The organism is Candidatus Paceibacterota bacterium (assembly GCA_036517255.1).
Classification (GTDB): domain Bacteria; phylum Patescibacteriota; class Minisyncoccia; order Phycocordibacterales; family WO2-35-19; genus DATDXE01.
On the sequence record DATDXE010000015.1, the window covers coordinates 1 to 57,164 of the forward strand.

General features: G+C 39.5%; 59 protein-coding genes, 1 tRNA gene and 1 rRNA gene (1 of these 61 running past the window's edge). 12 read left to right on the forward strand and 49 right to left on the reverse strand.

Annotated elements, in window-relative coordinates; all coding sequences use genetic code 11:
• Positions 1-248: 248 nt before the first annotated feature.
• From VJH67_02700 to gatC, 3 genes are read right to left on the reverse strand one after another with little or no spacing between them, the layout of a single operon-like run.
• On the reverse strand, positions 249-932 hold the full coding sequence (locus tag VJH67_02700; protein HEY4516071.1) for a hypothetical protein: 684 nt from the start codon (positions 930-932) through the stop codon (positions 249-251).
• Between the two features lie 26 nt (positions 933-958).
• Entirely contained in the window at positions 959-2,380 is a 1,422-nt protein-coding gene (gene gatA, locus VJH67_02705; protein HEY4516072.1) for an Asp-tRNA(Asn)/Glu-tRNA(Gln) amidotransferase subunit GatA, read from the reverse strand.
• A 1-nt stretch (position 2,381) separates the two neighbouring features.
• Positions 2,382-2,666, reverse strand: a complete 285-nt coding sequence (gene gatC / locus VJH67_02710) for an Asp-tRNA(Asn)/Glu-tRNA(Gln) amidotransferase subunit GatC (protein ID HEY4516073.1) — start codon at positions 2,664-2,666, stop codon at positions 2,382-2,384.
• 85 nt (positions 2,667-2,751) lie between these two features.
• Here gatC and VJH67_02715 point away from each other — a divergent pair, with 85 nt between their 5' ends.
• Entirely contained in the window at positions 2,752-3,105 is a 354-nt protein-coding gene (locus VJH67_02715; protein HEY4516074.1) for a hypothetical protein, read from the forward strand.
• Positions 3,106-3,165: 60 nt separating this feature from the next.
• Here VJH67_02715 and ligA read toward each other — a convergent pair whose 3' ends face one another.
• Together ligA and VJH67_02725 are read right to left on the reverse strand one after the other, a co-directional pair.
• Positions 3,166-5,250: an NAD-dependent DNA ligase LigA gene (gene ligA, locus VJH67_02720; protein ID HEY4516075.1), complete on the reverse strand. Its 2,085-nt coding sequence runs from the start codon at positions 5,248-5,250 to the stop codon at positions 3,166-3,168.
• A gap of 150 nt (positions 5,251-5,400) precedes the next feature.
• Positions 5,401-7,593 carry an O-antigen ligase family protein gene (locus tag VJH67_02725; protein HEY4516076.1) on the reverse strand — a complete coding sequence of 731 codons (2,193 nt, stop codon included), beginning with the start codon at positions 7,591-7,593 and terminating at the stop codon, positions 5,401-5,403.
• A gap of 28 nt (positions 7,594-7,621) precedes the next feature.
• Here VJH67_02725 and VJH67_02730 point away from each other — a divergent pair, with 28 nt between their 5' ends.
• Positions 7,622-8,869 carry an oligosaccharide flippase family protein gene (locus VJH67_02730; protein HEY4516077.1) on the forward strand — a complete coding sequence of 416 codons (1,248 nt, stop codon included), beginning with the start codon at positions 7,622-7,624 and terminating at the stop codon, positions 8,867-8,869.
• A gap of 11 nt (positions 8,870-8,880) precedes the next feature.
• Here the strand turns inward: VJH67_02730 and VJH67_02735 are convergent, their stop codons facing one another.
• The 14 genes from VJH67_02735 to VJH67_02800 form a co-directional block, all read right to left on the reverse strand.
• Positions 8,881-9,858: a hypothetical protein gene (locus VJH67_02735; protein HEY4516078.1), complete on the reverse strand. Its 978-nt coding sequence runs from the start codon at positions 9,856-9,858 to the stop codon at positions 8,881-8,883.
• A gap of 86 nt (positions 9,859-9,944) precedes the next feature.
• Positions 9,945-11,489, reverse strand: a complete 1,545-nt coding sequence (locus VJH67_02740; protein HEY4516079.1) for a hypothetical protein — start codon at positions 11,487-11,489, stop codon at positions 9,945-9,947.
• A gap of 20 nt (positions 11,490-11,509) precedes the next feature.
• Positions 11,510-12,214 (reverse strand): class I SAM-dependent methyltransferase, encoded by a 705-nt coding sequence (locus VJH67_02745; GenBank protein HEY4516080.1) that lies wholly within the window; start codon positions 12,212-12,214, stop codon positions 11,510-11,512.
• A gap of 3 nt (positions 12,215-12,217) precedes the next feature.
• Positions 12,218-12,931: a glycosyltransferase gene (locus VJH67_02750; GenBank protein HEY4516081.1), complete on the reverse strand. Its 714-nt coding sequence runs from the start codon at positions 12,929-12,931 to the stop codon at positions 12,218-12,220.
• 4 nt (positions 12,932-12,935) lie between these two features.
• Positions 12,936-14,657 carry a hypothetical protein gene (locus tag VJH67_02755; GenBank protein HEY4516082.1) on the reverse strand — a complete coding sequence of 574 codons (1,722 nt, stop codon included), beginning with the start codon at positions 14,655-14,657 and terminating at the stop codon, positions 12,936-12,938.
• Between the two features lie 12 nt (positions 14,658-14,669).
• Positions 14,670-15,392 carry a glycosyltransferase family 2 protein gene (locus VJH67_02760; protein ID HEY4516083.1) on the reverse strand — a complete coding sequence of 241 codons (723 nt, stop codon included), beginning with the start codon at positions 15,390-15,392 and terminating at the stop codon, positions 14,670-14,672.
• Between the two features lie 18 nt (positions 15,393-15,410).
• Complete coding sequence (locus VJH67_02765; GenBank protein HEY4516084.1) at positions 15,411-16,091, reverse strand: methyltransferase domain-containing protein; 681 nt, start codon at positions 16,089-16,091, stop codon at positions 15,411-15,413.
• A 9-nt stretch (positions 16,092-16,100) separates the two neighbouring features.
• Entirely contained in the window at positions 16,101-16,715 is a 615-nt protein-coding gene (locus VJH67_02770; GenBank protein ID HEY4516085.1) for a class I SAM-dependent methyltransferase, read from the reverse strand.
• Entirely contained in the window at positions 16,712-17,875 is a 1,164-nt protein-coding gene (locus tag VJH67_02775) for a glycosyltransferase family 4 protein (GenBank protein HEY4516086.1), read from the reverse strand. Before VJH67_02775 ends, VJH67_02770 begins: the two co-directional genes overlap by 4 nt.
• Positions 17,850-18,695 (reverse strand): hypothetical protein, encoded by an 846-nt coding sequence (locus VJH67_02780; GenBank protein HEY4516087.1) that lies wholly within the window; start codon positions 18,693-18,695, stop codon positions 17,850-17,852. Before VJH67_02780 ends, VJH67_02775 begins: the two co-directional genes overlap by 26 nt.
• On the reverse strand, positions 18,692-19,255 hold the full coding sequence (locus tag VJH67_02785) for a class I SAM-dependent methyltransferase (GenBank protein HEY4516088.1): 564 nt from the start codon (positions 19,253-19,255) through the stop codon (positions 18,692-18,694). Before VJH67_02785 ends, VJH67_02780 begins: the two co-directional genes overlap by 4 nt.
• Positions 19,256-19,264: 9 nt before the next feature.
• The gene (locus VJH67_02790; GenBank protein HEY4516089.1) at positions 19,265-20,320 is read right to left on the reverse strand and encodes a DegT/DnrJ/EryC1/StrS family aminotransferase; all 1,056 of its coding nucleotides are present in this window, start codon (positions 20,318-20,320) and stop codon (positions 19,265-19,267) included.
• Complete coding sequence (locus VJH67_02795) at positions 20,321-21,586, reverse strand: class I SAM-dependent methyltransferase (GenBank protein ID HEY4516090.1); 1,266 nt, start codon at positions 21,584-21,586, stop codon at positions 20,321-20,323.
• Positions 21,587-21,655: 69 nt separating this feature from the next.
• A complete protein-coding gene (locus VJH67_02800; protein HEY4516091.1) occupies positions 21,656-22,696 on the reverse strand; it encodes an NAD(P)-dependent oxidoreductase in 1,041 nt (346 codons plus the stop codon).
• 118 nt (positions 22,697-22,814) lie between these two features.
• Here VJH67_02800 and VJH67_02805 point away from each other — a divergent pair, with 118 nt between their 5' ends.
• From VJH67_02805 to VJH67_02830, 6 genes are all read left to right on the forward strand, one after another.
• Positions 22,815-23,087: a type II toxin-antitoxin system RelB/DinJ family antitoxin gene (locus VJH67_02805; protein HEY4516092.1), complete on the forward strand. Its 273-nt coding sequence runs from the start codon at positions 22,815-22,817 to the stop codon at positions 23,085-23,087.
• The gene (locus VJH67_02810; protein ID HEY4516093.1) at positions 23,088-23,366 is read left to right on the forward strand and encodes a type II toxin-antitoxin system YafQ family toxin; all 279 of its coding nucleotides are present in this window, start codon (positions 23,088-23,090) and stop codon (positions 23,364-23,366) included.
• Positions 23,367-23,447: 81 nt separating this feature from the next.
• On the forward strand, positions 23,448-23,768 hold the full coding sequence (locus VJH67_02815) for a hypothetical protein (GenBank protein ID HEY4516094.1): 321 nt from the start codon (positions 23,448-23,450) through the stop codon (positions 23,766-23,768).
• Positions 23,769-23,837: 69 nt separating this feature from the next.
• Complete coding sequence (asnB, locus tag VJH67_02820; protein HEY4516095.1) at positions 23,838-25,751, forward strand: asparagine synthase (glutamine-hydrolyzing); 1,914 nt, start codon at positions 23,838-23,840, stop codon at positions 25,749-25,751.
• An 11-nt stretch (positions 25,752-25,762) separates the two neighbouring features.
• Entirely contained in the window at positions 25,763-27,097 is a 1,335-nt protein-coding gene (locus VJH67_02825; GenBank protein ID HEY4516096.1) for a glycosyltransferase family 39 protein, read from the forward strand.
• Positions 27,063-27,932, forward strand: a complete 870-nt coding sequence (locus tag VJH67_02830; protein ID HEY4516097.1) for a glycosyltransferase family 2 protein — start codon at positions 27,063-27,065, stop codon at positions 27,930-27,932. Before VJH67_02825 ends, VJH67_02830 begins: the two co-directional genes overlap by 35 nt.
• A gap of 5 nt (positions 27,933-27,937) precedes the next feature.
• Here the strand turns inward: VJH67_02830 and VJH67_02835 are convergent, their stop codons facing one another.
• From VJH67_02835 to VJH67_02870, 8 genes are all read right to left on the reverse strand, one after another.
• A complete protein-coding gene (locus tag VJH67_02835; protein ID HEY4516098.1) occupies positions 27,938-28,912 on the reverse strand; it encodes a serine hydrolase in 975 nt (324 codons plus the stop codon).
• Positions 28,890-30,614, reverse strand: coding sequence for a glycosyltransferase family 39 protein (locus VJH67_02840; GenBank protein ID HEY4516099.1), 1,725 nt, complete (start codon positions 30,612-30,614; stop codon positions 28,890-28,892). Before VJH67_02840 ends, VJH67_02835 begins: the two co-directional genes overlap by 23 nt.
• 620 nt (positions 30,615-31,234) lie before the next feature.
• Positions 31,235-31,879: a class I SAM-dependent methyltransferase gene (locus VJH67_02845; GenBank protein ID HEY4516100.1), complete on the reverse strand. Its 645-nt coding sequence runs from the start codon at positions 31,877-31,879 to the stop codon at positions 31,235-31,237.
• A gap of 2 nt (positions 31,880-31,881) precedes the next feature.
• On the reverse strand, positions 31,882-32,595 hold the full coding sequence (locus VJH67_02850; GenBank protein HEY4516101.1) for a glycosyltransferase family 2 protein: 714 nt from the start codon (positions 32,593-32,595) through the stop codon (positions 31,882-31,884).
• Positions 32,574-33,614, reverse strand: a complete 1,041-nt coding sequence (locus VJH67_02855; protein ID HEY4516102.1) for a glycosyltransferase family 4 protein — start codon at positions 33,612-33,614, stop codon at positions 32,574-32,576. Before VJH67_02855 ends, VJH67_02850 begins: the two co-directional genes overlap by 22 nt.
• On the reverse strand, positions 33,611-35,116 hold the full coding sequence (locus VJH67_02860) for a glycosyltransferase (GenBank protein ID HEY4516103.1): 1,506 nt from the start codon (positions 35,114-35,116) through the stop codon (positions 33,611-33,613). The genes VJH67_02855 and VJH67_02860 overlap by 4 nt, the downstream gene beginning before the upstream one ends.
• Positions 35,113-36,114 (reverse strand): glycosyltransferase family 4 protein, encoded by a 1,002-nt coding sequence (locus VJH67_02865; protein HEY4516104.1) that lies wholly within the window; start codon positions 36,112-36,114, stop codon positions 35,113-35,115. Before VJH67_02865 ends, VJH67_02860 begins: the two co-directional genes overlap by 4 nt.
• Positions 36,101-37,048, reverse strand: coding sequence for an NAD-dependent epimerase/dehydratase family protein (locus tag VJH67_02870; protein HEY4516105.1), 948 nt, complete (start codon positions 37,046-37,048; stop codon positions 36,101-36,103). Before VJH67_02870 ends, VJH67_02865 begins: the two co-directional genes overlap by 14 nt.
• 236 nt (positions 37,049-37,284) lie before the next feature.
• On the opposite strand from VJH67_02870, the gene VJH67_02875 reads away from it, so the two are divergent.
• Positions 37,285-37,734 (forward strand): hypothetical protein, encoded by a 450-nt coding sequence (locus VJH67_02875; GenBank protein HEY4516106.1) that lies wholly within the window; start codon positions 37,285-37,287, stop codon positions 37,732-37,734.
• A 37-nt stretch (positions 37,735-37,771) separates the two neighbouring features.
• Here VJH67_02875 and VJH67_02880 read toward each other — a convergent pair whose 3' ends face one another.
• From VJH67_02880 to VJH67_02895, 4 genes are read right to left on the reverse strand one after another with little or no spacing between them, the layout of a single operon-like run.
• Positions 37,772-39,376, reverse strand: a complete 1,605-nt coding sequence (locus VJH67_02880; protein ID HEY4516107.1) for a methyltransferase domain-containing protein — start codon at positions 39,374-39,376, stop codon at positions 37,772-37,774.
• A 4-nt stretch (positions 39,377-39,380) separates the two neighbouring features.
• Complete coding sequence (locus VJH67_02885) at positions 39,381-40,580, reverse strand: glycosyltransferase (GenBank protein HEY4516108.1); 1,200 nt, start codon at positions 40,578-40,580, stop codon at positions 39,381-39,383.
• A gap of 9 nt (positions 40,581-40,589) precedes the next feature.
• Entirely contained in the window at positions 40,590-42,299 is a 1,710-nt protein-coding gene (locus VJH67_02890) for a type IV secretion system DNA-binding domain-containing protein (GenBank protein HEY4516109.1), read from the reverse strand.
• 48 nt (positions 42,300-42,347) lie between these two features.
• Positions 42,348-43,490, reverse strand: coding sequence for a putative glycoside hydrolase (locus VJH67_02895; GenBank protein HEY4516110.1), 1,143 nt, complete (start codon positions 43,488-43,490; stop codon positions 42,348-42,350).
• A 188-nt stretch (positions 43,491-43,678) separates the two neighbouring features.
• Here VJH67_02895 and VJH67_02900 point away from each other — a divergent pair, with 188 nt between their 5' ends.
• Entirely contained in the window at positions 43,679-44,302 is a 624-nt protein-coding gene (locus tag VJH67_02900; GenBank protein ID HEY4516111.1) for a hypothetical protein, read from the forward strand.
• A gap of 53 nt (positions 44,303-44,355) precedes the next feature.
• On the opposite strand, the gene VJH67_02905 is transcribed toward VJH67_02900, so the two are convergent.
• From VJH67_02905 to rpsS, 18 genes are all read right to left on the reverse strand, one after another.
• The gene (locus VJH67_02905) at positions 44,356-44,619 is read right to left on the reverse strand and encodes a GIY-YIG nuclease family protein (protein ID HEY4516112.1); all 264 of its coding nucleotides are present in this window, start codon (positions 44,617-44,619) and stop codon (positions 44,356-44,358) included.
• An 85-nt stretch (positions 44,620-44,704) separates the two neighbouring features.
• Positions 44,705-44,780: transfer RNA gene (locus VJH67_02910), tRNA-Ile, on the reverse strand.
• Positions 44,781-44,980: 200 nt separating this feature from the next.
• On the reverse strand, positions 44,981-45,307 hold the full coding sequence (locus VJH67_02915; protein ID HEY4516113.1) for a hypothetical protein: 327 nt from the start codon (positions 45,305-45,307) through the stop codon (positions 44,981-44,983).
• 549 nt (positions 45,308-45,856) lie between these two features.
• Entirely contained in the window at positions 45,857-46,315 is a 459-nt protein-coding gene (locus tag VJH67_02920; GenBank protein HEY4516114.1) for an LAGLIDADG family homing endonuclease, read from the reverse strand.
• A 208-nt stretch (positions 46,316-46,523) separates the two neighbouring features.
• A 16S ribosomal RNA gene (locus tag VJH67_02925) occupies positions 46,524-48,115 on the reverse strand.
• A gap of 244 nt (positions 48,116-48,359) precedes the next feature.
• Positions 48,360-48,962 carry a YciC family protein gene (locus tag VJH67_02930; GenBank protein ID HEY4516115.1) on the reverse strand — a complete coding sequence of 201 codons (603 nt, stop codon included), beginning with the start codon at positions 48,960-48,962 and terminating at the stop codon, positions 48,360-48,362.
• A gap of 7 nt (positions 48,963-48,969) precedes the next feature.
• On the reverse strand, positions 48,970-49,875 hold the full coding sequence (gene secF, locus VJH67_02935) for a protein translocase subunit SecF (GenBank protein HEY4516116.1): 906 nt from the start codon (positions 49,873-49,875) through the stop codon (positions 48,970-48,972).
• Between the two features lies 1 nt (position 49,876).
• Complete coding sequence (gene secD / locus VJH67_02940; protein ID HEY4516117.1) at positions 49,877-51,148, reverse strand: protein translocase subunit SecD; 1,272 nt, start codon at positions 51,146-51,148, stop codon at positions 49,877-49,879.
• A 10-nt stretch (positions 51,149-51,158) separates the two neighbouring features.
• Entirely contained in the window at positions 51,159-52,517 is a 1,359-nt protein-coding gene (locus tag VJH67_02945; protein HEY4516118.1) for an exopolysaccharide biosynthesis polyprenyl glycosylphosphotransferase, read from the reverse strand.
• 48 nt (positions 52,518-52,565) lie between these two features.
• Entirely contained in the window at positions 52,566-53,126 is a 561-nt protein-coding gene (gene rplE / locus VJH67_02950; GenBank protein ID HEY4516119.1) for a 50S ribosomal protein L5, read from the reverse strand.
• Between the two features lie 2 nt (positions 53,127-53,128).
• Positions 53,129-53,344: a 50S ribosomal protein L24 gene (gene rplX / locus VJH67_02955; protein ID HEY4516120.1), complete on the reverse strand. Its 216-nt coding sequence runs from the start codon at positions 53,342-53,344 to the stop codon at positions 53,129-53,131.
• Positions 53,345-53,352: 8 nt separating this feature from the next.
• A complete protein-coding gene (gene rplN / locus VJH67_02960; protein HEY4516121.1) occupies positions 53,353-53,730 on the reverse strand; it encodes a 50S ribosomal protein L14 in 378 nt (125 codons plus the stop codon).
• Between the two features lie 41 nt (positions 53,731-53,771).
• Positions 53,772-54,032, reverse strand: a complete 261-nt coding sequence (gene rpsQ, locus VJH67_02965) for a 30S ribosomal protein S17 (protein ID HEY4516122.1) — start codon at positions 54,030-54,032, stop codon at positions 53,772-53,774.
• Positions 54,033-54,036: 4 nt separating this feature from the next.
• On the reverse strand, positions 54,037-54,234 hold the full coding sequence (rpmC, locus tag VJH67_02970; GenBank protein HEY4516123.1) for a 50S ribosomal protein L29: 198 nt from the start codon (positions 54,232-54,234) through the stop codon (positions 54,037-54,039).
• A gap of 10 nt (positions 54,235-54,244) precedes the next feature.
• Positions 54,245-54,664, reverse strand: a complete 420-nt coding sequence (gene rplP, locus VJH67_02975) for a 50S ribosomal protein L16 (GenBank protein ID HEY4516124.1) — start codon at positions 54,662-54,664, stop codon at positions 54,245-54,247.
• A 5-nt stretch (positions 54,665-54,669) separates the two neighbouring features.
• Entirely contained in the window at positions 54,670-55,335 is a 666-nt protein-coding gene (rpsC, locus tag VJH67_02980) for a 30S ribosomal protein S3 (GenBank protein ID HEY4516125.1), read from the reverse strand.
• A 1-nt stretch (position 55,336) separates the two neighbouring features.
• Positions 55,337-55,705 carry a 50S ribosomal protein L22 gene (gene rplV / locus VJH67_02985; GenBank protein HEY4516126.1) on the reverse strand — a complete coding sequence of 123 codons (369 nt, stop codon included), beginning with the start codon at positions 55,703-55,705 and terminating at the stop codon, positions 55,337-55,339.
• 13 nt (positions 55,706-55,718) lie between these two features.
• On the reverse strand, positions 55,719-56,060 hold the full coding sequence (gene rpsS / locus VJH67_02990) for a 30S ribosomal protein S19 (GenBank protein ID HEY4516127.1): 342 nt from the start codon (positions 56,058-56,060) through the stop codon (positions 55,719-55,721).
• A gap of 179 nt (positions 56,061-56,239) precedes the next feature.
• On the opposite strand from rpsS, the gene VJH67_02995 reads away from it, so the two are divergent.
• Entirely contained in the window at positions 56,240-56,821 is a 582-nt protein-coding gene (locus VJH67_02995) for a PEP-CTERM sorting domain-containing protein (GenBank protein HEY4516128.1), read from the forward strand.
• 178 nt (positions 56,822-56,999) lie between these two features.
• Positions 57,000-57,164 carry the start of a hypothetical protein gene (locus VJH67_03000; GenBank protein HEY4516129.1) on the forward strand. 480 nt of this gene lie beyond the right edge of the window, so only the first 165 of its 645 coding nucleotides appear in the window; the start codon lies at positions 57,000-57,002; its stop codon lies off the right edge, out of view.

Sequence of the window (57,164 nt, forward strand, 5' to 3'; positions counted from 1 at the left end):
TTCATACCATTTCTAAAAACACCCCCCGCCAAAAAAGAAGAATGATTGCATTTGCGGGTGAGGGCGAGGGGCAGAACGGCGAGGCTCTGCGAGCCGTGAGCGGAATTCATTTTAGAGTTAAGTGGCGATCCGAGCGTAAGAGAACATACCAAGCCACCACGCGCGCGGAGCGTGCGCTATTGGTTTTGAAAAAAGGTGCGGATTTGGTCGTAGAGGGTAACACGAATAATACTGTCAATACAGACAAATTAGGTCATATAAAATTCCTTGAAAACTTGGTCGTAGAGATCGATGACACGGCGGGCTTCGCGTTGATTGAGGAGGAATTCGGAGCCTTCGTGAGCCAATTTGTTACGTACTTTGTGAGCCTCCCAAGCAAAGTCGAGAGTATTGAAGTCGCTTTTCTCAACCGATTTGAGTTTGTCACCGATAGTTTCGCCCGGAAGATTTAATTTTTCCAAAAGTTCTGCAAGCATAATATCGGCTTCGATAATAGCCAAGCGCCAATCAGAAGGATGCTCCGACTCAATATGTTCTAAAACTTTTTTCCATTTATCCGCCATAGGATTGACTTCCTCTACCTGGCCATGAGCTAGAACTGAATCCCCTTCAGGAAAAAGCTTATTCTTCTGAGCTATCCAAATAGTACCCCTCATTTGGGAGAGGACAATAGCACCGAAAGCAAAAGCAGCTGATAGTGCATAAGAAATGACTCTGAGCGTAGGTAAAATACTTCTGAAACCTGTTTCCACCCCACCCAAAGGAAAACCAAAGAAAGAAAGGTTACCAGTAGTAAGAGCTCTATATAAACGCTCGATTATCATACCCGCGATAGCAAGAATAAAAACAAGTCCAATTAAAGTTTCTACATTACCACTTGGCTTCGGAGCAGGAGGTGCTGGTTTTTTATCAAATTTTTTAGCTTCAGCCATGTATAAAAATTTTCAATTTAGAATTTTCAATTTTCATTCAAGAATTTTTTGCCTATCTGAAAAAGCAGGCTTTCATCACCGTGGGATGCCATTAATTGTATGCCGAGAGGCAAATCTTTTCCATCTACTTTTGAGAAACCAGACGGGAGAGATATCGCTGGACAACCGACAATATTGGCGGTGACGGTAAAAATATCGGCTAAATATTCTTCTAGAGGCGAAGTCTTTTCCCCTATTTTCCAGGCTGGAGTGGGAGAAGTAGGAGTAAGGATAGCGTCGACATTTTTAAATACCTCTTCAAATTCCTGTTGTAAAATTTTACGAGCATACATCGCCTTACCGTAATATGAATCGTAATAGCCGGCTGAAAGTACATAAGTGCCCAGAATAATTCGCCTTCTGACTTCTGGGCCTAGGCCTTCTCCCCTACTCTTATTATAAACATCGAGTAAATCTTCACCTTCTTTCTGCAAACCGTAACGCATACCATCATAACGCGACATATTGGAAGAAATTTCAGCAAAATTCAAAATGTAGTAAATCGGCAATGCAAAATTGCTGTTTTTTAAATTTACATCAACAATCTCAAAACCTAAATCTTCTAATTTTTTGACACTTTCATTGAAATTATTTTTCACTTCTTCTGATACTCCTTCTTGTTCTAAAAGATGATAAGGCACTCCGACTTTAGTCCCGCGAAGCTTTAGCGAAGTGGGGTTTCCTTCTGAATCAATGCTTGTACTATCCATATCATCCTGCCCTTTCATTACATTAAACAAAATTTCAGCATCAGAAGTATTTTTTGCGATTGGACCAATGACATCAAAAGATGAAACAGCGGCCATAAGTCCATAACGAGAGACAGATCCATACGTCGGCTTCAAACCGACTACTCCGCAAAAAGAAGATGGTTGGCGAATAGAGCCTCCAGTGTCCGATCCTAAGGCTCCCAAAGCCATATCGGCCGCTATAGCCGCAGCCGAACCACCAGAAGTCCCTCCAGCTACCCTGCCATGATCGTAAGGGTTTTTAGTCACTCCAAAAGCGGAATTTTCAGTCGAACCGCCCATGGCAAATTCATCCATATTAGTACGGCCCAAAAACACTGCCCCCTGATCAATAATTTTCTGGACGGCTGTGGCAGTGTAAGTAGCTTTATAGTTTTCGAGCATCTTTGATGCGGCGCTCACCTTTCTATTTTTAATTAAAATATTATCTTTAATAGCCAGAGGAATGCCGGTGAGTTCTGTCGACTTGCCTGCATTGATAATTTCCTGAGCTTGTTCGGCCTGAAGAAACATATCATCGTAAACTTCTAAATAGGCATTCAATTCTCCGTTTTTCTCCTTGAGATTCTTTAAATAAAAATCCACGAGATCTTTCACGCTTAATTCTTTAGAATCAAGAAGTTCTCTGGCTTTTTTTATTGTCAGTTTAGAAAAATCCATTTTACAATATCTTTTTTACTTTCAAATAATTATTTTCACTCTCTGGAAATTCGGCAATCAGTTCTGAATTCTGTTTAAGAGAATTTGTAGGTAAAAGGTCATCCCTCATCACATTAAATACCGAACTAAGAATAATTTCCTGACCTATTTCTCCCGCTACCTCTTGTACTTGGCTGACATAATCGATAATAGGGTTTATTTCAGCCCTAAACTGTTCAAGCTCTGCTTCCCCCACCTCAATTCTAGCCAAATCAGCCAATTTTTTAATTTCTTCAGTTGAAATCATAGCTTAATAATATCATCGAAAGGCCCTTTGAAAAAATTTGCTTATTTTATGACTTTGTGGTAGAAAGATCATCAGGAGATGAAACATGCTCGGAGAAATCTTGAAAAAACAACGCACAGAGGAAAAGCTAGCGAGAGCTAGCATCCTCAAAGTGATCCGAATCACAAGTTCAATACCAAGTTCAGTGTTGGGACGATGGGAGGAAGAAGAAGACATCCCCACGAAAGAAATGATGCCGGCCATCGCTCAGGCCTACAAGCTAAATCTCGAGCTAGTAGTAAAAGCTCGAGAAGCGGATCTGAGGGAAAGGAATCGCTTCAAAGAAGTTCGGCGGCACAACGAGAAGATTCAGCGTCGGGCGGACAAAAATGGGGTGGACGCAGTGTCGAGCTTTGGATACAGTGGACACGGAGCACACATCGCGCGAGCACTACATTAGGTCGCGCAACCAGACACCAACGACCAGTCGGGGCCAGAATGCTGGCCCCGATTTTCTTTTTTAATTAAGAAGCTTGACGAACTCGATTTCAGTCAAGATGGGGACCCCTAGTTCTATCGCCCTATCATATTTACTTCCAGAATTTTCACCAGCGACAACAAAGTCAGTCTCTTTCGAAACCGAGCTAGAAACAGAACCGCCAAACGCCCTTACTTTCTCCTTTGCTTCATCTCTACTCATCCCATTCAATGTTCCAGTCAAAACAAAAGTTTTGTCAGAAAATTTCAAGTTTGTAGGCTGTAGTTTGGAGTTTGCAGACTGAATCGTGATCTGTTTCAGTAATTTATCCAAAATCTTCTGATTCTCTTTATCAGCAAACCACTGAACAATACTTTTAGCCACAATCGGCCCTATGCCACCTATTTCTTCTAATCTTTCCATCTTTACCTGTCCGAACGTATCATCCGGGCGGACTTCTTTTAATCTTTCAATACTTCCAAATTCTTGTGCCAGCAAATATGCTGTTTCCTCTCCCACTTGTGGAATGGAAAGGCTGATGATAAGCCGAGCAAGAGTGACATTTTTAGCTTTTTCTATGGCTTGAAGCAGGTTATCAACTGACTTTTCTGCAAATCTTTCTAAAGTCAACAGATCACCCTTTTTTAAAGTAAAAACGTCGGCATATTCAGAAATCATTTTTGCTTCAAAAAGAGCGTCTATTACTTTCGGACCCATGCCATCAATATCGAAGGCATGCTTACCCACAAAATGATAAAATCGTCGCTTAATTTGACTATAAGAATTTTTATTTTTACAACGCCAAGCAGCTTCACCTGGGATCCTCTCTATCTCTCCTCCATCTCCACATTCAGCAACTTTTTTAGGCCAAATAAATTCTCTTTCTTTACCTGTTCTCAATTCTGTAAGCACCGAAACAATATCGGGGATAACATCTCCCGCTTTTTGTAAAATAACTGTGTCCCCAATCCTCACATCCAACCTTTTTATTTCATCTTCATTGTGAAGCGTCGCTCGAGAAACAGTCGAGCCAGCGACGAGAACTGGCCGAAGATGAGCTACTGGAGTGAGGGTACCTTGCCTCCCAATTTGCAAAACAATATCTTCCACCACTGTTGTCACTTGCTCGGCAGCAAATTTGAAAGCGATACCAAAACGAGGTGCCTTGCCAGTATAGCCCAAGGCCTCCTGATATTTTTTTTGATTCACCTTTACCACTACCCCATCGATCAAATAATCTTGTTTATCTTTTTTCTTACCCCATTCTTTCCAATAACCAATCACCTCTTCTATATTTTTATAAACTTTAAAATTTTTATTGATATTAAATCCAAGTTCATCTAAAAGTTCCAATTCCTCTTCTTGAGTTTGAGGTTCTTGTTTCCTAAGGTCTCCCCTTAGGAAAATAGTGGCTATATCATAAACAAAAGCGGAAAGTTTTCTTTGCTCAACCATTTTAGGATCAAGTTGGCGCATAGTACCAGCGGCAACATTGCGAGGATTAGCATAAAGATCCTCTTCTCGTTTTTTCTGTAATTTATTTATTCTCTCAAACTGGCTTTTGGGTAAAAAAATCTCTCCTTCAGCTATTAAATCAACTGGCTCTTTTAAAGTAAGAGGTACGGATTTTATAGTACGCACATTGGAAGTGACGTCCTCCCCCACTTTACCATCACCCCTCGTAGCTCCGGTTACCAGAATACCTCTTTTGTATTCGAGTACTATTTTCAAACCATCTATTTTAAGTTCACAAGTATATTCAATATTAGCAAACCCTCCTTCGCTTTTCTTTTCAGTCAAGCTTCGACGGGCAAGGAAATTTTTCACTCTTTCATCAAAGGCTCGCATATCTTCTTCAGTGAAAGCGTCGTTGAAAGACCATTGAGAAACTTTATGAACTATCTTTTTAAACTGTTCTACTGGTTTACCCCCCACTTTCTCTGTCGGACTATCTTTAGTTCTTAGAGCAGGATACTCCTCTTCCAGCCTACGTAATTCTTCCAAAAGAGAGTCATAAGCTGAATCTTCTATTTCTGGCTTATCCAAAACATAATAGAGGTGGTTATGTTTCTCTATTATTTTACGCAAGCTTTCTCCCCTCTCTTTTATTTCTCTAGAAACTGCCATAATTTAGAATGATAATAACAGATACAAAGTCTATTTTATAGGTACGAAAACACCCCGTTTCCGGGGTATCTTCGCGACATTTGTACGGAGAAACTATTGTTAATCCGCACTCACACATACAATCTAGCATAACTTAGATTTTTATGCAAATTACGGGTTACGACCAGCTCTTATTTCAGAGATAAAATACTCGCCTTTTTCTTTAAAAGTAGGGTCGATTTCGATCACTTTTTGTATTTCTAATATAGCTTCTGGCCTCCTACCTGCTTGCAGGTACATACCAGCGAGAGTGAGGTAATTCTGGGTATTGGTAGGATTTTTTTCAATCCTTTCACTTATAACAAGGGCCGCTTCATTGTACTTACCAAGCTGATAAAGAACACTGACATACCGATCATCGTTTACCAGTTTGTCGTGTGGAAAATTTTTCAAAAGCTCATCTGCAAGAATAGTATCCCGAACAAGGATGGCCCCAAGAGCATAGGTGAACCTTGCTTCATCATAAGAAGTCTCTAGCTCATAGGCTTTCTTAAAATCGGCGACAGCTTCTTCAGTTTTACCTGATTGCAGAAGCTCACTACCTCTTTCTATGTATAAAGATTGCTTTCTTGGAGAAAATTTTATCGCCTCATCAAGTTCTGGAATAGATTTGTCGTAAAGGCCGAAACGAGAAAGGAACATGGCATAGAAGAGCCTGTGGCGAACACTAAAAGGAAAACTTTCTAGATGGTTCATAAAAGCAGCATCAACCGCGTCGAAAACTTCTTGTCGAAACTCTGGGCTGGACTGTGCATTATTTATAGCATTTAGTGCAGAATTAGGAACATGCTCGAGAGCTTCGGCTGTACCCATATGATAATCCTGGAGAGGTTTGGTAAAAATTTTAGCATCGACAACTGTTTGAGAGTTGCTTACTTTTAAAGCATCAATGATTTGTTTGTTTTGTTGCCACGGAACGTAGTTTACGAAATACAAAGCGACTATAGACAAAATGACAATTAAAGAATCGCTGATGGGCCTCATCCCAACAGAATTCAATTTGTCCCAAAAGATATTAGTGGTTAGACCTTGATTTAAAGGCAGTGATTTCACAAAAAGATAGTGCGCGTAAGAGAGGATAGTAAAGAACATGATGTAACTACCTATCTGATCAAAAATAAACAAATTGTAAAAGAGATAAGCAAATAGAAGACCATATAAAAGGCCTTTCTCTTCTTTTGAAGCATCGCTTGATCTTCTCAAAGAATAGAGTAGGGCAACAAACATGAGGAGATAGGAAATAATACCTAGAGCTCCAGCGTTCACCGTCCAATCCAGGATGATATTGTGAGTACGGTCAAACCATGGCTCTTGACCATACATCCTCGGATCATAATTTTTATTAAAAACGGAGCTGAAACCTTCCTGACCCCAACCTAAAATAGGATTCTCTTTAAAACCTTCGATGGCCATAGGCCAGACAAAGTAACGACCTTGATTCTTTATTTCATCGAAAGAAATGCTCCCAAATCTTTGTAGCACCATATTATCTTTCACGAAAGAAGTGTTCCTAACACTCCAAAAAATACCACTACCGACGACAAGAACGGAGACAAAAGCTAAAGCTGCTTTTCTTATGACTTCCCCTCTATTCGCTTTAATGGCCATGTAAACGAAAGCGATAAAAGCCCCTCCCAAAAGTCCCAACACTGCACCTCTAGTGGCAGTAAAGTAGAGAACGACTATATCGACGAGAGCGGTGAGGCCAATCAAATATTTCTGGGATTTCGATCGAGGTTGAAAGAAAAGCATAGCAGCAAGGAAAATATTGAACACCATGTAGATACCGAGGTAAGCAGAATTACCGAAAGTACCATCGACTCTAAAACCACCCTGATTGATAGTAATTTTACCCGCAAGTTGAAGGAAGGAGTAAAAGGCCATAATGGCACTGGCGCCAACATTTACAGCAAAAAATTTATTCCAGATTTCTTTAGTTTTAAAAACCGAGATCAAAACTAGGAACAAAGCAAAGTGGTGAGCTAAAGCTATAAATCCTTCCATTCTCTCGTAGTTGGACCAGAAGGCTTTGTAAGAATCGAGGGCAAATATGTCAGCTACTAAAACCACAAGCATAAATACTGCAACAGATTTGAGCACCCAAGAAGCGCGTGGCCTATATTCAGGATTACGGATCGCGAGAGACAACCAAAGAGCAAACACTATTTCTACTAAAACTCTATAGAGAAAGGCTTTACCAGTGATGAATGGAAAAAGAAGTGATTCAGCAACAACGAAAGGAATAAACGGAACCAGAAAAAGGCCTGCGTAAATAAGGTTCTTCAAGACTCTGTTCATAGACATGGCCACAATATTAGCATATATTTAGAAAATGAAAAAATGGCTTTATAGCCTGCTCCGAAAGAGCGAATCCTATACCAAGACTGATATGGTGTACCTCGCGGAGGGAGGGTTTTGGCTTACTGTAGGTCAAGCGGTAGCCTCTGGAGCCGCTCTCCTCATCTCCATCGCTTTTGCCAACTTATTACCACCAGAAACTTACGGTATCTATCGATATATCATTTCCATAGGAAGCCTCATCCTCATCACTACTTTGACCGGAGTAGACGCGGCTGTCACCCAGTCAGTCGCCAGAGGTTACGAAGGGGCCCTTCCTATCGGGGTAAAAATAAAAATGAAGTGGGGCTGTATCGGCACGCTTGTGGCTCTCGCCATAGGAGTGTACTACTTCTTGCAGGGTAACTCGACACTAGCTATTTCGTTTGGTGTGGTATCCCTTTTTATGCCGTTCTCAGAAAGCTTCGATGTTTACAATGCATTTCTAACTGGCAAGAAACTTTTCGGCATTCAAACTATTTATGGCATCATTAGGAAAATCGTCTATATCGTAGCAATAGTCGGCACCCTGTTTTTGACAGACAATGTTTATACTATTATTTCTGTCTACTTCCTTTCTCTAACTATACCCGCACTTATTTTTTTGTTCATCACTTACAAAAAATATAAGGCTAACGATAGTAGGGATACTGATATGGTATCTTTCGGCAAAAATCTAAGCATCGTCCATCTACTCAGCTTAGTGGCAATGGAGCTAGATAAGATTTTGGTATTTCAATATGTCGGAGCAGTAGACCTCGCTGTATATGCTCTGGCTATTGCCCCAGCAGATCAAATAAAGGGCTTATTTAAAAATGTAAACGCCTTAGCTATGCCCCAGTTTGCGCAAAGAAATGTGGAGGAGATAAAAGCAGCTATCCGGAAAAAATTGAAAATACTTTTTCTAGCAGTCAGTTCGATCGTTTTTGTCTACATCCTACTAGCTTCTCCATTTTTTGAGATATTTTTCCCGAAATATTTAGCTTCCGTTCCTTACTCGCAAGTTTTAGCCCTGTCTGTTATTCCAGTGGTAGTGACAGGACTCCTCTATACCATACTCGAAGCCCAGAAAGCCCAGAAAGAACTTTATCAACACAGCATATACAGCAATGTTCTAAACTTAGTTATATTATTTCCCCTAGTATATTACTTCGGCATTTGGGGAGCAGTAGGAGCTCGATTCGTTACCAGAGTATTTGCTCTTGGACTAACCACCTTTCTTGTGAGAAAGTTGCCAGAATAATAAGCTAAAAACTAGCGCATACGACTCATCCTGAACTGAATCCTGCGGATCAACTCTAATAGTGAATTAATTTGCTGTCTTATATTTTGTATCCTAAGTTCATTTGCGGCCGCAGGGGTAAGAGAGGCAAGCGCGACAGAGGGAGCCACCACCCTAGAACCACCCCCACCCCCTCCACCACCAGAAGAACCGCCACTTGAACTAGTACCATTAGTCACAGCAGTAGCTGAAGTCGAAGTATCAAAAGTGAAAGTAGTCCCAGCTACAGCCGCGGTACAAGTGATAATGATATCGTCTTCAGTACAAGTAACAGAAGCGGACGAACCAAGAGCACCTTTGAGCGCTTCCACTATGGTTTTGAGGGTCCCTGTTCTGTGCGTGTAAGTATAAGCAGTCGAATCGATAGTTATAGAGTAAATATAATCCACAGCAATACCTGAAGGAGTAAAGGTGACTACCCTAGCCACAGGGATGACACCAGTAGTGTTGACAGTAGTCAGAGTAATGGCAGAACCAGCCGAAAGAGAGGCCGTGATGACTTCGGCAGTATCTTCTGTATCAGTAGTAGTGAAGCTAGCCGTAGCAGATGAACCACCCACAGTAAGAGAACCATGACCAGTGTCAGAAACATTGGTCAAAGACCTAAGAACGGCTGCAATTTGAGCCGCACTTCTAGCTGTCCCCGCGCCGCCAGTAGCCGTAGCTCGAGAAACCCCAGCCACATTGTTATTACAGTTAATTTCATCTGTGTCGTCACCAGCATCAGAAAAAGTGACAACACAAAGACCGATAGTGAGAGTGACTCCGTTAGCCGGAAGAGAAGTTACTGTAATGGTCCTAGTGGCTTTCACTTCTTCCACATTAGCCGTTGTTTCCGCACCACTTATTACAGGCGCAGCTAGAGCTGTCCTGTTTCCAATAATTACGAACAAGAAACAAAAAGTAAACAGACTAACAAGAGTAACTGATTTAAAATTTATCTTCATCATGAATTCTTAATTATAAAGTAACGAATTTTTCTACATTCTTATTATAAGGCATCTAAATTGAGCTCATAGTCAAGATGTGTATAACTTTAGAGGCTATACACATGCAAATTTTCAAAACTGGCTTCTTTTTTAATATTTTTAATGATATTAATTTTCCAATCCGGATCAGTTTCAGTATCCCAGACGATGTAATCTAGGCGAAAAGCCGCTTTTTTGCCTAGATGAAGGTCTCGAAGTGCCACTTCTGTATTATAGCCCCTGCGTTCTGTAGATAGAATATAGGTGCCGCCAAAGTATGACTCTAATACACGATTAGACGTATATATTGTCATCAACTCAGACATCGGAAGGTTCGACATAACAACTGAGCCCTTGGGTGTATTCTTATTGAGCCAATCAAAAACCTGTGCAAAATCTTGTTCATTGACTGCCTCTGCTTTGTTGTTCAGATAGGAAGAATACTGAATAAATGAAGCGGAAGTTATAGAAAGTAAAATTAAAAAAGTACCGAATACCCGCGATATATTTTTTGAAAGAAAACCATCGGACCATTTAGCACACACGTACATCAAAATAATGAAAAACATTGGAGTATTAAAATACCAATGATAGTGACCGCTTTGAACTGAGAGGCCCGTAATAACCTGCTGATTTACATCTACCAATGTGGCGATGAATAAACCGATTAACAGATAATCTTCACTTACTAATATTTTTTTTCGTTTTAAATACCAAATATATACGACCAATACAAAAACCCAAGCAATACTTATTATTGGGCGGTGAGAAGCAACATCATAAATTCCAGCTAGATCCTTCAAAAACGGGCTGGCTTTGACTGCTAAAATTTCTAATATTGCCCTTGAGCCGAGAACGAGGCTGCTAAATGTCACAAAAAGTATCTTCCAGGATATCTGACGAAGATGTTTAATGAAAAAAAATGTCATAGCCGTACAAACATTTGCAGCTAGAATAAATGTCCAACTATAGAAATAAAAATAGAAAGATGCACTGAATAATAAAGCCATGAAAATATACCACTTATTTTTCTGAGACTGGACAGCCGACACTAATAGATGAACATAGGGAAAAAAGACAATCGAAGAAAACTCTGGATTTACAGCGCGAGCAAAAAGAGAAAATTGTGAATAAGCGGTCTTATCCAATCTAAATAGGTGGGAAATGTCTGGTATGGATAATAGTGTATTACCCAAAAGTACGAGTGATGCACCCGTCAGAGACCAAATTTTATTTTTCGTTAGTCTATATAATAAAAAGTAGACAAGTAAAAATACAATACCAGGAAATAAAAATTTATAAATTAGATTAAGGGTATCGACCGGTATACCTAATACAACACCAGGAATCGCGATTAGGCTTTCTGAAAATGTATAATAAATATTTGGTAAGTTTTTATCTTCAAAATAATATGGGTTACTGACTCCAGTACCATTGTAAAGTTGCTGCATTCGTGTCACATAATAGGTTTCGCCATCAGACTTCATCATTGGTATCCCCTTATACTCTGTCCCGAGTGAGTTCACGAAGAATAACTGTGGGAAAATCATGATAAAGCCAGTCACTATAGCCAAAACAAAAGCTAAATGATGTTTTTTAAGCACATTTTTCATGTGAGAATAGAAACCATATATTATTTTTTACGAGCAATAATGACGATTCCCGTACCAAACGGAAGTGAAATAATAGGAATAAGAAGTGACTCGATAAAAACAGCGCCATAAAAAAGTCTGTTAAGCCAAGGGGACATATTGAAAGAACTAGATCCGCTAAAACCAAATATGCGGGTTATGGCTGCTGGAATAAATAATAAAGTATTCCAATAGCTCGAATATTCTATTTCAAATCCAGCGTTACTAAGAAGCTTTTGCATTCTTTTTCGTGTATACCTACGAAAATGATGGTATTCGATGTCATGGACACCCCAAAGCCACTGGTATGCCGGAACTGTGATGATGACTCGACCGTCTTTTACTAAATTAGTATATAGAGAAGCAACCAAGTTTTTATCGTCTTCCACATGCTCTACGACATCAAAAAGAGAGATCAAGGAAAATTTACTGGAAGATAAAGCTTCCTCACCTGTATTAAAAACTTTCTTATATCCACGACTTAAGCAAAAATTTCTAGCTTCACCGTCTAGTTCATATGCATTTACAATACCGTATCGACTCAACATATTGAACATACCGCCAAAACCAGATCCCCAATCAAGTATTAGTTCGTCTTTTTTATCATTTAGAAACTTTTCTAAAACATTTCTCACGACAGTTTCCCTGCCTCTATACCACCAAGAATCTTCCATGTCATGGAGTACTTTGTATGCCTCTTTTTTCATCGTTTATTCTTTATTAAGACGTATCCTGATTCTAATCATTGTAATAATAGCAGAAAATCCATCACGAACAAGATGCAACTTTGTTTTTCTATCTTTATACCGGAACTCTTCCCATAATACAGGTACCTCCAATATTCTGAGGCCATTCTTGCTAGATAAAGCCAGAAATTCCATATCAAAAAACCAAGAATTTTCTTTGCATTTTTTAAATATATCGATTCCTCTTCTATTCATTATTTTCAAACCACATTGAGTATCTTGGATATCCAAACCTAAAATTATCCTCTGAATAAAATTAAACACCTCAGAAGAAAGAGTGCGCAGAAAACTGCGATGGGTTTGGGTTTTATCCATCAAGCGCGAACCGATAACAATATCGCATTCCCCTTTTTTCAGAGCATCAAGCATCGTAAATATAGCCTCTGGATCAGCCGACAAATCAGCATCGATAAACCCAAAAAAATTAGCCTCCGACTCCATAGCCACGCTTCGTATAGCCACCCCTTTGCCTTTCTCTTTTATAGAGAAAACTTTTACTTTTGAGAAACCTGCATTTTTTACTTTTTCTGCAGTCTTATCAGTAGAAGCATTGTCGGCAACTACTATCTCCCAATCCAATTCATTTCCTATTTTAGAAAGAGCTTCCGAAAGGATTGTTAAAGTTTCCTCAATAATAGCCTCCTCATTATAAACTGGTACAACAATCGTTATTTTCATAGTATTATTCTACTTTGAATATTATAAACTCACTATTTTCAAATGCTCTGACCAAAAAAGCATACTTATCCAAATCCTTCCCAAAACTTTTACCCAAAATAACATAGTCTACCTGGTATGTCTTGAGTGTTTTCTCGAATCCTATGTTTTTGAATTTTAAAAATTTATCCATAATTCTTTTTATATCTGCTTCCGGCATGAGAGTATTTGCGGGGTATTTGCGGCCAGTTATAAGTTCCAAAATTTTCCTGCGGCTTTCTTTACTGCCATATGGGTCCAGGAATTTATTGCCGAGAACTATATTGTTATATTTTTTCACATACTCAGCATCGATATCACTCCAATAATTTTGAATGATCCATCTATTCTCCATCTCCTCATCGGAAAGGAGGTACATACTGGCATAGCCATTTGAATAATTATTGCCCCGTGTGTAAATGGGCACCAGCTCGGCTATATTCTCTCCCAAAGCATAAATTACTGCTTCTGTCTGAGTATTTTCATTAATCCAAGCAAAAACAGGGGCAAGCTTTTGCTCTTTGGCAATGTCAACGGGATTTATGATATGTCTGAAAGCGAGAAGAAAATCGTCTCTCTGTTTGTATATGATAGCCAAGAGGAAAGCTGAAATTAGTAAGGAAGCTGCTAGTTTTTTATAATTATATTTCAAAATTATAGCCAAAATTAAAAATGTGAGAAAAATGATTATGGGGTAATAATGGGAGGAAAATTGTAACACCCTACCAGTTATAACATTCTGCCAATTTGTAATTACTCCAGTAGAAATTAATGCATAACAAAAAAGAAGTTCTCTTTTTTCCTTAATATCCGAGCGGAAAATAAATAAGATGAAAAGGGTAAATAAAATAAGAGTCACATTTAAAAAAGTTCCTGGGTAATGCGTGAGTACTAAGCCTGTGCGCAAAGTTGCAGCATTAAAATGGGGGTTATTAGCTACTTTTAAGATATTTAATAGGTAAGGAAACAGTGAGATAACTGAAATTAGAGCAAAAATTCCACAGTTTTTAATCCAATAGACCCATTCCTTCTCTTTCAAAGCCATCATGAACAAACTTACTAAATATAAAACGAGGATGGTCGTCCAATAAAATGGATAGGTGTAAACGAGGAGACTAAATACTAAGCCCAGTAAAAGATTCAACCAAACTAACACTTTCAATTCATGTCTCTGGGAAATTATCTTCCAAACCAGGAAAACTGCCAGAGCAAAAAATACAAAACTAAATTGCGGGTTGATCGGTCGGTTGAAAGAAGAGAGAAAAATAAAGTAAAAAAGAAAAGAAGAAGAATTGGAAAGGATTTTATTTTTTGTGAGAGAGAAAAAGAGAGCATAAAGCATAATGACGCCAAAAAATGGCAGCAGGAAATCGTTCAGAACAGCCGCTGCGGGAACGGAGAGACCTAGTATCTTGGCTTCCCAGGCAGGTAAATTCTCGAAAAGTAGAGACTGTATGGGGAGATCGCCTTTATGTTCTTTGATAAAAGCATTACCGGAACTCCCATTCCCTTCGTAAACTTCTTTTGTAATACCAAGATAAAATGATTCATCACCACTAAACATAGGGTAGATACCACTGAAATCATCCCCCAATCTCATTATAGAAACTACACTTGGAAGAACTATCAAAAGCCCCACAATCAGGGCAGGTATGATGACAAACCAATGATTTTTTATTACCCCTTTTGCCCAATTTAAAATTGACATAAAAACAAAATGCTAGAGTAAATTTAACCTCAACATTATCATGTCCTTTATAGTGTTCAGAACTACTTTTGGTTTTGTACCACCTGCAATCCCGCTTCTCCTCTCATAATGGACCACCGGAAACTGTGCAATTTTATACCCCAATTTTTTGGCTTTTAGAATTAGCTCAGCATCTATAAAACCTCCTTTAGAACTACTGCATATATCTATCGAATCTAAAACACTTTTTTTAAAAATTTTCATGGAGCAATTAATGTCTTTAAAATTAACAAAAAATAAAATGTTTATTAAAAAGTTATGAAGATTAGATTGAAATACACGAAACTTTGATACTGCTTTTTTAATAGCGTATCCGGCTATAACATCGTTTGTCTTGAGTAAATTTAAATAAGGCTCAAAATCCCAAATATTATATTGATTATCACCATCTGTATACATAACATATTCATATCTTGCAGTATTAAATCCTTCTTTCATGGTAGCTGTGATTCCTTGATTTTTATTGTGATGAACAACTCTGATATGAGGAAATTTTGTCGCCAAGTCGTCTGCGACTTGTCCCGTACTGTCTGGACTACAATCTTCTATTATCACAATCTCAAATTTTTCCGTATTTTTTTCTAAAAAATTAAAAACTTGTGGAATCAATTCTGGTAGATTAAGTTCATCATGATAAGCTGGACAAAAAAATGATACTGACTTTAGCTTTTCATTTTTTTTAGAAGCTTGTTCCATATAATTCAAAAGAGTGTGCTAACTGTTATTTATTTTCAAAAGATCCTTGTAATAAGCTTCCCCTTCCCATTCTTTGACCTTTTTCTCCGGATATTTGTATTCAGCATTATTTTCGCAAACAAAATAAAGATGCGGCGCAAGCCTAGCAATGATTCTATCTAGCAAAGGAGATTTGAAGATGTAAGGCCGAGCAAATTTTACCTTCCAGCCAGCTCTTTCGATAGTTAATTTCAAACTGTGGTAATTAAAAAAATTTATGTGGTTGGAAGCAAGCATTCCCCTCCAAAATTTAAGATGGGTAAGAAAATAAAACATCGGGATCACCGGCACTCCAAGTATTAGACTAGTGTTTGAGCTCGACAGAGTTTTTAATTTAACTAAAAAAGCATGGGGCGAAAGTAGATGTTCAAACAAATTATTGGCCCAAACGACATCAAATTTAGTTTCTATATTTAGTTTAACTATTTCTTCAGCGTTACCTTTTATTATATTAAGCTGATTCCTAGAGCCAAAAGAAACTTCCTCAGAAGTAGAAGTGACACCCATACTACCCGGGCCAAAATGTCGCAGATACTGCCCGAAACCGCAACCTATATCTAAAACCTGCTTTTGCCTTAAATTATGCTGATTTAAAATATTACCAAAAGTTATCGAGCCTTTAACTGTATCGAACATTGCTTTGATTGAGTCGCTTTCCATAATTTAAAGTTATTTGATCAAAAAAATATTGTAACCGCTGACCTGATTACTCTTGGACTTACCTGTTAGCTTATCGACCAAGCGTGCCAACTTCAGAAAAATATCATATTTACAGAGTGGCGACAATTTGATCCACGTTTCCACTGCCCCCCGAAGAGGCTCGATTTCTATTGTTTGAAAACCTTTAAACATGAACCTAATGGCATCTTTGGTAAATCGCCAATAATCACCGTAGTTACCCTCTTCAATATGATAGTAGTAAAGAAAAGGCACGTAGACGAAGGCATAGCCGCCAGGCTTCAAAACTCTTTTTATTTCAATAGCAGCTTGTATCGGATTTTCCACGTGCTCAAGCACTGCGGCACAAATAATAGCGTCAAAGGAAACATCAGCAAAAGGCATTTTATGAATATCGCCGACAATATCAGGATTATATTTGGCGACATAATCCATTATTTTATAATCGACATTTTTTAAGTAAGGAATGATCCACGCTCTATCCGGATCAAACCGATTGTTCCTTTTTAGATCAATCCGCAAACCACCTCCAATATCAAGAATAGTCTTTTTTTCGGTAAAAATTTTGGTGATTTTTTCTTTAAAAAAGAGGTCCCACTTGGTCATTCGGCTAGTATATCATGTCTTGTAGACTGGGATATATTAGATATCTCTTGCAAAATATTCTGAGCTCTTTTAGTCCAAGAGTATTTTTGGACGTCTTGAAAAGCTTTTTCAACCGCTTTTACGCTTAATTCCGAATTCTCTATTACTTTTTTTATAACTTCAGCAAAAGACTCTGGATTGTCAGCTTCCGCAAAAAAACAATTTTTTTCATTCAACACTTCTCGCATCGATGGTAAGTCAGAAACAATAATCGGCTTCTTACTTGCCATGTATTCAAACAATTTGAGCGGAGAAGTGTAAGAAGAAGAAATGTTTGAATATTGAGAATTTGGTATTACTACTACATCAGCGGCTGCATTGTACAGAGGCATCATATTCCTTTCTTGGAAAGGGTGAATCACTATATTGGAATAACTACCAAAATTTTTTTTGAATTCGTCAATCTGTGGAGAAACTCCACCGACAAAAACAAAAGTGTATTCTGGTAATTTTTTAGCCGCCTCTGCTAAAGTGCCAACTCCCTTCCACTTATATAAGTGCCCGGTATAAACAATGGTCTTCTTGTCTAGTTGTAAACCGAGTTTGGTCCTCGCTTCCTCTTGAGTTAAAGCAATTTTAAATTCATTCAGATCGACCCCACTTGGAGCAATATGAATTTTCTCTGTCGGGACCCCGAAACCAATAAGAATATTTTTTATATTTTGGTTTAATACGAAAAAGAGCTTTGGTTTTTTGATGAGAAATTTGAATAAGAATTTGGAAGTGGGTATTTCGTGTAACTCCAAACAAACAAAATTTTTCCTAGAAAAAATAGTGGGAATCAAAAAATCACGTGTATATACTATATATCCCTCGACAACGATTTTGCGAAAAAAAAGAGAACATAAGAAAGAAATTATATCTACCCAGTAAAATAACTTGCCAAAAACAAAGAACGGACCTAAAAGATCAATGCTTTTTACTCTATTTATCCTAAATTTTTCCTCTATTTTATAATACTTGAAAGGGTCTTCTCTTATCTCACTATGTTTTCGCTCTGGAATGATAAGTTCCACATCCGCGCTCGCTCGCCCGAACTCCTCGCACATTTTCATGATGGCATAAGCTTGAGCTCTGGGAGAAGGAATCCTTACATTAGTTATGTATTTTATTTTTAGCATTTACATTTTTATAATACTCCTCGATCACATCTAGACCTTTCTCTTCTTCTTTGGTATTTGATTTTTCTGTTTTGTGGATATATCCGCGCTCTCCTTCCAAGCAGTACTTACTCATACGATAATATGGAGACATTCCTTTGATTCTTGGCTGGAGCCCTTTTTCATCAATAAGACGCTGTAAAGGAAAAATAACAGAATTCCATTCACTTAAGTCTGCTAAAGAATCAAAACTACTAGTCTCTCCCACTCTCGTCATTTTAGTTTCAGACAAATCAAATTTTCCACCCATATAATCTAGCATTTCTCGAGTATAAAATTCGAATGACCCACGCAGTGAGAGTTTTTTAGGTAAATGAAGCCATTGTCGGAGTCGCCTTTGAGCATTGCCAGTCGTATTTGTAATAATTAACCAATCATTTTGTGGCAAAATATCCATATATACCTCATTTGTCAAAATAAAATTGTCGTCGTGAGTAAAGAGAAATTTATCGTATTTTTTATAATCATACTTTTCAAGCCATTGATTTGAACACCCTAAATCACCTATCGTATTCGGATGAAGTTCATATTTCCAACCCAAAGCCTCGATTTCAGGCACAGTAGCGACCTTTCGATACATCAGGCGGTCATACAATTCTCGCCGACTAAATCCTAAATTTTTGAGGAGTTCTATTTTTTCTTTCTCTGAATAAGAGGGGTCTCTGTGAGAAATGACAAAGAGATCTACCTCCCAACCTTCAGGAATTTTCTGCTCTGCTATTTGTTCATAAAATGTTACAGGAAAATGCCAACCACTAGCAACTACCGCTAATCTTTTCATACTTTTTTAATCATTGACAATGAGGGGAACTTTTCATCTATTACTTCGTAGGGCACTTTTGTATCAGTTATTTTCGGAAAACCATATTTTACCATCCATGGGATTTCATTCCGTTCTCCTCCCGCCCCTCCTTCAAAAAGGACAATCGCGCCAAGATCAACACGATCTTTCACTGCCTCGTACAAACTTTCTATAGTGTCGCCATGGTTTGATACATCCACATGAAGAAGGTCAAAATCTTCCGGCTGTTTCAACCACTCCTTAAAATCCTTTTTTGATAAAGTAATATAACTTGAAAGACCGTAGCGATCTATATTTGCTTGTGTTTCAGGGATCGTCGAGTGATTGTAGGGGTAATCTTCAAAAAGATCGTTAGCATAAATATGTCCTTCACCGATCTCGTCGAGTGCCATGGCCATGGCTATAGAAGAATAACCATAAAGGACACCGAACTCGACGATTTTTTTGGGTTTGTATTTCAAAACCAAATCATAAAAAGTGTGCCCAATATCGTTTTCTCTGTACGAGGATTTTACGTCAACTGGATTTTTGTATTGCATTTGATTTTATTAAAACATAGAACTTACAAATCCACAAATCTTTCTCACATCTTCCACTGTCACACCATGATGTAACGGTAGAAAAAGATACTCATTCTCAAGCCTATCCATATTAGGTAAATCAGCTTTGCCTCCAAAGACAGTATATTTATCATTCCTATAATGATGCGTACCAGAGCTTACACCATTTTCTTTTAGAAACTTTATAAGCTCATCTCTTTTCTTTGAATACACTGTGGCAAGCCAAATGTGAGCCTGGATGCCATTTTTTCTATACTCTTCTACAAGTTTTTTGCGATGATGAATTATTCTATCTATTGATTGTAAATTACCTCTACCTATGGAGGCCGTTATATCACTCATATGGTATTTATAACCAGCTTCTACAATATCAGTATCGCCAATTTTTTGTTTCAGCTCTCTATTATAACCAAACCAACGTAATCGCTTGGCTTTATCACACAAATTTTTATCCTTACAAACTAAAAAACCTCCGTCGCCTGAAGTAAGTGTTTTTATAGCTTGCAAAGAAACACAGGTAAAATCGGCCTTACCCCAAAAATCGGAACCTACAGCCTGCGCCGCATCTTCTATTAAAATTAAATTCTTCTCTTTGGCAAGTTCTACTAGTTCTTTGAGTCCCCTATTGTTACCACCAAAATGTACGAAAACTATGGCTTTGGTTTTAGAAGTTATTTTACTCCTGACATCATCAACACTCATATTCAAATCATCTCCAACATCAGCAAAAACAATTTTCGCCTTACGATGGAGGAGAGGTAAATTGGTAGCAACAGCTGTCATGACTGGAGTAACGACTTCATCCCCCTCTCCTATATCCGCAAGCTCGTAAGCGAGCTCTAAAGCTGAAGTGCCAGAATTGAGAGCAACAATATTTTCACAATTTAATTGATCTGCAAACTTTTCTCCAAACTCTTTTTCAAAAGCTTTCACTTGTGGCCCCTCACCGATATATGCTCCATGATTAGATTTGAAGAGTAAAATACAAACATTCCAAATGGAACGGAGTGAGATATATGATTTAAACAGACCTATTTTTCTCATCTACTTAATAATTTTGAATTCTGGGAGAGGCACTATGAACTTTGATTTCAGACCCTTTGCCTTCCAATTCTTTATAATATAGTCCGCGAAATGCCAAGCGAGGATAAGCACATAATCGGGCTGCTCTTTGAGTAAGATTTCATTGCTCACAATTGGATTATGCGTCCCAGGCATGTATTTCCCCACTTTTTCAGTTCCTGGTAATTGAGCGATGTAAGGCAAAAGCGTTTTATCAAGACCAAAATAATTTACAACTACCACCCCTCTCGTCGGGCAGGAGTCGGCCACAATTTTCTTACCTTCTTTTTTGGACTTGATAGCCAGTTCAAGAAACTGATGTTTGCTTTTATTTACTTTTTCTCTAAATTTTGCCCAAGCTTTCGGGTTAAATAACCCTGCTTTTTCTTCAGCTTGAAGTAGTTTTTTCACATTCGGGCTAATTTTGTGTTTGCCTTTAAATCCAGCATAAACCTTGATGCTGCCTTCGCGAGTCTTCACTCTCCTAGCATCGAAAACTTCCATTCCATAATATGGGAAGAGCTTTACTAAAGATTTAAGGCTATAAATGCGAACATGTTCATGATATATCTGATCAAATTGATTACCCTCAAACACATCGAGAAGATACTGGCTCTCAGTAACGACCGCGCCATCCTTATGAAGAAGAGCTTTCAGTCCCCGCATTACTCCACCTAGGCTCGCAACATGAGCAAAGACATTGGTAAATGTAATAATTTCCGCTCGCCCATATTTTTTCACCACATCTTTAGCAACTGCTTCATTAAAAAAAGCTTGAATTGTATTAATTTTATTTTCCTTTCGAGCTGTCTTCGCCATATTAGTAGGCTCAATTCCTAATGTTTTCATCCCTTGCTCGCGAAAATTAGTAAGGAGTGTCCCATCGTTCGACCCTACATCGACACAGAAAGAGCCTTTCTTTAATTTAAGGTCTTTTGTAATGTCTTCAGTGAGAAGCTTTAAATGCTCACAGAGCGGCTTAGATATGCCAGTTCGATATACATAGTTAGTAGTAGAGAAAAGAAGTTTAGGATGAACAACATGGTCGAGCTGTCCCAGGCCTGATTCTGGACATATCATGAGACGCAGAGAATACATAGTTTCCGGTTGATTAAGACCTTCGTCAGTTAACAAAGCTCCGGCACTAGGCTGAAAACCAAGATCGATTGCCTCAAAAAGATTTTTTGACCCGCTGATCTGACAACGGTCCAGTTTACCCACGATAACATCGTGATTTGGCTTTTTCATGCCCAATATTTATAGCAGGAATTTAGGCTTAGGGCAAGATATAAAAGAAAAGAGAATTTTTTCAGTATTCTATTTCATCAAGGATTTTAATGGAGTCAACACCAGTCGAAACAGGCGATTTAATACTCTGCCTTCGGGGTAGAAGTGAGCATCATTTTCTTTCTTTCTTTCTTGGAGGCCAGTGAGAGTGCCCTTGATTACCTCTTCCAAACTTACTTTGGGGGAAAAGCCTATAGATTTGATTTTATCACTATTGATAGTATAGACTTGTTGATTAATTGTGTTTTCTTTATTTATTTTAACCCGAGCTTTCAGCCCATTCTTTTCAATCTCTTCAACTACATCTTCAAGATTGGTATTAAAAGAAGTTAAGTTGTAAGCCTGTCCTTTCATTTTACTAATATTTTCCATGGCAAAAATAATCGCGGCCGCTTCATCATTGAGAGCTAAATATGTTTTTGGATTTTTTAAAGCACTTTCAAAAAGAGTAGTGGTAATGCCATAAATAGATCGGATGCAGAGCATATTAATGATTGTTTCGTAGCGAAAGGCAGGGTTATATCCTACGAGAGTCGCAGAGCGCAAAGCGCAAGTATTAAAATTCTCGTCATCAAGCTGGAGGATAGCCTTCTCCGCTTCGTATTTCGATATGCCGTAAGTCGAGAGAGGTTCTTTTGGAGCATCTTCTTTTAAATCTTCTCCTCTGCTATACATACTGACTGTTGATTGATAAATAAAAGTTTTGACCCCATGCTTTTTACAAACTTCCGCAATCTTAATTGCTGCAGTTTGATTTACTATAGTACACTCTATATCTTTCCCTTCTCTGTTAGTGGAAAAGGCATCTACTATCGCGGCTAAGTGAATTACCACATCAGGTTTATATTCAACGAGTACTTTTTCAAATTTTTCATAATCCCTTATATCAGCACTCTCCCAGGCAGTCATCTCCACATTGGGGAATAAATTTAGGAGAGGAGTGACATTCTCCAATTTACTTTTGGAGAGGTTGTCGTGTATTATTATTTTCGATTGGGGATATTTCCTAGCGAGCATCTTGACCGCGCTATATCCTACATACCCCGCCCCACCAGTTACTAATATATTCATACAAGATAATAGTAACATAAATATACCATTAAAACTATAAAATACGCTGGTGTTTGTTGTATTGACAATGTAATTACATCATATATACTTGAGTTCATTAGCATTTTACACAAAACAAATGAACTCCACTTTAAGCATTAGGATTAATAAAAAAATAAAAAAAGAGGCTATGAATGTTTTCAGTAAACTTGGCCTTGATATTTCTTCTGGAGTAAAAATATTTCTTAATCAGGTAATTAACACTCGTTCTATCCCCTTCGAACCCAAAATGCATTATACGATGACTCCAAAACAAGAAAGATGGGTGATCAGACAAGTGAAAGAAGCAAAGAAGAATAGTAAAAGATACACAAGTATAGAAGAGTTACATAGAGATATTTTGGGTGAATAAATGCTTAGTGTATTTAGAACAAAAGCATATAGAAAAGCTATCAAAAAATATTCTGGATCTGGGAATTTTAATATTGAAAAAGTCGAATCTGTAATTAAAACTATTCAAAAAGGAGAAAAATTAGACAAAAAATACAGGAACCATGATTTAACAGGAAAGTACAGAGGAATAATGGAATGTCATATCAAACCAGATCTATTACTTCTTTATAAAATTGAGAAAGAAAATCTAATATTAATTTTGTTGAACTTAGGCAGTCACTCTGATTTGTTTGGGTAGTAGAGCCATATTTCATTAAGTAAATGCCTGGGCTTGACTTTTATACATAAAGTATGCTATAATAACCAAGGAGGTAGCCCAATGATATTGCGTGTTGGAAGTGTAGTGAAGTTCGTCTACAATCCAAGGAACGGCGAGCGGATCACCGACGTCCACTTGGACGGGGAAAATGTGGAGCTGTCATACGGCACCCAGCTTCATTTTCACAATGGTTTGGATGTGAGACAGCCTGGGGTAGGTAGCAGTAAGATGTGGGTGCCAATCCCCGAAAACCTGAGGAAGGTGACCTATACGAAAAAAGATGACCAAGTCGGCTTCATACCGATCGAGGAACCGGGGACATTCTTTCCGGTTCTGAAAATCGCCGGCGGACTAGCCACGATCATCTCCCTTCCTGAATAACACTCAACACGGGCCGGTCCTTCGGGACCGGTCTATTCTTTTATACATATGTTATGATAATAAAAAATTATGTGTGGCATTGCTGGATATATTGGAAATGGAGGCAATAAAGACAAACTAAAGGCAATGGCCAAAGCGTTAGAGAGGCGTGGGCCAGATGATGAGGGGTTTTATGAGACAAGTAGTGAAGGAAAAAAGGTAGGCTTCGCTTTCAGACGACTTTCTATAATAGATGTAGCAGGAGGTCACCAGCCTATTTCAAACGAAAATGGTGATGTGTGGGTGATGTTAAATGGTGAAATTTATGACTTCAAGCCTCTGCGAGAAAAACTATTAAATTTGGGGCACCAATTTAAAACTCAATCAGACACAGAAGTTATCGTTCACGCTTACGAAGAGTGGAGTGAAGAATGTTTTAAAAAATTGGACGGGATGTTCGCCATCGCTATTTGGGACTCGAAAAAGCAAAAGTTGACTCTAGCTCGCGATAGGCTTGGTAAAAAACCTCTTTATTACACTATTCAAAAAAATACCGGGGAAAGTACAATGTGGTTTGCTTCTGAACTAAAAGCCCTGATTGCGGTGGGTGCTTTCAAAAAAGAAATTGATCCTGAGTCTTTGAATTTATATTTCAGGACTGAAGCCGTGCCGACCCCTAAAACCATCTTTAAAGAAGTTTATAAATTAGAGCCAGCCACCTCTCTTTCTTTTGTTGATGGGAAAATAACGAAAAATAAATTCTGGAACTACCCGACAGAAACCATAGAAAACTTAGGCGCAGAAAATGTAGTAGAAGAATTAGGAAAAAGGATAGATGAAAGTGTAAGAAAAAGATTGGTTTCTGACGTACCTCTAGGGCTTTTCCTTTCAGGAGGGCTTGATTCAGCGATAGTGGCAGAAAGCGCAAGTAGACAACACCCAGGGCTAGAAGCTTTCACCCTAGGATTTGAAGACAAAACTTATGACGAAACAGAGAATGCCAAAATAATAGCAAAAACTTTGGGTCTCAAACATCATATTGAGATTCTTTCAGAAGAAAAAGCTCTGGCCGTTTTAGAAGACGCAATAAATTTACTTGATGAGCCACTCGCTGACCCATCTATTTTACCCCAACTTCTACTTTCAAAATTTACTAGAGAAAATGTGACTGTCGCTCTCTCTGGAGATGGAGGCGACGAACTACTCCTCGGTTACCAACACATCCCCGCTCATATATGGAGAGAGAGATTGGATTTTCTGCCAGGAGCTTTTTGGAATATGAGTAAGAAAATTTTAAACACAGTGCCATCGGGAAGTGGCTATTTTAGTTTGGGGTTCAAAACTCAAAGACTTGCTCGCGGGCTTGATTTGGAAAACCGTCTTGAAAGAGATGCGACATGGCGAGGCGCATTTGATCAAGAAACTTTACAAAAGTTACTAAAGATGACCTTTGGGCTACCGCACCAAGGGTCATCTTTAGTAACTAACGAAGCTGAAAATATTTTAAAAGCTTACGCATCTGAAACTTCAAATCCTGAGAGTTGGTCAGCATGGAGCTGGGCATATTTAAGAACATTCCTCATGGACGACGTATTGGTGAAAGTAGATAGAGCAACCATGTGGCACTCTCTCGAAGCCCGCGCCCCACTCTTGGATACGAATGTTGTATCTTTTCTTTTGAGTTTACCCGATGAATACAAATTAGGAAAATACAGAGACAAAAGATTATTTAAAGAAATACTAAAGAAAAGATTGCCTGAATCTATTTTGAACGCCTCCAAACATGGCTTCGGTGTCCCTATTTCTAAATGGCTAAATGGGGTTCTAAAAAATAAATTGCTAGAAGTTTCTGACCCAGAATTTCTAAAAAAACAAAATTTATTTGATTCTTCAGCAATAGCAAAATTAATAAAAGAGCATGCCGCAGGTGGTAAAGATCGCCGCAAAGAACTTTGGGCCTTTTTATGTTTCCAAATGTGGTACATTAGATGGCACATAAAATAAAAAGATAAAAAATGAGGTACAAAACATTCCTAATACCAGCTTTCATTGCCTTCCTCCTCGCCAGCTTTTATATAGTAAAAAGTCCTGGAGTAATAGAAAGTGACGCCAAAGAGTACGATGATTTGGCCATTTCCATTTTAGATGGCAAATTTGAACTAGCTGGCGAGGTCAGTATGGAAAGAGAACCGGCCTACCCCCTTTTCCGCGCTATCCTAAAAATTATAAAAGATAGTCCAGGTTTTATACTCTGGGTCCAAGCTATCATATATTTCTTCAGCATCTTTTTAATCGGCCTGACTATGAGCAAAATTGATCCTGAAAAGGGACACTTCGCTGCCTGGGGAGCAGCTCTCGCTTACGGACTAGCCTTCTACCCTTCGGTTCACATTTCTGAAACATTAGTCGCTTTCCTCCTCGCGCTCATAGGTTATAACCTTATGGAGGGGATAGAAAAACATTCTTGGGTCTATTTCGTAAATATAGCTATATTTTCTTCTTTCTTACTCCTCACTCGTTACACATATATCCTAGTGCCTATCGCAGCATTTTTTATTTTATTGAAATACACCAAAGAGAAACTAAAAGTTTATATGGGTTTTCTGATAATTTTATGCCTTGTTACTCCTTGGGTGGTGAGAAATTATAAACAGTTTGGTGAATTTAATATGGCCGGTCGCTCTGGCGGCATACTTTATGCAAGAGCTTTGAGAGCTGACGCTTCCTGGCGAAGCTTAGGCGATAGTTACCTCTCTGCTTTAGTAGGTCGGGGTATATTATTTACAATCTATCCGAATAATCAATCCATCTGGCTTGAACAGTGGGGAGATTGGTGGAGAGACAAAGAAACCATAAGAGAAATGTGGGGTGAAGGCCGTATTGAAATAGATAGGAATAGAAAAGAGGCCGCTTTCGATATTATTTTTAAAGATTTTAATACTTTTGCAAAGTTTGTAGCTTGGACTGGAGTCGACGAATTACGCTTGCTCCAATTACCAAACCCCATCTTTCAAGCAGGAGGTTCACCTATCGAAGGTACTTATGGGGTCGAGGCTCAAAATACCAACCTCTCTGGTTTAAAATTGGGAGCTCTCGGTATCACTCATCTAATCCAATTAATTTGGTTTATAGTCGTTATATTTAGTACATGGATTGGATTTAAAAAATACGGACTGAAATTCCTACCAGGAATTTTCCTGATTTGTGTACTCCTACCTCACAGTATCGCCGACAATATCGCTAGGTACGGAGCTCCATTGCAACCATGGCTCCTTTCTGGTATTTTTATGACGCTTTTATACCCACTAAAAACACATGTCTTTAAGCGTCATAATACCAGCCTTCAATGAAGAGAACGCTATCGCCGATACTATTAAGCGTATCCAAAATCTAGGAAGGAAAGAAAATAGAGAAATAGAAATCATAGTGGTTAACGATGGTAGTAGCGACACAACAGCGGAAATCGCTAGAAGCTCTGGGGCTAAAGTGATAGATCACCCAGAAAATGGGGGCTATGGCCTCTCAATTCAACATGGCATAGAAGTTGCTTCTCACTCCCTCATAGGCATTACCGATGCAGATGGCACCTACCCAATAGAAGAATTCCCCAAGTTAATTCAAATGGTCGAGGTGCAAGGCTTCGATATGGCAGTAGGAGCAAGGACAGGGAGTGAACACAAAAAAGGGTTATTTAAATATCCGGCCAGGATAATGTTTCGCCTCCTTGCCGAATATGTTTCCGGTCGACGAATTCCAGATATAAATTCCGGGCTTCGAGTGATGAAGAAGGATAAACTTTTGATGCATTACGAAAGAACTTGTCTTGGTTTTTCCTTCACTACCTCTATCACCCTCATTTTTATGCTCAAGGGATATTTCGTGGGCTATACTCCGATTCCATATGCTAAAAGAGTAGGTAACTCGAAAATCCGTCACTTCAGGGACACATTACGCACTGCTCAAATCATGATCTCTGTCATTGCACACCACAATCCCCTGAAACTTTTTTTGCTTCTCTCCATGATGAGCACTCTATTTTCCTTGGTATGTTTTGCCATTGGCACCACAACCACATTTTATTTGTTTTCAGTGATCGGCTCTGTCCTCATCGGCGGCGTGCCCATCATCCTCGCCCTCGGCTGCCTTGCCGAACTCTTTCGCCTTAGTAGCGACAAAGGTATCTAAAAATTCTATTCTTTTTGATATTCAAAAGTAATTTTGGAAATATCACCAATAATTTTCTCCAGATTTTTAAAATCGGAACCTTTGGTCATGATACAAATAAAATAAGGTTTTTTGGGTAAATAAACTATGCCGCAATCGTGCAATTCATGGTAATTCCATGCGCCATCTTTATAAAGACCACTCTCACCAAATTTGTGAGCTATCACTACATCTTCCGGCACCCCCTGCCTTAAACCTTTATCGAAATTGGTGTAAGTGAGTAATTGAAGAGCTTGCTCCGAAATCGATCTAGGCAAATAGGTGCCATTGTATAAGACTCTAAATATACGGGAATAGAGTTTGGCAGACAAAAAATCTTCACCCAGTTTAGCCGTTTCAGGCAAACGCAAATGTTTATAGAAATCTAATATTTCATTCGAATGTCCTTTAACTAAAAGTGGAGCTATGACATTATCGGAATTTACTATCATTTGCTTGATAAGATCAGAAGCACTGTAAAGACCATCAGGAAAAGTTTTGGATTTATAAAACTGCCCAGGATAATCTTCCTGTTTATAATAGAATTTCTGATTTAAGATACTTGGATCGTCTTTGGCTAGTTTGAGATACACCACCATTATGGCCACTTTCAACATACTGGCGGGAGCATATAGTTCATCTTCGTTCACACCGGTCCACTTACTAGTATTCATGTCTCTAAAATAAAAAGATGTTTTCTCTGCCTCTCCCTTCTCCATAGCCTCATCTATGTATTTAGAGACTTGGTTTTTCAGAGGATCAAGTTCTGGAAAATCTTCTTCAGCATTGTCTAGAAATAGAAAAGGATTTATATATTTATATTCTGTTGAATCCTCTCTTACCGGTATAGACGATGCTTCTCCGATAACCCCCCTCTGCTCTAAATAAATATTCCCGAACCAACCAAAAAGAACGAGTAAGCTACCGAGGAACATATTTTTATAATTTAATATCTGGTGCATTTTGGCAATCATAAATAAAAGCATTCATATAACGATCGCGAGCTTCATATATTTTTTTACACGAATCAAAATACTTTCGATAAATACTATTCGGATCGACAGGAGGAGCATCGATTTCGAGGTAGTGGCCGGAGAAATTATTGATAGTTTCTATTTTTTGATTCTGATCAAAAATTGGCGAAGTATAAAGGCGTTTTTGATATTTACCAGTTTGCATTATTTCCCTGCCACCATTGTCATTGTAAACGACCACTTTTTTTATATCAGAATTATTTTTAATAAATTCCGCTGCATCACGCACAAGAGCTGGAGCATATCCGTTTATTTTACCGAATGTATATTCTTCAATAAATACAGCGTTATAAAATAGCCCTAGAATCAAGAAGGCAACCCAAATTTCTTTTTGCAAATTCTTCTTCCATAAATACAACCCCGTGAACACTGCCCCCAAAATCCAAGATAGGGCAATAAAAATAAAAGAAACATAGAAAGTAAGAGGCCCAGAGCCACCGCTAAATGGATACAGGAAATTCCAGTTGAAAGAAAGTATCCTGTCTATCCACTCTGCCTTAGGGTGCAATGCTGGGACATATTGGTCTAGAAATTGAGTAAGGAAAACGAAGAAAACACAAAGCAGAAAAATTATTTTGCTAGCGTGCCTTCGTAGGAGCGACGGCGACGAAGAGAGAAAATTTTCAGCAGAAAATACTCCAGCAATAATACAAAGTGGCACAATCATGAATTGGAAGTAACGATCCAGAGCTCCAGCTGAAAAATCGAAAAGAATGAGATAGAAAATTAATCCAAGTGCTAAGAAGAGATGAAATAATTTTAAGTCTTTACTATACGGCGATCCCACTTCGCTAAAGCTTCGCGGGACAAGCAAGGAAATAAGAAAAGATAAAACTAAAAATGGAGACAGATAAAATAGAGCTTTCACAAACTGGATACCGCTTTGGAAGAAATTCCTGCTGCCGAAGCCTTTCATAAAAGTTTCAGAGTAAGCTATTATTTTTTGCAAATCGAAACCTGGGAAAAGTTTTTGGGCTACAAACATAAGTAAGGCAACTAAAACAGCAAAAGAGATTAACCCACTTAAAGCATATAAAATGTTTTTACGATTAAGTTTTTCTTTATGATTCCAAACAAAATCGAGAATTAAGGCTCCAATAACAAGAGCAAAACTAAACTTAACCAACATTCCTAAGATGAGAGCGGCCACGAGCAAGCCACCAAATAAAAACTTTTTATTGCCAGTAGAAGAACTAAAATAATCATAAAACAAAATAGAAAGAAGAAAGAAGAAAGGTAGCACTGCCCCATCAGTATCTATCATAAGCGAAGCTAGAACTGAGAAAAATGAAAGAGCAAAAAATAGAGAAGACCAAAGAGCCGCCCCTACCCCGTACCGACGACGCACAATAATATAAATTAAAGTCAGGTTAATAAGAGAGAATATAAGTGGCGTAACTCTAAAATTCTCATCTCCAAAAAAGTTCCGAGTAGCCCTATAGATGGCTTCACTAAGTGGAGGGTGTGGAATAACCCCCGGTTCAGTCAGTTCCGGATTTACAATTATCGGCCACTTGTATTCATCTTGGTGATATGGAGCGTGGATAGCAGGTAACCTTAAAGCAAAAAACAAAATAATGATACCGAAGAACAACAGATATTCCTTTTTATTAGAAACAAAAGCCTGCATTTACAATCACATAATACCAAATCTGCCCTCCAAATGAAGTCTCTCCTCTCCCTTGCAAAATAAGCTGTATTATGCTATAATAATGACTAGATTCTTAAAAATTCGTCCCAATACTGGGACAATACACAAGGAGAAGTATCCATGGAAAATAAAGACCCGTATATGAACCGGCTAAAGTTGATAGGACCCCGAAAGGTAAAGAGGGGGGACAGGCTCATCGTCCAGACGAGGGGGGGAGGTAGTTTCAGTGGTGAACGGATCATCACGCTCCTCAAGAACCAAGAGCGGCGAGTCTACCCTCGCATCGGAACAGTGATCAGCTTTGCTGGTCCTGTAGAAGTGATCGGCTCGCGCGGCAGTGCTGCCGGCGGGGCAAGATCGCCTGGCGGCGTCATCGATGAAAGAATCGCGCGTATCACTAGCCGACAGGTACCTGACAACCCTAAGGAGTCAGCCCCTTGCCTGGAATTTCTGGGAAGTGGGCTGACACTGTTTCTCCACTTCATCCATCCGGGACAAGTAGCCCGCGTGTTGAAGGCTTCCTAGAGCCTCGCAGTTCCCTCCCCGGCCGTGCACACTTCGTGGTGCACGGCCATTTGTTTTGGTATTTTAGATGAGGTTTATTTCTGACTTACAAACAGCATCTGCCCTGCAAAAGGTTTCCAAGGAGAATTTATATAGAATCGGACAATAAATTTAAGTAAGGAATTTGGAATGATGGAAGAATTGGAACGCATAGAGAAAGGCAAAAAACACGGCATCTTAAGAATTATTTTCATATCATGAGAGAGTAAGAAGCTTTCCAAAGCGGCATCACTAAAAACTTTTTTATGAGTCGGATCGTCAAAATAATTAGCGGGCTGCAAACGGTAATTTGGTTGCATCAAAATTAACTTGCCTCCATTTTTCAAAACCCTCTTCACTTCCCCCATCACTTTCCCTAACTCCTCATCTGTAAAATGCTCAAATAAGTTACTGGCATGCACTACATCAACCGAAGCCTCCGGAATCAAAGCTAGATCCCAAGCCGGTGCCTTGATCAAGGTAATACCTGGGGCAGCGTAATTTGAAAGCTCAGGCGAAGTATCAATCGCGTATTTTTTGCTGGCTTTTATATTATTTATAAAATCACAATAACCTGCGCCCAAATCAACCACCGTCGCCTCTTCTGGAATGTATTCTGATTCAAACTTAGTAATTTCCTTCCAAACAATGGAACGCCTGGCATCGAAAGTGTACCTGGATTCATAATATTTATCTGTCATGTTTATATTTTTTTAAAGAAGTATCTGATAATAACAGGAATCATCTTTATTCCCAATTTAGCCGCTTTCCATACACTCCCAGTATAAGTAGAACGGCCTATTCTTTCTTTATATATAATGGGTACTTCAATTACTTTGAGGTTGCGGCGCAAAATCCATATCATAAGCTCGGGAGAAAAAGTGCCGTCCCCTTTTGATAAAGGGAACAGGTCTTTTATTTTTTCCAAAGCTCCCCTATTTAGCAATTTATAAGTACAGCCAACATCGGTTAGTACTGGGCCATTGAAAAGAACTTCAATAAATTTAGCCCAGAGCCAGTTGGCGAAGCGTACCGGGAAAGGCATGAAGGCTCCCGACCAAATGGCAGCGCGCGAAGTACGAGTGCCGAAAACAACATCGAATTCATCGCTATAGGCTAGCAATTTTTCTATATCCTTCGGCTGGAAAGTGCCATCAACCTCAGTCAAAACGATAAGATCCCCTGTTGCCTCTTGCATTGCTCGCATATAAGCATGGCCATAACCCTGCTTAGACTCACGTATTTGGACGGCTTTGGTTTTAGCAATTTCTTCCTCAGTATTACCAAGGGCATTGTTATTCACAGCAATAACTTCATCCACTATGCTAGTAGCAAAATATTGATCAATAATGGCGCGAATACTCTCCGCTTCATTATAAGTACCAAAAGCCACACTTACTTTTTTGCCTTTATACATGTTTCTAGTTTCCCTATTAAAGCATTTAAACTGTGATTTTGGAATACATAATCTCTCAATTTTTGAGAAACTTCTCTCTTCATATTTTCATCAGCTTTGAGCCAGAATTCTATTTTTTCTGCTATTTTATTTGGTTCTAACTCTATTATTAAATCTTTGAATGCCTCAGCGCCAGATAAAGAAGTGTTAACAATAATGGGTAATGAGCCACAAGCTGCGGCTTCTAAAATGGTTTTGTCGAACGAGCCAGAAGGGGTAAGATTTAAGAAAATCTCATATTTAGAATAAATTTCGGGAGTCTCATAATTTGGAACACTTGGATAAAAATTGACCAGTCCGTCTCCTGTTAAATCCTTGTTCTCCTCTACTAATTTTTTCTTATAATCCACATCTCCCAGATTAGCTGGGTCACCCACGATATCCAAGACAAAATTTACCCCCCTCTCTCTCAAAATCCTAGCAGCTGCAATAATTATATGTAAATTTTTAACCAGCGAAATCCTTCCGAGAGATAAGATCGAATTTTTTCTTCTTTCCATCTTTCCATCTTTAAATAAATCAGTATCAATCCCCACCGGCATCAGAACAGTCTTCTTAAATTTAGCAGTATAAGAATCTCTAGAAGTACAGAATACTTTTTCTGAAAGTAAAACTGCAATACGAGTGAGCAAATTACCTTTTTTATGGTTTCTCCAAAGATATATTTTTTTACTCAAAATTTTCCAAAACAATCCACCAAGCAAAATATATTCCTGATTCATATGGACGAAAACAGAAGAATAATTTAAAGAAAAGAAGCAAAGATGGAAAAATTTAAAAATGTATTTAAGTTTGTTTCCACCATGTTCTTTGCCAAGAGAGTAAACTTGGACGTTAGAAGGTAAGTCATAAACACCCTTCTGTAAACAGATTACGGATACAGATTCAAATTTCTCTGCGAACTTGGCGAGCCAACCATGAAAAAAACCAAGCACAGGATCGTCCCTATCGACTTTTTGAGTAATTATAAGTAGCTTCATTTTTTGTGGAAAATAAATTTACGATAGACAAAGAAATTGAAAATAGCGACGATCACACCACAAACTATTTGAGCCAAAATATACCAAAGCAACAAAAGGCTGACAAAAATATACATGACGAGGGTGTTGAGCCCGATACCGATGAGACCAACCAGAATATACTTCATAAACTGCACATGAGTACCCTTAATCTCTGTGTTCTGAAATACCCAAAGTTTCTGCATAAGGAAACTGACAACAAAAGCGATGCAGAAAGAAACTATAGATGAAAGAAGATACCAAATACCTAACAGATCGGTAAAAATATAAAGAAAAAATATCTGAGTAAAAGCTGCTGTGCCCCCCCCAACAAGAAAACGCAGAATTTTATTACCTTCAAAAATAGCTCTGATAAAATTTTTCTTGTCTCCTTCAAGAGCTTTTATTACCGCTTCTTTATAACGAGCTAGGTACTGATCCTGGGATATAATATGGCCGAGGGACCAATTCCTCGCCTCCCCCCCTACTTCTGATCTTAATTGTTCATCTCCAATTAATCTCTCTAAGTTTTTAGCAAAACACTCCACATTTTTAGGATTACAAACGAAAGCTCCTGCAATCTCTCTAGCTACCCCCGCATCAGATAAGACTAAAGCCAAGCCAGTAGAAGCAGCTTCTACAATAGACATCCCGTAACCCTCAAAAAGCGAGGTAGAAATATAAATATCAGCGCTAGCGTACAAACTAGGTAAATCTTTCACCCAACCAATAAATTTTACTTTATCTTTTATATTCAAATCGACACATATTTTTTCCAAATTTTCGCGCTCACTACCTTCGCCAGCAATAGTAAAAACGGCTTCTGGATATTTTGCTGAAACTATTTTAAAAGCTTTCAGAGCTGTCTCCAAATCTTTCTCCTTCTCCAATCTACAAACAGTCAAAATATTTCTCCCCGTCTTTTCTAAATCTTTCCATCTTTCCTTATTTACTTCTTTCCTTTCTATCCTGATCGGCAACACCTCTACATTCTCATTAAAATCCTTCACACTCTCCCTCACCCTCTCGGAAACTACCCGCACACTATCCGCATAAGGCAACACGATATGCGCCAAGAAAAATCTGATAAAATTCAAAGGCGAGGAAAGTAGAAAATATTTATTATTAAAATCGGTATGTAGCTGAACTTGAAGTGGAATTTTGTATTTGAATTTTAACAAAACACCCACGATACCGATTTCAAATGGATCTTGGGTAGTGAGTACACAATTTGTAGTTTGTAATTTGTAATTTGTAATTAATTTTCGAATTATTCTGAATGTATCAAACAAAGACGATGCTGAATAAGCATAAACATTTTCCGAAATATTTCTCTCAAAAGATTTTTCTCTGCGATTTATAATTACTAGATCTAACTTATCAAAAAGACGCCCGTATTCAACTTGCCTGTTTCTAACAGCTGAGCCTTCTTCAAATATTTTACTATCCGTACCTATAGATATGACTTTTATATTTTTTGTCATATTTTTTGGTAAGTAGCCAAGAACTCTACTGCTATCTCATCCCAAGTATGTACGAAATTAAAATTCCTGACTTTTTCTTTGGCTCTCTTATATCCTTCTTCTGTTAGCATTTCACGGATAGCTCCCTCTATCTCCTCCTCATTGTCCGGATCGATAAAAACACCTGCTTCTTTGATCCTCTCATAAATCCCAACCTCCCTAGTACAAATGAAGGGCCTATTATGCCTTATGCTGTCCAAAATCATATTGGGGCTGATATCACCAAGAGAAACTAGAATTACGGCATAAGCACTTTTCATTTTTTGCATTAAATCTTTGAAGGGCAAACTATCCATAAAAAGTTGTGCCTCTGGTATTTTATTAAATATTTTCTTCAATATATCTAAGTTTTTCCAAATCAACTTCCTAGTTGAAGCGACAAACTCTCTCGAACTTGGCTCCAAATCCCCTTCTTTGGGCCCATAAAAATTCTCCACAATAGAAGTTTTGCTCCTATCCATACCGTAAGCTTTTACAAAAATATCTCTCTGCCAATCAGTAGAAAATATAGTATGAGTGACATTTTGCAGTGTCCACCTAGTCAAACTAAAAACTATTTTTTCTTTAGCAGAGAAAAACGATTTTTCAGTGTCGTAGAATTTTCTAAGCAATACTTTTTTAGATGTTCTTTCCACATAACCCTCCCAAAGGAAATCTCCACCGGTCCTTATCATTGATTTTTTACCAAAAATTTTACAGGCGAGAACGGCAGGTAATCCGACACTGAAAGTGTCTAGTACAAAAATCATATCAGACGATAAGACTGCTGGAATAATTTTAAATAAAAAAAATAAATGTCTCACCCCAGACGGTAAATAATCTTCTACCCCATAAGTTTTTACGATAACCTCATGCCCCAATTTCTCAAAAGAATCCTTCAAATTCTTGGCATACTGGGCAGGACCACCGACTTTCGGTGGATAAATGCCTGTAGCGATGAGAATTTTAGAGCTTGCCATGAATTTTCTCTTTATACCATTCTACTTCTTTCTTCAGCCCCTCTGCTAAAGAAATCTTCGGATTATAACCAAGCAAATCCTTTGCCTTCGTGATATTGGCTGCTGTCTCAAGTTGGTCACCAGGCCTTTTTGGTAACATATTAAACTTAGCCTTTTTACCAAAAATCTCTTCTATAATAAGAATCCCCTCTCCAGTAGTGTTAGTTGTATCATTGCCAAGATTTATAATCTCACCTTTAACTTTTTCAAAATTTTGAAGAACTAGAATACAACCGTCCACGATATCTCCAACATAAGTGTAACTCCTCACATGGTCTTTTGCTCCCTCATATAAAGTGAATTCTTTATCCTCACACATTGCCTTCGTGAGCTTGTGGAATAATTTCTCCGGTCTTTCTCTTTCTCCATAAACAGAAAAAAAACGTAAAGAAACTGCCGGAAAACCTTTTTCTCTAGCAAGAGCTAAAACTATTTGTTCAGATGCGAGTTTAGTCACTCCATAATGGGAAGTTGGCTTAGGCTCTGACTTCTCGTCACCTTGAGCATGCTTACCATAAACAGAAGAAGTGGAAGCATAGATGAAACCTTTCAGGGTGGGAATGTTTCTAGCGTGTTCAAGAAGTTTGTGAGTAGCAATAATATTATTATTCAAATAATCTTCAAATGGAGTGGTAGCCGAAATACCAGGTTGGGCGGCCAAGTGGAAAATAAAATCTGTACCTGTGAGTAGATGGCTTATATCATCCACGGCTAGATCCAAGAAATGCACCCTGCCTCCAGCAAGCTCCACATCTGCCACATTGATCCTTTTGATAGCGGGGTCGTAATAGGAGGTTAATGCATCCACCCCCACCACCTCATGCTCCAAAGCCAAAATCCTCTCGCATAAATGCGACCCAATCGCCCCCGCCGCCCCTGTGACTATGATCTTCATCCTCCTCATAATGCCACACTTTCCTCTTATTTTTTACTTGACAAAGGATATATTACATGATAATCTGATCACGGAGGTGCAAATTGGACAGACCAATCATCGTTTTTGCATGTGACCTCACTGAAGGGGGTTGCGAGTTAGGTCCAGAAACCAAAGCTCGTTGCGACGTCGCGACCCAACGAGTTCAAGAGTACAAAAATCGAAGGGAAAAGGGATTTTTAATCGTCAGTGCTGGCATGAGTGACAAAAGAAAGTACCCTCAACAAGAAAAACTTATGTCAGTCATGATGAGAGACTACCTTGTCTCAATCGGCGTTCCGTCTGAACAAGTTATCCTCGGTAAACCCGTGTGGGGAAGCCGGGGAGAACTCCAGGAAGCCCTGCGAATAATCCTGGGACGACAAATGTACATTTTCCATCCAGCTATCATTTGGAAAGATGGGCGAGGTATAGTGAGAGATGGAGAAGATTTTTGTTTAGGAAGTTGGAGCGAATACCATATAGACATGGTATCTGGCTGGTACCACAAATGGAGACTCATCTATCTATCAAGAAAAGTCAGAAAGATGATACCTCTATCTCGTCGTAAAGATAAATGGCATATCCAATTCCTAGCAACCAAAGGAAGTTTCAAGAGTTTTCTATGGGAACTAATCAAGCTTCCTACGGCTTTAGTTAGAAGATGATCTCTCCCGTTTTACCAGACGCGCTCGTAAGAGCGCGTCATTTTTTTACCACCAAAACCAAATAGCCGGAGAATTTTTGGTGCCAGGGTTTGATGGAGAGAATATTGTCCAGGTTTTCGATTTTGTGGGCGAACCATTGGCCAAATTTGGGAGAGATTTTGTAAGCTAGTCTGGTAGAAGCAAATAAGACGCCTCCGGTATGAATATTATTGTTATTTATATTTAATTTTGATGTGAAAAATTTCCTAATAGAATCAGGGGTCCTGAAATCGCAATAGTTGGGCAATTCTTTGATACCAAGTTTCTCTAGCAAAGCAAAAAACTTGTATTTAATATAAAAACCATCGAGAGCATATTTATTGACGAGAGTGACTACCAACTTCCCTCCCGGCTTCAAAACTCGCAAACACTCCCGATAGCCTTGTATTTGCTCCTCTAAATTCAGGTATCTGAAAACTTCGATAGCAAAAACTGTATCGAAAGAATTGTCGGCAAAGGGCAAGCTACTCAAACTGGCATTTTGAAAATTAATACCCGGATAATTATTTTGGGAATACTCTCGCATACCTTCTGCTGGCTCTACAGCTGAAACAGCAAAACTTTTTTGCTCAAGTAAATTAGAAAAATAACCGGTACCCGAACCGACATCCAACACCTTATCCCCCACCTTCAAATTCTTATCTATAAAAGAAAGAAGAAATTCAAAAAGCTTCTTCCTGTCGTAAGTGAAAGCGCTAGCATAAGGATTCTTTTCATATACCTTATAACGATCAGCAAAAACAGAGGCATTGTCATGATGCGAGGAGACCGCTTTATTTTCCCCCTTTTCGCTTTCTTTAAATTCAGTAGCTATTTCATTCATCGTCATAATTTTAATATTTAGTGATTTGGCTGTCTTTAGTATTTCTTCTAAAATCCTAAACTGGTTATCAGTATCATAGGCAAAATTGGAAGGATGGAACCAGAGGTGAAATATTTTTTTATTTTTTTCTGCTGATTTTAATGAGTTCTTAGCTTTCTTGATAATAAAATTCGAAGGAATCAGTTTCCTTAAGCCATTACGCCCAATAAGTAACATGCCCCCAGGGATAGACATTAAACCAGATGAGTGTACCTCCGGCAACCCAGAAACTGCCCCAAGCCAAAAGTAAGAAAGGAAGTGTGTAAGCCTAGAAGGGTGCTCGTTGTGCCTAAAAGATGTGATGCCTGCTTCCCGGAGCTCTCTGTAATACCCTTCCGAATTACGCGGGAATACAAAAGATTTGAAAGTTAGGTTATTTCTTTGATGTATTTCTTGAGCTTTAGTTATATCCTCCCTCACAACCTCCTCACTATTTTCACCATAAATTATGTGTGAATATGAGTGGCTACCTATTTCATGACCTGCTTTGGAATTTTTAATAAGAGGTATTAAATTTTCCGTATCGTGCCACAATAAGTCATCACCAGGTTCCAAAAGTTTACCCACGATAGCCCAAGTCACCGGGACATCATACTTCTCAAACAAATTAATTAACTTCCTCGTAATTTCTACTTCTTTTTTAATATCTTCTTTTTGGCTTGCAGAAATATCCTTATCGACATAGCCCCAAGCAAATTCAAAGTCAATGCTGATAGTAAATATGCCCTCTTTCATAATCATTTTATTATATCTTTGCAAAAATCTTCTGCCCCATATCTACCGCGATATTATTCCAATCATATTTTTCTACCACCATTTTGTAAGCATTCTCTATAACTTGGTTTTTATTCGGATCGGAAACACAGCGATTGACTGCTACAACTATACTCTCTGGATCTTCTGGTTTACAAAAGTATCCAGTCTCCCCATCTCTCAAAAAATCCACGATCCCCCCTACTGGCGTAGCAATAACTGGCAACCTTGCCGCCATAGCCTCTAGAAATGAGTTGCCCATACCCTCTGAAAGAGAAGGACGAATGAAAATATCGGAGGCTTTCAAATACCCAGGCAAATCATCATGGCTGACAAAACCCATAAATTTAACTCTGGATTCCAAATTTAATTTCTGCACTAATTTTTTCAATTCATTCTCCAATTCTCCAATACCAAAAATAATAAACTTAATATTATCGGAAAGGTTGGCCAAAGCTTTTATTACATCCACCACTCCATTCTTCACATTCAACCTCGAGCTTGTAATTAAAACCACATCATCTTCTTTGAATCCCCAATCTTTTCTTATTTTAATCTTTCCATCTTTCCATATTTCCATATCAAATTTTCCCAAATCTACCCCATTTGGAATTAAATATGCTTCTCCTCTAAAGCCAAAAGTCTTAGCTCTATCTAATAAGTAATTACTGATAGCTACTAAAAAATCAGCTTTTTTTAGAGTCAATCTCCATGATAAATCAATAAGCCCTGCCCATTTATATTTCAAATGCTCTTCTGAATCGCCTTCTTGCAAAGAAAGAATAAAGGACACTCTAGGATTAAAAATTTTAAAGAAATAAGCAGAGTAGCCAGCATAATTGGCCATAAGAGACCAAGTAGCATGAAAAGAATATTTTTTATGTAGGGAGTTAGCCTTAAAGAAGGCCGAGACAGGATAAAGTAGTTTATTTATAAACAAAACAAATCTATGGTAACTTACCACGTCTTGTTTAAAGATAGGAAAACCGATCCTATGCAATACGACATTGCCAAATTTTTCCTCTTTTTTATCGAGAGATGAACGAGAAAGAGTAATCATATGGAACTCGGTAACTTCAGGATTTATACGGTCAGCAATTTCTTTCACGGCAGCCTCAGCCCCACCTACATAATGAGGATAATAGACGAGTGAAAATATGAGTATTTTTCGAGTGTTTGGCACAAGAAACATCCTAACAAATTATGAGCCCCTGAGCACCCCCCTCAAAACATCTTCTGGGACTTCATTTACTTTTGGTTTTGGTGGAGAAGGAAGTGGTATCTCTTTTTTCTGTTCTAGCGGCTTAACAAAATTTGCTGTGTTTATCGCTGTATTTTTTGGAACAACCTGAAGTTTAGAGAGGGCCTCTTTCAGAGCGTTCATATTTTTCTCCGTAGGCCCCTTATCTTTTCTTCTATTGTCTTGATTTAATGTATTAAGAGAAATTGTTTCTTTTTTGGGCTCTACTTTTGCTTCGACCTTTATTTGTGGTCGTGGGATTTCAATTCTTGGTTCTATTTTTACATTTCTATATTCCTGCCTTCTTCCTTCATTTTCCTTCCTGACTCCCGCCTTACCGTCGGATAAATCGGGTTTCGGGTTTCTAGCTTCCTCCTTTACTGGGGCATACCATTCATTAATCACTCTTTCCACTTCTTCCTTCGGATGAGCATACGTCGCTCGTGATTCTGCCACCACTTCTTTCCTGTACGAAATCTCCGGCTTTGGAATAGGAGCCATACCTAAAGCAGAAAAAGGTTGGGAAGGCACTCCGTCGATCATAAGCTTCAGGTACATTTGGTACTTTCCAAGATTGACCATGTCCTCAGCGATAAACACAGGAGCAAATTCCTTTTCCAAAACATCGGCATCAAAAGAGCCGACTCTGAAAGCAATCATAGTGCCTACGTTACCGAACACAGCAGCCCTCACTTCCTCGGCCATTTGTTCGATATATTGGTGAGCTATATTAAGAGCGAGTTTATATTTACGCGCCTCGGAAAGAATGTCGGCAAAACTTTTGTTAGCAAAGGATTGAAATTCATCCACATACAAATAAAAATTCGGAAGCTTCCCAAGCTCGGCTTCCGTAACATCGGAACGCGACATAGCAGAGAGATAAATTTTAGTCACCAACATCGAACCGAGCAAGTTAGCGTTACTTTCTCCGACCAAGCCCTTCGATAAGTTGACGATCAGGATTTTCTTTTCGTCCATGATTTTACGCATATCAAACGAAGATTTCGGTTGACCAATGATATTCCTGATCAAGGGATTGGAGGTAAATTGACCAATTTTGTTTTGGATCGCAGGAGTAGCTTCCGCGGCAAAACGTTCGGTATACGAAGCAAATTCCTTGGTCCAATATGTTTTTACTGAAGAATCGGTAACATTATCGACCACTTTCTGTCGATAGACTTTTTCGGTAAGCATCCTGTTGATACCAAGCATGGTAGCACCTGGATACTCAAGCAGAGCGAGGATGGTATTTTGCAAAATATATTGCATTCGGTCCGAAAAACTTTCTTCACCGAAAAGTTTTTCAAAGGCACTCATAAGGCCAGAAAGTACTAAGTGCCTTCGCATTGGCCCCACGTCCTCCATTACGTTAAAAGATATGGGGTATTCGGTATCAAACGGCGCAAAATAAATTACATCTTTTATTCGGTGTTCGGGAATGTAGTCGAGTAAAAGATCAGCCGTCTTGCCGTGAGGATCGATAAAAGCCACCCCTTCCCCATTCTGAATGTCTTGAATAACCAAATTCTCGAGAAGGGTCGATTTACCCATGCCTGTTTTACCAATGGTATATAAGTGGCGCAGTCTATCTTTCGATTTTATACCGAAAGCCAGGCGTTTGTTGCGCGAATCCGTCTCAGCAAAATAAGTAACTTTGTCATCAGGAGGCATAATACAATTATACAATCTGACGACCAATTATTCTAATTTCTAATTACCCTAATTTTTCAATAACGCAGCTTCTGTATATTTGTTCGCCGGATCCCACAGCATCCAAGAGGTAAGACCGGCATCGTAAGTGCCTTGAATTTGAGCCCGCACCATTTCGGCAGTGTAAGGAATCGGATAATCATTGTCCTGGAGCCATGGACGAAGCTGTTCTTTTTTTATATTAAAATTTTGAGTAGTGGAGGCTAGGAGTTCAGTTTTTGTAACAGCACTCTGCATGACATACTTTATAAGTTCATAAGGTACTTTGTTTGGGTCAGGCCAGCCATTAAAGTGAGCTGGGTAATGTGAAGGATAGACCATGGGAGAAATGTAATCGAAATAAGGCAGAGCATTTTCAAGTACCTGACCTATGCCCAAATCATCACTGTTTGTAGTCACCATCCCAAATAAATCTACTGAAGTTTTTATCTCAACACCTTCCAGACTTTTATCTAAATGTTGGAAAAATTGTTTAAGCATCAAAGGCTTGGTAGTACTACCAGTATGAGTGAACGCAATATCGTTCATGTTACCGTCGGAAGGAAAACGAATGTAGTCAAAATTTATTTCATCAAAACCAATTTTTTCCGATTCTTTGGAAATTTCAACAATATAATTCCAATACTCTTTCGCTCCAACATCGATAAAAGAGAGTCCTTTCCTATCCTTCCACACCCCACCATCACTTTTCCTTTTGACTGCAAGTTCGGGATGCAACTTAGCATAAAGAGGATCCTGGAAAACTGCCACCCTACCGATGACATATATTCCTCTATCGTGTAAATCTTGAATAAATTCAAGCATGTCAGAAACCCTACAGCCCTCCCCTTTAGGCCCCAGATCACCAAAAGAAACAGTGCCCGTGTAATCCTTGATGTCGACTACCACAGAATTGAGTTCCGTCACATCTATCAAATCAGCTATTTTGTTTCGCCAATCACGAAGGCTGGCTACACAAGATGTCATGTAGATTGCCTTGAGTGGCTCCGGTGTGGAAATGTGAATTATCTTAGGAACAGTTTGGCCTGTAGAAAGAGTCGTAGAACTATCGCTACTTGAATATTTCACCGGGAGAGATAAACCAAAAACAGCAACAAAAAAAGCTAAAATTATGGCTCCTAGAAAAATGTAGGAGAAAAATTTCCTCTTCATTTAACTTTTGTCCTCTGAATAATTTTCTCCGATATTTCGGGCCACATAGAGCGCACTAAAATAGCGAGGCCTAAGAGAGACACGACAATGTGACGCATATTTCCAGGTATACCAAGGAATGGAATAACAAAGATAAGCAGGCCAGTTATAGGGTAAAACCTTTTCATTGCACACAGTATAATTTCTAAATGACAAAAGGTAAAGCTTTTAAAGTTGTTGACTTAAAGAACTACGGCATTATAGTACAGAAAGAACGATTACACATTCTAGAGAAAGGAATAGGTCGAATGGAGCAAGTACCACGCGTAGAAAAGACCAAAGATGGACTTCTGGTCATCCGGCTCCATGAAGTGCTGGTAGACCGAAGTCTTAGTTTCGAGGAAGCTGTGAGGCTCGGAGCTCCTGGCACAGGAGAGAACTCCTTCGTCTTCTTGTGCGAAGGCCAGTATTCACGAATGAATCAGAGTGAAATCAGGGAAGCCAGTTTTAGCGATATTTCCCTGCTGTCATTTAGAAGACGTTGGAAAAATAGTGAAGGCATCGAACACCTTGAATCAATCGGGCACAAAGGTGCTTCGCCCCAAGAAGTTTTGGCCATCGGGGGAAATTTCCCTCGATTAAACCAGAGCATGAGTAATTACGCTCCCCCATCGATGTATGTGACCAGTGTACGTGGTTGCTTCATCGGTATTCGGAGATGTTTTTTCTGTCTTGCATTCGGAGCAGAGCAGCCGATAGCAGGTCTGACTTCTTCATACGCCGGATGGCATCGAGCCGACGAATGGCTCGCAGTCATTGGTAACGTAGAATAGCCTCCGCTTCTTGGTAAATTCCTTCTGGGAAATACAAGAAGCGGAGCGTTTGTTTATTTAATATTTTTATTAAAATACTCCTTCAGCATCATCTTTAAAGACGATTTTCCTTTATCTGTTTTGAAATATTTTTCCCTTCTTTTAGCGTCAGTTATATTTTTGTAAGCCTCGTAAAAAATTAGATCAAGAGGTCTTCGTGGCTTAGTAGAAGGAACCTCTCCTTTTTCATGTTCTTCAAATCTTCTTTTCAAATTCTCTGAATAGCCTATGTATAACTTTTTATCTTTTAGACTTCGTAAAATATAGACGTAGTACATGTGGTGCACATGCACCATGTGAGGTGCATGGCTACCATAAACCTACTTCGGTTTTCTGGCAAAGCCATAAACCCTACGTGGTTTATGGTGCGCGCACTAGGATTTGAACCTAGGACCTTTCCAGTATCAGTGGAATGCTCTACCAACTGAGCTATACGCGCGAATTTTTCCCAAGAGCGAAGCGATTGGTTGAAAAATTCAGCGTCCAGTTGTATTCAACTGGGAAGAATTTTCCGCTTTTGGTGGGCTTAAAAAATCTAACATAAAATTTTATAAAAGTTAAATCCCGTGAGAGAGGCTTGTAAGCCTACATCTCACGGGACGAGTGTCATCCCTAATAACCCCCCAAGGATGGGCACTCTTATCGGATACTGCGTGCGGCAGGCTTCTTGCCCGCAAGAGCCCGGCTCACCGCAGCCATACTTCTGTCGAAATTGGGGGGCTTTGGAGCATACTCAAACGCTCCATAAACTGGCGGTTTCGCCCTGGGCGTCTTCATAGCCAGCTCGTACTTCTTAGCTGACCTGAAGTCAGCTTTGATAGTAGGCCCAGCGACAAAAGCAACCAAAGCAACCACAACCGCCAAAGTCCCTAACGAAACCAGGCCGCTCACGGTGGGCGTGGCATCAAACATAGCCACAACCAACACAAGAAAAACCATAGCAAGAATTCTAAGAAATTTTCCCATAGCGAGAAAATCCTCCTGCCCTGTATTATATCATAATCTACTATTAAATGCAAGTAAAAATTTAGACAGCAAAAAAGCCCTTATTTTAAGGGCTTTTTTGCTCGCCGGTTGGCGAAATAATATTCTTTGTTTTGTTCCGTCCTACTATTTAGTTTTCTGCTGTCTTTCCAGCTGCCACCCGCCTGTAACGCTATGCTTAGCATTGCGGGCAGGTACCATTTTAAGTTGTGATCAAACTATTGCGCACTCGATCGAGTTGCACAATATCGACTGTCATTCCTTTCCTCCGACATAAGTCAGAGAAGAGGAAATTTTCACCTTGAAATATTCCACGAGCAGCTTCCGCTACCCGTGCCTTGTTACGACTTACTCCCTGTCATTGAGCTTACCTTAGTCCCACTTGCGTGAGCCTTTGGGTACTCCCAACTCCCTTGAGTTGACGGGCGGATTGTGATTTTCTCACATCCCCTGAAGTATTTAATATAAATACTTCACCATACTGCTTCCCATCATTTCACAGTTTTGGACGTAGCGAGCAGATTTCCTGCACTACGCGAGCCCGATAGTTTTCAAATTCATTTTTGCTTTTAGCTTCCTGATTCTCTCTAAACCATCTTTAGTAAGATGATCTTTTGATTGAACTAGTTTGGCTACTTTACAAAATAATTCAAAATTTTTCTGTTTAGAAAAACTCTGAAGAGGATATTGTTTGAAAAATGGGATCAATATTTTAAGAACATCTGAATATGAACTTATGCTGTATCTATAGCATTGAGCATGGTTAACTCTCTGCTCTTTTTGAAAATACACAGCTCCACATTTCAGAGTATTCTTAACTTTTTCCAGAAGGAATCTATCTTTCTCCTGCATTTTTATATGAAAATGCAATTGAACATTAAACCCCATTCTGTAGAGAGAAGATTTTCTTACATTTACGTAAAAACATCCTTCTCCATCCGTTAATCCTACAATATACTCATTTGAAACTATCGGTTTTGTCCTTTCCACACATATTTAATATTATTGTTTTAATTATAACATTAAGTTGACGCATGGTACTACGACTCAGCTGACTCCCAGCACTAATTTAGTGCTGGGTCTCCCAGGGTCATTTATAACTCCTTTCCAAACATCCCAACGAAGATTTTTGTTCGTGCTTCCTTCAGACTCACCGCAGAAGTCGCACATCTCTTTTTTGATCGGGCTACCTTTCGCTACTAGGATCCTTCGGTCCTCACATTACTGTAGGGGACCTACCCGTTCGCTAAATTGCTTTCGCAACTATCAGACTTTAACTGATTGGATTTATAAACTGCCTGGCGCCTTTAATTTTGAGTACAAGACTTGAGAACGTATTCACCGCGGTATAGCTGACCCGCGATTACTAGCGATTCCAACTTCATGGGGTCGAGTTTCAGCCCCCAATCCGAACTGGCGCCACTTTTCTTAGGATTAGCTCAGTCTTGCGACGTCGCGACCCGTTGTAGTGGCGATTGTATTATGCGTGTAGCCCAAGGCGTCAGAGGGACATGCTGACCTGGCGTCATCCTCGCTTCCTCCCAGCACGAAGTGAACGAAGTTCACTTCAAGTAAAAAGTTCATAAAGTTATAAAGTTTTTAAAGTAAGGAAAATTCTTACTTTATAACTTTACAAACTTTCAACTCCTTAACTCGAAGTGCGTTCACGCACTTTGTGCTGGGCAGTCTCGGCTGACACTTGTAACAGCCAACGAGGGTTGCGTTCGTTACCCCACTTAAGGGAACAACTCAAATCACGAACTGACGACGGCCATGCATCACCTGTTCAAGTGTTCTTGCGAACGTTTACATTTCTGTATTCTTCACTTGAATTTCTAGCCTTGGTAAGGTTTTTCGTTTGTTGTCGAATTGAACCGCATAATCCACCGCTTGTGCAAGTCCCCGTCTATTCCTTTGAGTTTTAAGCTTGCGCTCGTACTACCCAGGCGCCTCTCTTAACGCGTTAGCTTCGCCTCCCAGAGGGTCGATACTCCGGAAAGCTAGAGAGGAACGTTTAGGGCGTAGACTACGCGGGTATCTAATCCGCTTCGCTACCTACGCTTTCGTGTTTCAGTGTCAGGAGTGCGCCAGTGAATTGCCTTCGCTTTTGGTGTTCCCCATGATATCAACGGATTTCACCCCTACTCCATGAGTTCCATTCACCCCTCGCATCCTCAAGCTCTGCCGTTTCTTTCGCATTTCTCCAATTAGGTCGGAGTCTTTAACGAAAGACTAACAGTGCCACCTACACACCCTTTACGCCCAGTGATTCCGGATAACGCTTGGGGCCTCTGTATTACCGCTCCTGCTGGCACAGAGTTTGGAGCCCCTTATTCATGAGGTACTATCGTCCCGAAGGATTTCTCCCTCATAAAAGACCTTTACGTCCCGAAGGACTTCATCAGTCACGCGGCGTCGCTCGATCAGGCTTTCGCCCATTGTCGAATATTCTCGGCTGCAGCCACCCGTAGGTGTATGGACCGTTTCTCAGTTCCATCGGTGGGGGTCAGCCTCTCAGCTCCCCTAAGCGTCATAGCCTTGGTAAGCCATTACCTTACCAACTAGCTGATACTCCGCAGGCTCTTCCTTAAGCGTCTTGCGACTTTACTCTTACGAGACTATTTGGGATTACCTCCTCTTTCGAGAAGCTATACCAAACTTAAGGGAAGATACCTACGTGTTACTACCTCGTCTGCCGGTACCTCGGTCTTGCGACCTCGGCCCCTTGACTTGCATGCCTTATCCACGCCGCCAGCGTTCATCCTGAGCTAGGATCAAACTCTAAATATAATTAGACGGAACAAAACGAAGAATACTATATCCTGTCATTTCATATTTTCTAATTTTTCAGTTTGATCTTCTAACTCAAAAAATCATTGTTTGTGTGTACTTATTTTATTACTCAAAGAAATATAGACTAGGACTTACATCTCAATCTTATATATTTCTTATTTCAAGTATGAAAATGTCAAAGACCAATCAAAACTCCCCACGAAGGAGAGCAGGGTAAAGTATAAGGATAAAAATAGGCCTGTCAAATAGTGATTCCAGCCCTCCCTCTCGAGAGAGCCCTGTATACAAATATGGAAGAAAACGTGGTAACCGGCACCGATACGAGTAGGCCAATCCCTAATGCTAAGAAACCTAGGAAGTTAAGTACCCCAACTACGATCCAAAACAAAAGAAGACTCCAGAAATTACCCTCGGTGATAGCCCAACTCTCTTTCATAGAAGCAATTATGCCCATATTTGTATCGACAAGGATAAGAGGAGCAAAAGAAAACCTTACAGCCCACAAAATACCCGGCAAGATAAGAAGTAAGAGGCCAACAAAAACTATGACCGGAAAAAGAATAGAGATTCCTAGATATTTCCAAAATAAAGGATAGCTCCTGAAAATATCACTGAATTTAGGTTTGTCATTGTCAGTTATACGGAGAAAAATTTTGCTATAACCGATGCGTATCACGATTAAAAGTATCGCCGCTAAAATTCCGAAGAGTGATTTGAAAAGCCCTTTCCCTCCTCCAGAAACAGCTCCTACTGCTAGCATAAGCAAAGTGGAGAGAACAGAAAGATGCATATTCTCTTTCATCCTTGCCCAACCATATTTGACAGACTCAGAAATCGAAAACATGAGTTTATTATACTTTATTCCTCCACTTCTGAATAGTAACAAGTAATGGTGAACCGAAAAAGATGGATGAGTAGGTACCGGCGATGATACCGATGCCCATAGTAAGAGCAAAATGCTTGGTAGCTTCAGGTCCAAAGAAATAGAGAACAACAATAGCAAGAAGGGTGGTAACGGAGGTATTTATAGAGCGAGTGAATGTTTCCGAAATACTTCTGCCTACAATTGCTTCAAACTCTTCCTTACCTCCCCTATCATTACTTATTTTCAAATTTTCCCTAACCCGATCAAATACTACGATAGTATCGTGAATAGAAAAGCCTAGGATAACAAGAAGGGCTGTCACGAAAAGAGTATCGACTTCGAACCCTTGAAAGTGGCCTAAAATGGCGAATATCCCTGTAGGAATAATGACATCGTGAGCGAGAGCGACTAGTGCCACTCCTCCATAAACCCAAGAGCTGATCGGTTTGGAAACCTTCCTGAAGGCAAAAGTGATAAATAAGATAATAGCCACTAAAACCAATATGATGGATAGGTAAGATTTGTTGATAGCTTCTATACCGAGAACTGGCCCGACCGTATTAAATTCTTTCTCGATAGGCACATACTTACCTTCAATGCTAAGAAGTGCCATGACACCAGCTTTTCTGGACTGATCGATTTCCTTTGTTCTGATGATAAAGGAGTCATCACCAGCATTCCTCACAGAAATACCTCCAAGGTCAAGTACAGAAAGGGCATCATTCACTTCTCCCACAGTGGGGGTGGCTCCTTCGTAAGAAACGTTGAGCAAACTACCACCAGTAAAATCAATACCGGGCTTTAATCCATAAGCTGAAATAGCCCAAATTGAAATAGCGAAAAGTAAGGCCGAGAAACAATAAAATATTTTTCTATATTTGATGATTTTCATATTATTTTTTATCTGATTGCATGGCGAACAATATGGTGCGTGAAGCTGTAATAGCGGAGAACATAGAAACAAGGACGCCTATGAGAAATACTAAAGCAAAGCCTTTCACGACTGGCGTAGAGGCTAGGTAGAAAAGAATAAGAGCCGTTATTATACTCGAAAGATTCGAATCACGAATCGATGTCCAAGCTCTTTTAAAACCTTCACTCAAGGCATCAACTTTATTTTTACCTTTTTTAAACTCCTCTTTTGTTCTTTCAAATATTAGAATATTGGCATCGACCGCCATTCCGATTGATAATATAAAGCCAGCAATACCGGCAGCAGTCAAAGTAACCGACATCAATTTGAACAAGGCCAGGTTGATAACGGTATAGATAATGAGAGCAACGACAGACACAAGTCCCGGACCTCTATACCAACCTATGAGGAAAATGGCGATAATAATAAAGGAATACAGTCCGGCCTTTAAGCTGTCAGCCACGGCTTGCTGACCCAAAGTAGCTCCTATTGACTGAGTACTTATAAGTTCGACAGGCACAGGTAATGCACCGTAGTTCAAATCACGCACTACCTGTTTCGCTTCCTCAGCAGTAAAGTCACCAGTTATCACTGCTTCGCCTGAAGGTATTTCTTCACGGATATAAGGGGCTTGAATCAACAGCCCATCCAGGAAAATGCCCATGATGCGACCAATATTATTTTTTGTTATTTCTGCAAAAAGATTTTTACCTTCAGTATTAAATTGTAAGCCAATAATCGGTTGGGTTGGAAAATTTGGATCAAACTGAATGGTGGCTTTCTGCAATTTACCACCATCGAGACCTGTAGCGATGAAAACATCCTCAGGGACTACGCCATCACCTACCGAAGACAGATCAAAATCAGGCTTCATGAGCATAAACTCCAGTGTGGGAGTTTTGCCGATTTGGTCTATAGCTTCTTGCACATTAGTAACCCCGGGCAATTCAACAATAAGCCTATTCTGCCCCTCTCCCCCAATGCCACTAGTTTCTACTTGTACTAGAGGCTCTGACACGCCAAAAAGGTTCACCCTTCTCTCAATAGCATTCCTTAGAGCTTCCATAGAATCATCGATTTCACCGGAAGCAACTTTAGAAGTATCAGCTCGATATATAAGCTGTGTCCCTCCGGACAAATCTAGCCCAAGTTTAAATTTATTTTCACCAGTCTTCTCGCCATTCCAAATCCAAAGCCCCATGACGATCGAAGCGAAAATTATGAGTATTGCCCAAAATCTGTATTTAGCCATTTATTTATATTTAGACTCCACTTCTGGATAGTATCACTTTTAGAGTCTTTAGTGCAATTTTGAGGTCGAGCATGAGGGAACGGTTTTTGATGTAATAGAGGTCGTAGGAAAGCTTGCGACGAGTCTTAAAAGCGTCGGCAACAACCTTGGGCGGATCGCGATGATATAGCTGAGCCCAACCGGAAAGGCCTGGTTTTATAAGATGACGAACATTGTAGTAAGGGATTTCATTTTCGTAATTTCTAACTAGAGATACTATCTCGGCTCTCGGACCAATAACTGACATGTCACCTTTTAAAACATTCCAAAATTGAGGCCATTCGTCAATTCTAACTGATCTGATAAATTTACCGACTTTGGTGATATGCTGGGCTTCATTCCGCGCCTCGCTACGCACCTCGCTTGCGAGACGGGCGGGCGACATACTTCTAAATTTCCAGATTTTTATTACCTTATTATTTTTGCCTATCATTTCTTGGGTGAAGAAAATTTTACCTCCATCCTCGATCTTGATCGCAAGGCCAACCACTATACAGAAAACGATGTTCAGAGAACCGACAATAATACTTATAATTATATCCATAATCCTCTTCAGGGCATCGTAAGCCACATGTGAAGAAGTGGAAACATTTTCTAAAAACCAATTGTATTTCAGAAGCGAGAGGGGCACTCGATCAAAAATATCTTCATAAATTTTATACATATCGATAAACTTCACATCAGCAAAAATTAAATTATATAGATTCGGAAGTATCGGTTCCACCTTTTCATTATGTAGGTCAATAGCGATGATCTGCACCCCTTCGGAATAAACCCGAGATATTATTTCGTCTTTGAAATTAAGTGACTCTATTTCGCTCACATCAATCGATGATATGAACTCCAAACCGTAGCGAGGATTGTTATTTACTTCCTCAATCAACTCCCTCATTTCTTCCCCCTGACCTACGATGATTCCTTTCTGAACTGTAGCTGGCCTCAAAAGACGCACCCCATAAAGCCTCCAAGCCAGGATAAGAGCGAAGGAGATAAGGAGGTGTATAAAGAGGATGGTTTTGGGTGCAATTTTGAAATAAGGTATGGAATAAAAGAAAAGAACAGCAAGGAAAGTATTACTAATTTGAGCATTGAAAATGGTGCTCGGTAAACGTGTTTTGAGGAGAAGTGTATGCTTTTCATATAAGCCAGTAATGAAGAAGGTTACTATCCATACAGCAGAAAGGATGGAAAAAGGGAAAGCATGCTGAACAAAGGCTTCCCCAGCAGGAAAAGTGAAATACCTAAAAGCCAAGGCTAAATACAAGGAAAAATAGAAAATGACGATATCGCCCAAAAAAAGAAGTAAAGCCTCTTTTCTATTTTGAAACATATATATATTATAACTCCAACTAATTTTTTCTCCTCCTACTCTTCCCTTCTATTTTTTAAATGGGAAACCAACTGATTTTAAGAAAGCTAAAGTTTTTTCTTTGGAGTTAAGATTGGTGACGATAGTCACTGCAAAACCAAATACATCTTTCAGCTCTTCATCAGCAGTTTCAGGAAATACCACATGTTCTTTTATGCCTAAAGTATAGTTGCCCATCTCATCGACTCCACCATCCGACAAGCCACGAAAATCTTTGGTCCTAGGTAGAGCTATATTTATAAGTTTATCCAGGAAACTCCACATCCTTTCTCCTCGAAGAGTGATTTGGATTCCTACTGTATCCCCCTCACGCACCTTGAAAGAAGCCACTGATTGCTTGGCCCCTTTCTTAACCGGACGCTGTCCTGTGATTTTTGAAAGCCTATCAAAAGCTAATTCAATTTTCTTTTTATCGGAAAAAGAACCTACTCCAGCATTAATCACCGCTTTCTCTATTCTAGGAGCTTGCATAACATTAACCATCTTAAGTGGTTCTTTGAGTTCCTTGAACGAATTTTTTGTTTTTTCTTTAAGAGTTTTCATAATTTTTCCATCTTTACTTCTTTCCATCTTTAAATCTTCTTAACATTGCTTACATGTATTGGAAAGGCCTGATCGACAAGTTGACCCTTCTGCCCTTGCTTCTTAGCTCTGATATGTTTTTTGTGGACATTTACTCCATCCAAAATCACTTTATCAATTTGAGGAAATGCTTTCACCACAGAGCCCTGTTTGCCCTTATCTTTTCCCGTTATAACTTGAACCTTGTCGCCTTTTTTGATTTTCATATTTTTATTTATATCACCTCCGGAGCCATGGAAACAATAGCCTGGTGGCCGGCTTCGGCTATTTCACGAGGGATAGGACCAAAAATACGGTTGGCTCTAGGAACAAGCTCACCCTTCTTTTTATCGACGATGATAACAGCGTTCTCGTCAAAGCGAATATACGAACCATCCTTACGACGAAGCGGAGCTTTTTGACGCACTACTAGAGCGGTGAGCACCGCCTTCTTCTTTATTTCTTTTCTTGGTTCAGCTTTCTGCACCGAGAGAATAACTAGTTCACCAATACCAGCGTATCTTTTCTTGGCGCTACCAAGCACTTTGAATATGCGCCCGATTTTAGCTCCAGAGTTGTCAGCTATTTTTACTATTGATCGTGGTTGAATCATGGTAGTTAATTTAAAGATGAAAAGAAGGAAAAATGGAAAGATTAAATTACGGTGAAATGCTTGTCTTTAGAAATAGGTTTGGTTTCTTTTATATCGACTTTATCACCTATTTTTTTTGTATTGCCTGCATCGTGAGCCTTAAATTTTTTAGCTACCTTGTGATATTTCTTATATTTTTCATGCTTCACAAAACGAGTAACTTCGACGACGATAGTATCCTTCATTTTGTCGGAAACGACAACACCAGAGAAAATTCTGCCTCCTTTTTTTATGATATTCTGTTTTGTTTCTGTACTATTCATATCTTTATTTCTTGCTTCTTAACTCTGTTTTTACTCGAGCGATATCTCTTTTTAAACCTCTGCCCTCTTTGATATTCCTCGACTTACTACCAGCCAAACCAAACCTAAAATCACGTAGAGCCACCTTTTTTTGAGCAAGCAGGTCATTAAGCTCCGTCGCGCTTTTTCCTTTGATATTCTTCTTTATATCCTTAGTCTTCATTAAAGTAAAGTTACACTCGTTCTACTATCTTCCCTTTCACTGGTAATTTAGTGCCCGCCTTACGCAAAGCCTCTCGAGCCACAGCGGGAGTGACGCCGTCGACTTCAAAAAGAACTTGGCCGGGCTTTACTCTGGTGTGATAGCCCTCTATCTCTCCCTTGCCCTTACCCATTTTTACTTCCGCCGGCTTTTTAGTAAAAGGCATATCAGGAAAAAGCCTGACCCACATTCGACCAGTTTTACCTAGAGTTCTTGAAATTACTTTTCTAGCTGATTCGATTTGATTCGAAGTAACACGACCCGCCGCTATAGATTTGAAACCATGCGACCCGAAAGAGACATTTAAGTTGCGACTAGCCACTCCGATTTTATCCGGATGTTCCCTGAAAGTATGCCACTTCCTATATTTAACTTTCTTTGGAAAAAGCATGATAATTATTTTTTATCCTTATTAAAAATCTCCCCCTTATATATCCATACTTTTATACCTATTTTTCCGAGGGGCAAAAGAGCTTCATAAAATGCGTAGTCGATATCAGCTCTAAAAGTTTGTAGAGGAATGCGCCCAAGTTTTTTTGATTCAACTCTAGCCATATTTGAGCCACCCATGATACCGGAAAGAGTTATTTTTATTCCTTGAACATCACGGTTGGCAAAAGCTTTTTCAGCCATCTGCTTCATTACTCTACGGAAAGGCATTCTCTTTTCCAAGCTTTCAGTTATCATCTGCGCCACGATCATGGCATTCGACTCAGGGGACTTCACTTCTTTTATATCTATCTTCATTTCTTGCTTAGAAGAAATTTTTCTCCTAGTCATAAACTTCACTACTTCGGCCCGAAGTTTTTCCATACCTTCACCTTGCCTACCGATGATCATGCCCGGCCGACTTGTTTCGATGATAAGGCGAAATATTTTTTCACTTCTCTCGATTTCAATTGAGCTTACAAAAAAGCCTCTCATACGCTTTTTCAAAAATTCCACTATCAAAACATCGGCCCGAAGATTTTCCTTAAATTTATCTTTCGCTCCAAACCAGCGACTTTTCCAGTCTCTGGTGATGCCTAGCCTATGTGAATATGGGTGTACAGTGTGGGACATATTAATTTAATTTTTCCTTCTTTCCATCTTTACTTTTTATACTTTCTCCAAGAATAATTTCGATATGGGAAGTACGCTTGCGGACAGGGTGCGCCGCACCATGAGAAACGGGTCGGCGACGATACAAAATGGCCCCGACATCGACGCTGATTGCTTTCACAACTAAATTACTTTCATTCAAACCTTTGTTTTTCGCATTGGCTATAGCTGAATCAAGAAGTTTGTGCAAAGGGCCAGTTGCTTTCTTGGTAAGAAAAGTAAGGACTTGTTTTGCTTCTACTATTTTCTTACCCCTGACAGAATCGGCAACCACACGCACCTTCCTTGGAGATTGTCTGTAACTATTAAGTTGTGCTGTTGCTGTTTCCATTTAATTACTCGAACTATTTTTTAGTTTCAGTGGTTGATTTAGCGGCTTGAGCGGCGGAAATTTCAGCTTCCTTCTTTTTAGCTTCGAGTTCTTTCTGCATTTTACCTCCATGCCTTACGAATTTGCGAGTAGGAGAAAATTCACCCAAACGATGACCTACCATATCTTCAGAAATCAAAACTTCTACGTGAACCTTGCCATTGTGAACACCGAAAATGAAACCTACCATTTCAGGAGCGATGACGCAGGCTCGCGACCATGTTTTAATAACCCCAGTTTCTACAGGTTTCTTGCCCTCGATCTTTTTCAAGACTCGAGGATCAACATATGGGCCTTTTTTCAGTGATCGCGACATACAAAAAACGCGTGAGCGTTGTTTGGGATATTAACATAAGGTTTTGACACACGCAAACCTTAAATAGGGCAAGATGACTCTTTTTAGATTAGGGCTTGACATTTAGTTAAATATGAGTAGGGTGAGCACCAGAGCCCGTCTCAATAGAAGAGGCGGGACGATCGAAGGAGAGAAAGAAAATGAAAAATACGCGCTGGGCCATTCTGGCCCTGATTGCGCTGATTTCGCTCACGGTTTCGCCCGTGAGCGCCCTGCCGGTACTTAGTGTGGAGGTCGGCTTCAGCAACCTGCCGCTCGAAGGAGTTGTGGCGCCGGTGTCACCGGGAGCAACGGGCATCGATTTTTCGAGCCTGATGCAGTCGGCGCCGGGATGCGCCGGGGCCAACATGGCCCTATGCGGCATGGGATCGGTCGTTTTCTCAAGCACCGACTTCGACAGTGGCGTCGCGTTCAGCATGATTCTGGGGCCAAGCCTCACGTATACCACAAGCGGACCGTGGAGCGCGGCCGGCGGACCGGGAGGAAGCTTCAGCATTAGCACGCTCGGGACATACACCGCTGCAGGGTATGACCCCACGGCCGGAAGCATGAACCTGACGTTTCAACCCCCGCCAGTAGCAGGCAACTATTCGTTTTCGGCAAGCGGCGCCACATCGCCGGTGCCCGAACCGAGTTCAATCATCTTGATGAGCGGCGGCCTCATCGGCTTCTACTTCATCAACCGGCGTCACCAGTTCCGGCAACACCAGCGGAAAACCTAGCGACTTGCGGCAACGCCGGTCGCACAACCATCGGCCCCGAGCAATCGGGGCTGATTTCTTTTATAAAAATAAAACTGTTTATAACGTTTGACATTGAAGCAAATGTGAGTAGGGTAAGTTTCAGAGTCGGGCCAATTTATAGGATCCGACCAAGAACCAAGCAAGGAGAGAGTTAACGATGAAGAAAAATGTTTGTTGGGCCATTCTGGCCCTGATTGCGCTGATCACGCTCACGGTTTCGCCCGTGAGCGCAACAACGGTGATCGATTTCACCAGCCCAATTTACTCCGGAGCCACCGGAAACACGACCTTCGCCGTCGTCGATCAGGGGATTTTCAACAAC

Excerpts from the sequence above, each read along its gene's own strand:
- VJH67_02830 (HEY4516097.1), top strand. The coding sequence starts at position 27,063 with ATGTCTTTAAGCGTCATAATACCAGCCTTCAATGAAGAGAACGCTATC.
- VJH67_02755 (HEY4516082.1), bottom strand. The coding sequence starts at position 14,657 with ATGTCAATTTTAAATTGGGCAAAAGGGGTAATAAAAAATCATTGGTTT.
- VJH67_02775 (HEY4516086.1), bottom strand. The coding sequence starts at position 17,875 with ATGCTAAAAATAAAATACATAACTAATGTAAGGATTCCTTCTCCCAGA.
- VJH67_02745 (HEY4516080.1), bottom strand. The coding sequence starts at position 12,214 with ATGAAAAAAGAGGCATACAAAGTACTCCATGACATGGAAGATTCTTGG.
- VJH67_02900 (HEY4516111.1), top strand. The coding sequence starts at position 43,679 with ATGACAAAAGGTAAAGCTTTTAAAGTTGTTGACTTAAAGAACTACGGC.
- VJH67_02875 (HEY4516106.1), top strand. The coding sequence starts at position 37,285 with ATGAGTGACAAAAGAAAGTACCCTCAACAAGAAAAACTTATGTCAGTC.
- VJH67_02790 (HEY4516089.1), bottom strand. The coding sequence starts at position 20,320 with ATGAGAAAAATAGGTCTGTTTAAATCATATATCTCACTCCGTTCCATT.
- VJH67_02810 (HEY4516093.1), top strand. The coding sequence starts at position 23,088 with ATGCTTAGTGTATTTAGAACAAAAGCATATAGAAAAGCTATCAAAAAA.
- VJH67_02825 (HEY4516096.1), top strand. The coding sequence starts at position 25,763 with ATGAGGTACAAAACATTCCTAATACCAGCTTTCATTGCCTTCCTCCTC.
- VJH67_02835 (HEY4516098.1), bottom strand. The coding sequence starts at position 28,912 with ATGCACCAGATATTAAATTATAAAAATATGTTCCTCGGTAGCTTACTC.
- VJH67_02915 (HEY4516113.1), bottom strand. The coding sequence starts at position 45,307 with ATGGGAAAATTTCTTAGAATTCTTGCTATGGTTTTTCTTGTGTTGGTT.
- secD (HEY4516117.1), bottom strand. The coding sequence starts at position 51,148 with ATGGCTAAATACAGATTTTGGGCAATACTCATAATTTTCGCTTCGATC.
- VJH67_02845 (HEY4516100.1), bottom strand. The coding sequence starts at position 31,879 with ATGACAGATAAATATTATGAATCCAGGTACACTTTCGATGCCAGGCGT.
- VJH67_02840 (HEY4516099.1), bottom strand. The coding sequence starts at position 30,614 with ATGCAGGCTTTTGTTTCTAATAAAAAGGAATATCTGTTGTTCTTCGGT.
- VJH67_02905 (HEY4516112.1), bottom strand. The coding sequence starts at position 44,619 with ATGTACTACGTCTATATTTTACGAAGTCTAAAAGATAAAAAGTTATAC.
- VJH67_02870 (HEY4516105.1), bottom strand. The coding sequence starts at position 37,048 with ATGAAGATCATAGTCACAGGGGCGGCGGGGGCGATTGGGTCGCATTTA.
- rplX (HEY4516120.1), bottom strand. The coding sequence starts at position 53,344 with ATGAAAATCAAAAAAGGCGACAAGGTTCAAGTTATAACGGGAAAAGAT.
- VJH67_02795 (HEY4516090.1), bottom strand. The coding sequence starts at position 21,586 with ATGAAAAAGCCAAATCACGATGTTATCGTGGGTAAACTGGACCGTTGT.
- VJH67_02800 (HEY4516091.1), bottom strand. The coding sequence starts at position 22,696 with ATGAATATATTAGTAACTGGTGGGGCGGGGTATGTAGGATATAGCGCG.
- VJH67_02885 (HEY4516108.1), bottom strand. The coding sequence starts at position 40,580 with ATGTTTCTTGTGCCAAACACTCGAAAAATACTCATATTTTCACTCGTC.
- VJH67_02815 (HEY4516094.1), top strand. The coding sequence starts at position 23,448 with ATGATATTGCGTGTTGGAAGTGTAGTGAAGTTCGTCTACAATCCAAGG.
- VJH67_02730 (HEY4516077.1), top strand. The coding sequence starts at position 7,622 with ATGAAAAAATGGCTTTATAGCCTGCTCCGAAAGAGCGAATCCTATACC.
- VJH67_02700 (HEY4516071.1), bottom strand. The coding sequence starts at position 932 with ATGGCTGAAGCTAAAAAATTTGATAAAAAACCAGCACCTCCTGCTCCG.
- VJH67_02995 (HEY4516128.1), top strand. The coding sequence starts at position 56,240 with ATGAAAAATACGCGCTGGGCCATTCTGGCCCTGATTGCGCTGATTTCG.
- VJH67_02770 (HEY4516085.1), bottom strand. The coding sequence starts at position 16,715 with ATGACCAAGTGGGACCTCTTTTTTAAAGAAAAAATCACCAAAATTTTT.
- gatA (HEY4516072.1), bottom strand. The coding sequence starts at position 2,380 with ATGGATTTTTCTAAACTGACAATAAAAAAAGCCAGAGAACTTCTTGAT.
- VJH67_02760 (HEY4516083.1), bottom strand. The coding sequence starts at position 15,392 with ATGGAACAAGCTTCTAAAAAAAATGAAAAGCTAAAGTCAGTATCATTT.
- rpsQ (HEY4516122.1), bottom strand. The coding sequence starts at position 54,032 with ATGAATAGTACAGAAACAAAACAGAATATCATAAAAAAAGGAGGCAGA.
- VJH67_02890 (HEY4516109.1), bottom strand. The coding sequence starts at position 42,299 with ATGCCTCCTGATGACAAAGTTACTTATTTTGCTGAGACGGATTCGCGC.
- VJH67_02855 (HEY4516102.1), bottom strand. The coding sequence starts at position 33,614 with ATGAAGCTACTTATAATTACTCAAAAAGTCGATAGGGACGATCCTGTG.
- VJH67_02715 (HEY4516074.1), top strand. The coding sequence starts at position 2,752 with ATGCTCGGAGAAATCTTGAAAAAACAACGCACAGAGGAAAAGCTAGCG.
- VJH67_02785 (HEY4516088.1), bottom strand. The coding sequence starts at position 19,255 with ATGCAATACAAAAATCCAGTTGACGTAAAATCCTCGTACAGAGAAAAC.
- secF (HEY4516116.1), bottom strand. The coding sequence starts at position 49,875 with ATGAAAATCATCAAATATAGAAAAATATTTTATTGTTTCTCGGCCTTA.
- rplP (HEY4516124.1), bottom strand. The coding sequence starts at position 54,664 with ATGCTTTTTCCAAAGAAAGTTAAATATAGGAAGTGGCATACTTTCAGG.
- VJH67_02735 (HEY4516078.1), bottom strand. The coding sequence starts at position 9,858 with ATGATGAAGATAAATTTTAAATCAGTTACTCTTGTTAGTCTGTTTACT.
- VJH67_02805 (HEY4516092.1), top strand. The coding sequence starts at position 22,815 with ATGAACTCCACTTTAAGCATTAGGATTAATAAAAAAATAAAAAAAGAG.
- VJH67_02725 (HEY4516076.1), bottom strand. The coding sequence starts at position 7,593 with ATGTCTATGAACAGAGTCTTGAAGAACCTTATTTACGCAGGCCTTTTT.
- VJH67_02860 (HEY4516103.1), bottom strand. The coding sequence starts at position 35,116 with ATGACAAAAAATATAAAAGTCATATCTATAGGTACGGATAGTAAAATA.
- VJH67_02895 (HEY4516110.1), bottom strand. The coding sequence starts at position 43,490 with ATGAAGAGGAAATTTTTCTCCTACATTTTTCTAGGAGCCATAATTTTA.
- rpsC (HEY4516125.1), bottom strand. The coding sequence starts at position 55,335 with ATGTCCCACACTGTACACCCATATTCACATAGGCTAGGCATCACCAGA.
- VJH67_02865 (HEY4516104.1), bottom strand. The coding sequence starts at position 36,114 with ATGGCAAGCTCTAAAATTCTCATCGCTACAGGCATTTATCCACCGAAA.
- VJH67_02765 (HEY4516084.1), bottom strand. The coding sequence starts at position 16,091 with ATGGAAAGCGACTCAATCAAAGCAATGTTCGATACAGTTAAAGGCTCG.
- gatC (HEY4516073.1), bottom strand. The coding sequence starts at position 2,666 with ATGATTTCAACTGAAGAAATTAAAAAATTGGCTGATTTGGCTAGAATT.
- VJH67_02750 (HEY4516081.1), bottom strand. The coding sequence starts at position 12,931 with ATGAAAATAACGATTGTTGTACCAGTTTATAATGAGGAGGCTATTATT.
- asnB (HEY4516095.1), top strand. The coding sequence starts at position 23,838 with ATGTGTGGCATTGCTGGATATATTGGAAATGGAGGCAATAAAGACAAA.
- rplV (HEY4516126.1), bottom strand. The coding sequence starts at position 55,705 with ATGGAAACAGCAACAGCACAACTTAATAGTTACAGACAATCTCCAAGG.
- VJH67_02850 (HEY4516101.1), bottom strand. The coding sequence starts at position 32,595 with ATGTATAAAGGCAAAAAAGTAAGTGTGGCTTTTGGTACTTATAATGAA.
- rplE (HEY4516119.1), bottom strand. The coding sequence starts at position 53,126 with ATGGAAAGAAGTAAAGATGGAAAAATTATGAAAACTCTTAAAGAAAAA.
- VJH67_02780 (HEY4516087.1), bottom strand. The coding sequence starts at position 18,695 with ATGAAAAGATTAGCGGTAGTTGCTAGTGGTTGGCATTTTCCTGTAACA.
- VJH67_02740 (HEY4516079.1), bottom strand. The coding sequence starts at position 11,489 with ATGAAAAATGTGCTTAAAAAACATCATTTAGCTTTTGTTTTGGCTATA.
- VJH67_02945 (HEY4516118.1), bottom strand. The coding sequence starts at position 52,517 with ATGTTTCAAAATAGAAAAGAGGCTTTACTTCTTTTTTTGGGCGATATC.
- VJH67_02880 (HEY4516107.1), bottom strand. The coding sequence starts at position 39,376 with ATGATTATGAAAGAGGGCATATTTACTATCAGCATTGACTTTGAATTT.
- VJH67_02930 (HEY4516115.1), bottom strand. The coding sequence starts at position 48,962 with ATGTTTTCGATTTCTGAGTCTGTCAAATATGGTTGGGCAAGGATGAAA.
- rpmC (HEY4516123.1), bottom strand. The coding sequence starts at position 54,234 with ATGAAGACTAAGGATATAAAGAAGAATATCAAAGGAAAAAGCGCGACG.
- rpsS (HEY4516127.1), bottom strand. The coding sequence starts at position 56,060 with ATGTCGCGATCACTGAAAAAAGGCCCATATGTTGATCCTCGAGTCTTG.
- rplN (HEY4516121.1), bottom strand. The coding sequence starts at position 53,730 with ATGATTCAACCACGATCAATAGTAAAAATAGCTGACAACTCTGGAGCT.
- ligA (HEY4516075.1), bottom strand. The coding sequence starts at position 5,250 with ATGGCAGTTTCTAGAGAAATAAAAGAGAGGGGAGAAAGCTTGCGTAAA.